Origin of the sequence: Agrobacterium tumefaciens (assembly GCA_025560025.1) — a bacterium.
Taxonomy (GTDB): domain Bacteria; phylum Pseudomonadota; class Alphaproteobacteria; order Rhizobiales; family Rhizobiaceae; genus Agrobacterium.
In genome coordinates, this window is sequence record CP048486.1 from 1,776,029 (window position 1) to 1,833,699 (window position 57,671).

A 57,671-nucleotide genomic window follows, 5' to 3' on the forward strand; every position below is an offset into this window, starting at 1 on the left:
ATACGGGCGTTGAGTGCCGCCACGGCCTCGGGCGTCGCGCGTGAACCGAGGATTACCGTTGCTGGATCGCCGGGAATAAGCCGAGTGAGCGCCATCAGCAATATGACGGAGCCGGCAACGGCGAGAAGCGCCGTAGCCAGCTTGAAGGCGAGATGAATTTGCAGGGATGCGCTCCTCATCGCAGCGCATCCTCACCTGTCATTGAAACAACACGCACGGGGTCAGGCCGTCGCTTCCGTAAAGGCGGTGTAGAGCCAGTTGTTGCCGTTCGGAAGAACGCCGGGCTTCAGCCATTTGCGTGAGGCAAAAGCATTCAGATTGTGCGTGATCCAGATGAAGGCGGCGGATTCGTCGAGCAGTTTCTGAGCCTGGATATAAATCTTCTCGCGCTCGGCGGGATCGACGGTGACGCCGCCCTTTTCATGCAGCGCATCGTATTCCGCATTCTTCCAGCGCTGCCAGTTCCACTGGCCGACCTGTTCCGAGGTGAACCATTGCGTCTGGAAGCCGGGGTCGAATTTCCCGTTGAATTTGACAAGCGACAGTTCGAGATCCTTGCTGGCGTCATTTTTGCCCAGCGCCCAATAGGCAGCGGATTCCAATGCCTCGATCTCCACCTCGATGCCGACTTCGGAGAGGTTGGCCTGAATGATCTGGGCAATTGCCTCGTAACGTGCCGTCGCTTCAATGGTCAGCTTGGTCTTGAAGCCGTTTGCATGGCCGGCTTCGGCCAGCAATGCCTGCGCCTTTTCCAGATCCCTTGCGTAGACGGGGGCTTCTTTCCAGTATCCGAGCAGGCTCGGCGCGAGCAGCGAATTGGCACGCGGATAGATGCCGGAATAGGCGCCCTGAAGGATCGCGTCGATATCAACGGCATAACGGATCGCCTGGCGAACACGGATATCATTGAAGGGAGCCTTCTCGATATTGGGTCCGAACCAGACATAGTCGATGGCGGGAATTTCCGTCACGCTCGCATCCGGCAGGTTCGCCAGCGCCTTTCCGTTTTCAGGGTCGATTGCGGTGAAGTCGATCTCGCCGGACTGGAAGGCGATTTCCGAAGTCTTCTGTTCTCCGATCGGCTTGCCGACGATCTGCTGGAAGTGCGGCTTGATCGGCCCCTTGTAGTCGGGGTTTATTTCGAGCGTGAAATGCTCGCGTGGGACCCATTCCTTGAGAACATAGGGGCCGCTGCCGATCAGTTTCGTGGCGATATCCTTGCCGAGTGCTTCGAAAGCCTTTTTCGAGATGATACGCCCCGATCCATCGGCCAGTGCAATCGTGTAGAGCGCCGGCGCCGGCTGCTTCAGGATGATGCGGCCTTCAAGGGGGCTGGTGATCTCGACGCGATCAAGGGCCGACCAGTCCTTGGCATAGGTGACTGGCTTGCCGTCCGCATCGGGCTTCAGGAAACGCTCGAAGGAGAATTTCACGTCTTCCGCCGTCAGTTCTCCATAGCCATTGGTGAACTTGAGGCCGCTGCGCAGCTTGAAGCGGATTTCGGTGTCGCTCACCTGTTCCAGCTCTTCGGCGGCATCGAGTTCCCAGTCCGTCGAGCCCGGCTTGAAGGAGATCAGACCCTGCTGCACCGACCAGAGGACGTTGAGATCGATCGGGCCTGAACGATTGGCCGGATCGAGATTTGAAAGGTCCTTCTCGACGCGGACGACGATCCTGGAACGGTCGGCACCGGCAAAAACGGGATCAATGCCGCCAAGGGCGACGAGACCCGCAATGGACGCGCCGCCGAAGAGCACCTGCCTGCGTGTGGTATTGAATGTCAAGAAATGTCCCTCCGGTCTGGAGCGCCCGCTCACACGATGCGGGCGGCGCTCATCAATTCGATGGGGATTAAAACCAATAACACACAAATTTTATAGAATAAATATTTTACCTAGAGCCCTGTTACACAACCATTTTTCCCTTTTTTGCGGTTCTGTTGCAAAGCCGTGCGGCGCGGCATCCGGTAGCCAGCTTTATAGTGGCGGGCGAAATCCATCGCTTTTACGTTTCAGCCGGAACCTGCTTCATGTCCCGTCTTCCGCCTTCCGATATTTTCCCTTCGCCCGTCAGTTCCTTGGCCATAGCCCCCATCGAATGGCAGACGGTAGCCCTGGCGGTTGTCATTTACGGCGGCTTCCTGGCGGTGACCTGGTTTTGGCAATCTCTGCCTGTTGTTGTCGTGATCGCCATTGGCGGGTGGCTGATTGCCTGGCACGGATCGCTCCAGCATGAGGTCATCCACGGGCACCCCACCCGCTATCGCACCATCAATGACGCGATCGGCTGGCCGCCTTTATCCCTGTGGTTGCCCTATGCCATTTACCGGGAAGGGCATCTGACCCACCATCGCGACGAACACCTGACCGATCCGATCGAAGATCCGGAATCCTCCTATTTCACCCAGGCCGCCTGGGAGAAGATGGGCCTGGTCGGTCGATATCTGGCACTCTGGAACACCACCCTGCTGGGCCGGTTGACACTTGGCCCGCTGGTCATGATCGTTAATTTCCTCGCGCAGGAGGCGTCTCTGGTCTTGAAGGGCGACAGGCCGCGGGCGGCGCTCTGGGCGCGGCACGCTATGGGCGTTGCGACTGTTCTGATCTGGGTGGTGGGGATTTGCGGAATGCCGCTGTGGCTCTATCTCTTCGGCTTCGTTTATGTCGGCGCGGCGCTGAGCAGGCTCCGCTCCTATGCGGAACATCGTTATGCCGACCATCAGGATGAGCGCACGGCGATCGTCGAGAACAGTCCGTTGTTCGGGTTGCTGTTTCTCTACAACAATCTGCATGTGCTGCATCACAAATTGCCGGCTGTCCCCTGGTACAAAATCCCCTTGCTCTATCGCCGCCATCGAAACACCCTTGTCGAGATCAATGGCGGTCTGGTCTATGACGGCTATCTCGATGTCGCCCGCCGCTTCTTCCTGAAACCCCACGACGATCCCCGTCATCCTCGCCATCTTGAATCGGCGGCCGATGCTGCGACGAAAGAGCCTTGAAAAGGTCTCGGAGGGGAAAGATTGGTAGTGGCGATGGGCGGTATCAAAACCGATGTGCGCCCATGCCTTTCCGGGTTGCCGATGGGGCCACGCCTTCCGAAATGGCCTGCAAAATCGCGGCTGATCAGGCGTTTTGCTGTTCCGGTGACAGAAGATCGGCGTGATGCGCACGCGCGACGTCGGGATGCGAGCGCAGGCGGCTTTTCAGGTGGTTCTGCCCGACTTCCCTGAAAATCGGATTCAGTGGATCAACCGTGATGCCACGTTCCGAGCGTTTCAACTCGTCCGGTAATGCGATGACCGGTATGGTGGCGTCATAACGCGAGCCAAGGAAAAATGCGACGGAGAAACGCTCCACACCTGCAGGCGGCGCTACGACGTCATGCACGTCCGCCCGGACGAAACCATTGGTGGCGAGTTCCAGCAATTCGCCGGTATTGATGATAAAAGTGCCAGGCACTGGCGGCGCGTCGATCCAGTCTCCTGCTTCGGTGCGTACCCGCAGCCCGGCTGTCGTATCCTGAAGAAGCACGGTGACAAAGCCGCCGTCCTTGTGAGCGCCAACGCCCTGATCGGTTTCGGCCACGTCGCGCCCGGGGTAACGGATGATTTTGAGAAGCTGCGTGGGCTGTGGTTCATAAATCTCGGCAAAGACATTTTCCGGCTGGCCAAGAGCAGCGGCAATTGCCTTGAGGAGATCAATGCCGATCCGCGTTACTTCCGCCTGATAGCGCAGCAGCAGCGGTTTCAGCTCCGGCAAAGCTTCAGGCCATTGATTGGGGCCAAACAGCCGCTTCCATGGCGGCGAGTCTGGGCCGATCTTAGCCGGCGCGCCTTCGGTATTGATATCGAGCTGTTCACGCCAGTCCTGCTCGCCCCTCGTCCGCTCCTGACCGGCACGGTTATAGCCACGGAAATGTGGTGACTTCACCATTTCGATCTTGAGCTTTTCTTCGAGCGGCAAGGCGAAAAACTGCTTCGAGATCGACAGGACGTCTTCAACCAGCCGTGGGTCGACACCATGGCCGGTGAGATAGAAGAATCCATGGTTATGGAGCACGTTGCGCAGGTAGCGGACAAAAGCGGCGCGTTCTTCCGGCGCATGGAAGCGGGAAAAGTCGAGAGTTGGCAGCGAGGCCGTATCTTCGAGGGGAGCAGTTTGAAAGGCCATGTCCTGTTTCCGTTTTTTGGAAATTACGTGATTGGCCGGTAAACGGCACTCGTAACGATGTCGTCTCGGATAAGTCAGGCTGCCAGGGCCTGTTCATTGCCCAGATGCGCCCTGATCGCCGACTTCAGCTCCGCGACGCTGGAAAACTGGAGGTTATCCAGATCGATGACGTGGAATTTAACCGCGATGAACCGCAGCTTGTCGTCATTGGGAACGGCAATGCCGACCGGCAGTCCCTGATATTCGATTGTTTGTCTTTGCATTTCGCTTCTCCGCCAATTTTGGCTTTGTGGGTTGGCTCGGTACGGGTCGTCTTTTGACGACGCCCGCGTTCGCGGCAGGGAGAAGCGACAACACGGCCGGGAGCGACGGATATGGTCCGGTGTCAATGCAGACGAGGCGGATGCAAAGTTCATATCCGAGGTCCCTTGGTGATGATTTTCTACAAAAAATATATACAAACCTTATGCGAAAAACCATCGGATTTAACGGAATTTAGGAAGAAAAATCTATATTTCTCAAAAATAACGAGCGTATGTAGACGTCCATCTCAAAAATGGCCGATGCGAGAATTTCCATTCCTCTATGTGGGGCGCTTTCGCAGAAGGCGCTCCAGCCACAGGCTATAGCGGGATGCACCAAAGCAGATGGCAAAATAGATAAGAGCCACCAGCAAATAGGCTTCGTTATAAAAGCCGAGCCAGCCCGGATCGGTTGCCGCCGCGCGGGCGGCATTGAGCAGGTCGAAGACGCCGATAACGGCAAGCAGGGACGTTGCCAGCAGGAAGCCGATTGCCAGATTGACCATGCCGGGAATGACGATGCGCAACGCCTGGGGCAAGACGACGAGATGCATCGTCCGCCAGTATCCGATGCCGAGCGCGGTGGCTGCTTCTTGCTGGCCGGATGGTATCGCCTGCAGGCCGGCGCGCACGACTTCGGCTATATAGGCCGCCCAGAAAAGGGTGATCATGATCATCGCCCGGATCATCTTGTCGAACTGTGCTTCCGGCAGTGCCATGGGTAGTATCAACATGGCGATATATAGGATCGCGACCATGGGCGTGCCGCGCATCACCTCGATATAGACGATGGAAAGGGTGCGGAGCCCTCCAAGGTTCGAGCGACGGGCGAGCGCCAGAAGGATCGCAATCGGCGTCGCGGCCGCAAAGCAGATGGCCCAAACGAAAAGTGTCACCGGCAGCCCGCCCCATTGGTTGGACGGAACCGGTGAGCTGCCAAAACTGCCCGTCAGCAGCATCCAGGACACAAGGACCGCAATCGGCCAGACAAGCAATAGTTCCCTGCGCCAGAAGCGGGGGAGAGCGCTTGTGACAAGCAGAGCAGCAAGAATGACAACGACGAGGGCTGGGCGCCATTGGAGTTCCGGCGGATAAAAGGCAAACAGAATGAAACGCAGCTTGGCGGCAATGAAGGCCCAACAGGCGCCGTCGCGCGCAGCGCAATCCGCCGATGTTCCGCTCCATGTGGCGTCAAACAGGGCCCATCTGAAAAAGGGCGGCAGCAGCCAGCCCAATGCCGCCAGTGTCAAAAGCGTGATGGCCGAGTTGGCGATGGTGCCAAAGAGGCCGGTTCGCAGCTTGCCGAGCCGACCCTGAACCGGCTGGCGGGAGATATTTTCGGCCGGCTTGCTCATCGTGCCGTCCCCTTCAGCGCCACCCTCTTGTTGTATTGGTTCATGAGGGCGGAAACGGCCAGATTGATGCCGAGATAGGTGCCGATGAGGATCATGAGGGCTTCCAGCGACTGGCCGGTTGTGTTGGCGGTGGTGTTGACGATGCTGACGAGATCCGGATAACCGATCGCGACCGCCAGGCTGGAATCCTTCGTGAGATCGAGATAGCTCGATGTGGCGAGCGGGGTGATGACGCGCAGCGCCTGCGGAAGGACGATCAGCCGCATGATCTGCCCATTGTGCAGCCCAAGCGCGCGGGCGGCTTCCCACTGGCCTCGATTGACCGACTGGATGCCCGCCCGGACGATTTCTGCGATTGCCGCGGAAAATTTGATGATCAGACCGGTCAGGAGTGCTGCGAATTCCGGCGTCAGATTATAACCACCCCGGATGTTGAAGCCGGCCAATGCCGGTGTTTCAAACGTGAAGTTCGCTGCCAGGGCGAAGAAAGTGGCAATTGCCGCTGCGGGAATGGCGGCTATGCCGATGCGCCATCCGTTCAGTCTTTTCAACTTCAACAGCACAAAAAGCATAAGGCCAACGGCAAGCAGAATGGTGAAAACAAACACTGGTCCGGCGAGCGGGAAACCTTCCACCGAGACCGTCGGAACATAGACGCCGCGATTGGTGAGGTAGATCGATCCGAACAGGGCGCCCGCCTGACGCGGTGCCGGAAATGCCTTGGCGAGCGAGATCCAGAAGAAGAGTTGCAGCAGGAGCGGCGTATTGCGGATCAACTCCACATACCACCGTACCAGTGAGGCGAGGAGCAGGTTTCCGGACAGGCCGGCAACGCCGACCGCCACTCCCAGAATGGTTGCGAATATGCAGCCGAACAGCGAGACTTTCAGCGTATTGAGCAGGCCCGCGAGCATGGCGCGAAGATAGGGGTCGCCGGCGGCAAAAGCGATCGGGCTTTCACCGATTTCAAAGTTTGCCGAACGCCAGAGAAAGTCAAAACCGGGTGAAACGCCGATGCGCGCCATCGTCGCCGTGACGTTGATCCCGAGATAGATGAGCAATGCGACGAACGATGCGATGATTGCCAATTGAGCGATGGGGCGATGACCCCACCACATGAGAAGCCGACGATAAATGCCGGGCCTGCGAGGGCCCGGCGTTGTGATTGTGGACATCTGTGAAGGCTCGGTCTTCTCAGCGGAACGGTGGCGAATAGAGCAGGCCGCCATCCGTCCAGAGACGGTTATAGCCGCGATCCCAGCCAAGCGGCTTCAGATGCCGGTCGAAGATTTCGCCATAATTGCCGACCGTCTTGATGATGTTATAAGCCCATTTGGGATCAAGGCCGATCGCCTCTGCAAGCGAAGGGTCGACGCCGAGGAAACGCTGGATCGCCGGGTCGGAAGACTTCAGAAACTCATCGACGTTCTTGGACGTAATGCCCCATTCTTCCGCCTGGATGGTGGCGTTGACGGTCCAGTTCACGATTTCGAGCCAGCGGTCGTCACCGCCGGCGATGGCGGGCGCCAGCGGCTCTTTCGACAGCCGCTCCGGCAGGACGATATAGTCGTCAGGCTTCTTCAGCTGGGTGCGCTTGCCGACCAGATCGGACGAGTCCTGGGTGATGGCGTCGACGCGGCCGGATTCCAGCGCAGCGATAAACTGTCCGGTGTCTTCGATGGTGACCGGTGTGAATTTCTTGCCGGTCTTGCGGAAGAAGTCGGCAACGTTGAGTTCGCCGGTCGTTCCGCTCTGGGCGCCGATGGTGGCTCCGTCCAGATCGGCCGCCTTGGTGACGCCGAGATCCTTGCGGACCAGAATGCCCTGGCCGTCATAGAAAATCGTCGGACCGAAGTGGAAGCCGAGCTTGAAGGCACGGGTAACGGTCACCGTGACGCCGGAAAGAAGAATGTCGAATTCACCGCTCTGCAGGGCAGGCAGGCGCTGCTGCGGAGAGGAATTGGTAAATTCCACCTTGTCCGGATTACCGAAGACGGCAATCGACAGCGCGCGGCCGTAATCGATGAAGAAACCCTGCCACCGGCCATTGCTGTCCGGGGAAAAAAAGCCCGGCGTAGTGCCAACGCCGACCTTGATCGTACCGCGCTGATTGATCTTGTCGAGTGTTGGACCGGCATGAGCGGTTCCAGACAATGCTGCGCTCGCAAGCAGCGCCGCGGCGATGGTCGACTTTATGAAGCCGCCGATAAATCCCTGAGATGACATTAAAAATGCTCCTGATGATGATCAGGTTTACCGTCCGTCGTTAATCCCCCGATGGCCGGAACCTAATGTCATAGTAATTTTATGGATTTTATAAACGAGGGATCGATTGCCCAAATTTCGACCATTTGGAAAAGGCAATTGCTTATTTCTTGAATTGTCGGCACGGCATTGCTCCGAGTCGTTTATGAGCGTGAGTGCGGCGTGAGGTCGGAAGGGCGGCCTTTAATCTTTGCCAGCTCTGCTTCGTTGCGGGTCATTCTGCTCGCAACATCTCCTGCATCCGTCCGACGATGTCATCGAGGATAGCGATCCTCTGGCCGCCGCTCGGGCGTATCGCGAAATAAGAGACCTCGATCCTTGGTTCGAACGGAATTGCAACCACCTCGGCCCCGGCGGAGCGAAGGCTGGTATGATCGACGATGCCGACGCCCATGCCGGCGGCGGCGAAGTGGCAGCAGTTCAGCATCGATGTTTCCATGGTGCTGACAGGTTGATGGTCTTCACGGGAGAAGGCCCTGTCCAGCGAAAGCCTCAGCGGCGAATTCCTGCCCGGAATAAGCACACGTTCATCGATGAGATCGGCCGGCGTTATGACGTTGCGCCCGGCGAGCCGATGGCCGGGGGCCATGGCGGCGACGGCGCCGGCGCTGTGCAGGCGGAAGGCATTTTTTTCCACCATGCGCGGCGAACTGAAGACGAGGCCGAGATCGTAACGGTTCTGCTCGACCATGTCCCAGATATATCGGCTATTCTCAACGTCGATCACCAGTGGAATATCCGGCCGGTCGCCGATCGTGTCGATGATCGCCCTATGCAGATAGGGCCGCACCAGGGATGTGACGCTGGCGATGCGCAGGACGGTGTTCTTGTGCAGGCGGATGTCGGCGGCTGCCTGTCCGATCTGGTCGAGCCCGAGATAGAGGCGTTCCACCTCGCGATAGAGCTTCGTCGCTTCCGCCGTCGGCATCAGCCGGGCGCCCACCCTTTCAAACAGGGTCATCTGCACGATGTCTTCGAGATCGCGGATCAGCCGGCTGACCGCCGGCTGCGTCACGTTCATGGCCTCCGCCGCAGCCGTAATGCCGCCGGTCATCATGACGCTGCGGAAAGCTTCGACCTGCCGTGGTTTCAACCGCAACCTTTACTCCTCCCATAACATTCAGGCATGAACTCTGTACCAAATGCAATTTTTCTTTTCCATAGAGAAGCGTTAACTCCTTTTGATCGCGCAGGGAGAGTGCGCGCTGGAACAACCCGGAGGAGTCCTCATCATGAAGTTTTCTGCTTTCGCAGCCGCATTGGCAGCGTCTGTTTTCGCCATGCCGCTCGCAAGTCAGGCAAAGGACCTCACCGTTGGTCTTTCCGCTTCGACAACGTCCATGGATCCGCAATTTTACGTCGTTGGCCCGAACAGCGCGATGGCGCGCAATATTTTCGATGGCCTCGTTAATCAGGACGAGAAGCAGCAGATACAGCCCGCACTCGCCACTTCCTGGAAAGTCGTCGATGACAAGACCTGGGAATTCAAGCTGCGCGAAGGCGTGAAATTCCACGACGGCAGCGATTTTACCGCCGAGGACGTGGTTGCCAGCATCAAGCGCATCCCTTTGGCCTCGACCAACAGCCCAAGCTCGTTTGCCGCCTATGTGAAGGCGATCACCGAGGTCACCGCCGTCGACCCGCTGACCGTGCGCATAACGACGGCCGGCCCGACGCCGCTGCTGCTCAACAACCTCAGCCGTATCGCCATTCTGCCGGCTGAAATGGAAAAGGTAACGACGGGCGAGATGAATACCGGCAAGGGTGTCATCGGCACCGGCCCGTTCAAATTCGTCTCCTGGTCGCCGGACGACAATGTCGTGGTTGCCCGGAACGATACCTATTGGGGCGAAAAGGCTGCCTGGGACAAAGTGACCTTCCGCGTCTTCAAGAACCCGAGCGCGCGCGTTGCCGCCATGCTTTCGGGTGATGTCGACATGATCGAAAGCATTCCGACGGCCGATACCCGCAGGCTTGAGGCATCCGACAAGCTGAAGGTCGTCAATATTGCCGGCAACCGCATAATGTATCTGCACATGGATCAGGCCCGAGAGGAATCGCCTTTCGCCAAGGGGCCGGATGGCAAGAACCCGCTTCTGAAGCCGGAAGTGCGCCGTGCCCTGTCCCTGTCGATCAACCGTGAAGCACTTGTTGACCGCATCATGGATGGACAGGGCGTTCCGGCCGGCCAGGTCGTTCCCGAAGGTTATTTCGGTTACGATCCGGCAATCAAGGTCGATGCTTATGACCCGAACAAGGCCAAGGAACTGTTGGCAAAAGCCGGTTATCCCGACGGTTTCCAGCTGACCTTCCACGCCTCGAACGACCGTTATCCGAACGATAGCAAGGTCGCGCAGGCGATCGGCCAGTTCTTTAGCCGCGTCGGCGTCAAAACCGAAGTCGCGACCCTGCCGGGCAGCGTTTATTTCACCCGTGCCTCGAACCTCGAATTCAGCTTCATCATGGGTGGCGCCGCTGTCGAAACCGGCGAAGCCTCCGGCGTGCTTGGGCCTATCCTCGAAACCTATGGCGAGAAGGCGGGGCAGGGCAATCGCGGCCGTTATTCCAACCCGGAATTCGACAAGGATCTGAATGAGGCGCGCGCGACGCTTGACGATGCCAAGCGCGAGGAACTGCTGCGCAAGGCAACCGAAGTCGCCATGGGTGACCTCGGCGTCATCCCGGTCTTTTATCTGGCGAATACATGGGCGGTGAAGAGCGACATCAGCTATGCCGGCCGCTCGGACGGCTACACGCTTCCCTACTACGTGAAGCCGAACTGATCCGAAAAAGGAGCGATCCGCCATGTCTTTCAGCGGTGTATTTCCCTATCTCGTCTCGCCGGTCGATGCATCCGGCAAGGTGATGCAAGGTGTGCTGACGGATCTGGTGGATCATCTGATCGGCGAGGGCGTTCACGGCCTCGCGCCGCTCGGCAGCACGGGCGAATTTGCCTATCTCTCCCAGGAGCAGAGACGCTGCGTCGTCGACACGGTGATTTCGGCCAATCGCGGCCGGGTCCCCGTTGTCGCCGGCGTGGCGTCGACCTCGACCGCCGATGCGGTGGCCCAGACCGAATATATGGTGGAAGCGGGGGCGGATGGCATTCTGGCCATTCTCGAAGCCTATTTCCCTGTCAGCGACGAGGGTGTGGAAGCTTACTTCACCGCAATTGCGAAAGCGGCCAAAGGGCGGCCGGTGGTGCTCTACACCAATCCGCAATTCCAGCGTTCCGATCTCTCTCTCCCGGTGATCGAGCGGCTGAGCCATATCGATAATGTCAGCTACATCAAGGACGCCTCGACCAATACTGGCCGCCTGCTTTCCATCATCGAACGAACCCGTGGACGGATGCAGGTCTTTGCCGCCTCCGCGCATATTCCGGTCTGCGTGATGATGATTGGTGGCGTGGGCTGGATGGCGGGACCCGCCTGTATCGTGCCCCGGCAGAGCATCGCGCTCTATGAAGCCGCAAGGGCTGGAAACTGGATGCTGGCGATGGAGATGCAGCGGCCGATGTGGAAGGTCAACGAGATCTTCGCGAAATATTCGATTGCCGCCTGCATCAAGACGGCGCTTGAGCTGCAGGGTTTCGCCGTTGGCGCGCCGATCCATCCGCAGTTGCCGCTCAGTGAAGCCGCGCGGGCGGAGATCGCCGACGTGCTGCGCGATGTCGGCGCGCTCTGAGTTTTTTTCCCATCCCACACCACACATTGAAGGCATTTGAGAATGAAGCCGATTTCGATCATCGTCGATTGTGATCCCGGTATCGATGACACCATTGCGCTCCTCACCGCATTCGTGTCGCCGGAACTCAATATCCTTGGCATCACGCCGGTCTGTGGCAACCAGCCGCTGGAGCGGACGGTGCGCAATGCCCTGCAGGTCTGCGAGCTTGGTGGACGAACCGATATCCCGGTCTATGCCGGCTGTTTCCGCCCGATGCTGCGTGAGCCGATCCATGGCCAGTTCCACGGCAAGACCGGGCTCGGAAACACCGTTCTGCCGGAGCCTGCCAAAAAGGTGGAAACCATGTCCGCCGTCGATTTCCTGATCGAAGCGCTGGGCGGGGCGGCTGAAAAGGGCGAGCGTATCACGCTCTGCTGCCTTGGCCCGATGACCAATGTTGCGGTTGCGTTGCGGATGAAGCCGCAGATCGCCGAGGGCATTGAGCGTATCGTGATGATGGGCGGCGCCTATCGCGAACCCGGCAATCGCACGATGACCTCGGAATATAATGTTCTGGCCGATCCGCACGCCGTCCATGTTGTGTTTTCAAGCGGCATCCCGATTGTCGCGCTGGCGCTTGATGCCACCCATCAGGTGATGCTGAAGCCGGAACATGTCACCGAGTTTTCACGCGTCAGCGGTCGCATTTCGCAGACGCTGGCCGAGCTGATGGCCTTCTGGGACCGCAATGACGTTCCCCGCTACGGTTCGCGCGGCGGCCCGCTGCATGATCCGCTGGTCATGGCCTATATCCTTGCGCCGCATCTGTTCGAAACACAGAAGGCGCGGGTCTTCGTCGAATATGAAAGCGAACTCTGCATGGGACAGACGATTGCCGACTGGTACGGCAAGAGCGGTCTCGAACCCAATGCCGACATCGTCACCAGGGTTGATGCCGAGGGCGTCATCGCCTTCTTCCTGGAACGGCTGTCACGTTACGCCGAAAAGGTGGTGGCATGAAAGCGCATAAGGTCATCATCGATGCGGATCCCGGCGTCGATGACGCCGCCGCCATCCTGATGGCGCTCGCCTCGCCGGAGATCGAGGTTCTGGGCCTGTCCATCGTTGCCGGCAACGTGCCGCTGCACGACACCGTCGTCAATGCCTGCAAGCTGGTGGGCCTGAGCGGCAGGCGCGGCGTACCGGTTTATGCCGGTGCCGGCGGACCGCTGGTGCGCGAGCAGGTGCTTGGCAAATATGCCCGTATCGGCGCTTTCGATGACGCGCTGGTCAAGGCCGGCGGGGTCGTGCCGGAAGAAGAAAATGCGGTGCAGTTCATCGTGCGAACCGCACGCGCCGCAGTAGATGCCGGCGAACAGATCACCATCTGCGCCATCGGGCCGATGACCAATATTGCGCTGGCGCTCGTCCAGCATCCGGATGTCGCGCGCGGCATCGGCCGGATCGTTGCCATGGGCGGTGCCTTTACCGCGCTCGGCCACCGCACGCCATGGGCGGAATTCAACATCTACGCCGACCCGCATGCCGCCGAGATCGTCTTCCAGTCTGGTGTGCCGATCGTGCTGATGCCGCTCGACATGACGTTCAAGGCGCTGTTCACGGCCGAACATTTTGAAAGATTCCGCGCCGGCGGTGAAGCGGGTGGTGCGCTCTTCAACCTGTTCTCCACCTTTGACCGTAGCGACGTCAAACGCTTCGGTCGCCCGGGCGGGCCGATCCACGATGCGACCACGATCGCGTGGCTGATCCGCCCTGAACTCTTCACCAGTTGCGAAGCTTTTGTCGGCGTACAGGTCACAGGCCTGACAATGGGTTATACCTATGCCGATTTCTACAGGAAGATGGACCGGGCGGCCAATGCCACCGTCGTCACCGATATTGACGAGACCGGTTTCATCGAATTGCTGATCGAGCGCATCGCCCGTCATGGCGGCGAAGCACTCGGCGGACAAACACCGGGAGGCTCAAGATCATGAGCGGATATATCCTAAGCCGGTCGATGCAGACCGTGCTCACCCTTCTCGTCATGTCGGTTCTGGTCTTTGCCGGCCTCTACCTCGTCGGCAATCCGGTCGACGTGTTGCTGAGCCCGACCGCGACGCCGGCTGAAAGGCTGCAGGTCATCCAGTCCTTCGGTCTCGACAAGCCGGTCTGGGAACAATACTGGCTGTTCCTGACCCGCGCGCTTTCAGGCGATCTTGGCAATTCCTTCGTGTTCAACCAGCCGGCGCTGACGCTGATCCTGAACCGCATGCCCGCCACGCTGGAACTTGCCTTTGTTGCGCTGTTCATGGCGCTCGTCATCGGCATTCCACTCGGCGTTTATGCCGGCCTGAAGCCGAAGGGCCTCATCTCCAGGTCGATCATGACCTTCTCCATCCTCGGCTTCAGCCTGCCGACCTTCTGGATCGGTCTCGTCATGATCATGTTTTTCAGCGTCTATCTGGGCTGGCTGCCGGCATCCGGCCGCGGCGACACCGTGTCCGTACTCGGCGTGCCGCTCAGCCTCTTCACGCTGGACGGCCTGTCCCATCTTCTGCTGCCGGCCTTCAATCTGGCGCTGTTCAAGATTTCGCTCGTCATCCGTCTCACCCGCGCCGGCGTGATGGAAACCATGCAGCTGGATTTTGTCCGTTTCGCCCGGGCCAAGGGTCTGACGGAGCGCCGTATCGTTACCGTGCATGTCATGAAGAACACGCTGATCCCGCTGATTACCGTCATCGGCCTCGAACTCGGCTCGCTGATTGCCTTCGCCGTCGTCACCGAAACGATCTTCGCATGGCCGGGCATGGGCAAGCTGATCATCGACGCCATCGGCGTTCTCGATCGCCCCGTTATCCTTGCCTATCTGATGATCACCGTCGTGATGTTCAGCGTCATCAATCTTCTGGTCGACATTCTTTATTCCTTGGTCGACCCCCGCGTCCGTCTTGAGGGGAATTCGTGATGACCGACAGCAAGTCCCCGACCGTTTCGGTTCACGCCGCCACAAGCAGCGACACCCGCGCGACCTCCCGTTCGCCGGGCCGGGAAGTCGTTTACGCGCTGCTGCATGACAAGCTCGCCTTGATCGGCATCGTGCTGGTGACGGTCTTTATCCTCGCCGCCGTTTTCGCGCCGATGATCGCGCCGCAGAACCCTTACGATCTCGCCCAGCTCGACATTATGGACGGCCGCCTGCCGCCGCTTTCGAAAAGCATGTCGGGTCTGACCTATCTGATCGGCACCGATACGCAGGGTCGCGACCTGTTCAGCGCCATTCTCTATGGCCTGCGCACCAGTATTCTCGTCGGCCTGTCGAGTGCGGCGATTGCACTCGTCATCGGTGCCTCCATCGGCCTAATCAGCGCCTATGCCGGTGGTCGGCTGGATTCCATCCTGATGCGTATCGTTGACATTCAGCTGAGCTTCCCGGCTATTCTGATCGCGCTGATCTTCCTCGCCATTCTCGGTCAGGGCGTTGACAAGATCATTCTGGCGCTGGTGGTCACGCAATGGGCCTATTATGCGCGTACGATCCGCGGCTCCGCGCTGGTGGAGCGCAAGCGTGCCTATGTGGATGCGGCCCGCTCCATGGCGCTGCCGGACCGCAGCATTCTATTCCGGCATATTCTGCCCAATTGCCTGCCGCCGCTGATCGTTGTCGCCACCATGCGCGTCGCCTATGCCATCATGCTGGAAGCGACCCTGTCCTTCCTCGGCATCGGCCTGCCGGTGACGGAGCCCTCGCTCGGTCTGTTGATCTCGAACGGGTTCGAATATCTGCTTTCCGGCGATTACTGGATCAGCTTCTTTCCGGGCCTCGTCCTGCTGTTGCTCATCGTCGCGATCAACCTGATCGGCGATGCCCTGCGCGACATTCTCAATCCGCGACGGGAGGGCTGATGCCATGACCGCACCAATGACCAATCCGATCCTGTCGATTTCAAACCTCAATACGGCCTTCCGCGTCGGCGGCGAATGGCGCAATGTCGTCAACGATGTCAGCTTCGACATCAATGCGAAGGAGACCGTCGCCGTCGTCGGTGAATCCGGTTCCGGCAAGAGCGTCACGGCCATGTCGATCATGCGGCTTCTGTCGCCCGGTAATTCGCGGGTGACCGGCCGTATCGATTTCGAGGGCAAGGACCTTCTGTCTCTCCCGCTCGAGGCCATGCAGAAAATCCGCGGCAACCGCATTGGCATGATCTTTCAGGAACCGATGACATCGCTCAATCCGGTCCTGAAGATCGGCCAGCAGATCACCGAAGTTCTGGTGCAGCACCGCGGCATGTCGCATGCGCAGGCGGAAGCCGAAGCCGTGCGGCTGCTGGAGAAGGTACGCATTCCCTCAGCGAAATCGCGTCTCAACGAATATCCGATGAATTTTTCCGGCGGCATGCGCCAGCGTGTCGTCATCGCCATCGCACTTGCCTGCGACCCGAAGCTGCTGATTGCCGATGAGCCGACGACGGCGCTCGATGTCACCATTCAGGCGCAGATCCTCGAACTGATCAAGACCCTGCAGGAAGAGGAGGGCATGTCGGTTCTCTTCATCACCCACGACATGGGTGTTGTCGCCGAAATCTCCGACCGCACGGTGGTGATGTTCCGCGGTGAGCAGGTTGAAACCGGCACGACGCATGATCTATTTGCCGGCGCCAGCCACCCCTATACGCGTGCGCTCCTTTCCGTCGTGCCGCAGCTCGGTTCGATGACCGGCAGGGACCGGCCGCTGCGCTTCCCGCGCGTGGACATGGCGACCGGCGAGATCGAGCCCGTCAAGCCGACGGAGGATACGGTCAAGCGGGATACGCCGCCGATCCTCAAGGTCGACAATCTGATCACGCGCTTCCCGATCAAGCAGGGTTTCCTGCGCAAGACGATCGGCCGCATTCACGCTGTCGAGGGCGTCTCGCTGGAGCTGCGGCAGGGCGAAACCCTCTCGCTTGTCGGCGAATCCGGTTGCGGCAAGTCCACCACCGGCCGCTCGATCATCCGGCTGACGGATCCCGTCTCCGGTAAGGTCAGCATCGGCGGCAAGGATGTGTTGAAAGCCGGCAAGGGTGAGCTTGCCGATATTCGCCGCCAGGCGCAGATGATCTTCCAGGACCCGTTTGAAAGCCTGAACCCGCGCATCCGTGTCGGTCAGGCGATTGCGGAACCGATTATCGCGCATGGGCTGGCGACCGCTTCGCAAGCCCATGAGCGCGTCGGCAATCTCCTCGAACGCGTGGGGCTTTCCGCCTCGATGGCCGATCGTTTCCCGCATGAGTTCTCCGGCGGCCAGCGCCAGCGCGTGTGCATTGCGCGCGCATTGGCACTGGAACCGAAGCTGTTGATCGCCGATGAATCCGTTTCCGCGCTCGATGTGTCGGTAAAGGCGCAGGTCATCAACCTGATGCTTGACCTGCAGGAAAAATACGGTCTGGGTTATCTCTTCATCAGCCATGATATGGCCGTTGTGGAGCGCATCAGCCACCGCGTTGCCGTCATGTATCTCGGTGAGATCGTCGAGATCGGCTCACGTCAGGCCGTGTTCGAAAACCCGCAGCACGACTATACCAAACGGCTGATGGCAGCAGTGCCGATTGCCGATCCTTCACGCCGGCAGACGCGGCGGATTTCCAATGAGGAGATCAAAAGCCCGTTCCGCCCCGCCGATTACGTGCCGCCGAAGCGCGTTTACGAAGAGGCCGGTGAAGGGCACTTCGTGCTGGTTGCATAGGCGCGCTGAGTTCGATTTCGTGCTGGCCCGTGTTGACGGCCATGTGTACATTGCCTGGCTCTGGCGGGGTCGCGCTGGCCCAATGGCCAGCGTGATCGTCAATGCACGAGGTGAGCGTGATGGTCGACAGAAAATCGGAGAAAGCTGCCAGTATCGCAGGCTCCAAACATCCGGATGCAGCGCCGAAGCTCCTTTCGGGCGGCAATCCCCAGATTGCCAAAGGCTATGGCGATGCGCCGGTGCAGGCTTATATTGCAGCCATGCCGGAGTGGAAAAGTGCTCTCGGAGCTCGCATCGACGCATTGATCGAGAACATCGTTCCCGACGTACACAAGGCGGTGAAGTGGAACTCGCCTTTTTACGGGAGGGAGGGGGATGTCTGGTTTCTCGCCCTTCATTGTTTTACGAAATACGTCAAGGTTACCTTCTTCGACGGCGCATCGTTGCAGCCGATGCCGCCCGGCACCTCCAAACAACAGAAAGTTCGCTACCTCGATATTCACGAGGGCGCATTCGATGAAGCGCAGTTCATCGAGTGGGTAAAGCAGGCGAGCCAGTTGCCCGGCGAAAAGATGTAGGTGGCTCGGCGCGCTTGTTTGGCGGGCTAAAGGGTGCCGGCGAATCACGTCATTTTTCGCGCTTTGAAAAAGCGGCAACTGGTTGCGGATGATGAGAAATTCCGGCCCCCTCGATACAGTTTTTCCGCTGTGAAGAAAAACCGGCCGATCCGGCGGATTTCTGTTTACTTTTGCCGAAGTTGCACCACATCACGCTGTTTGAATTCGCTGTGAAGCGTATCGCAAACGACGGAGAATGAGATGAAGGCACTGGTGCTCGAAGAAAAAGGAAAGCTCTCGCTCAGGGAGTTTGATATTGCCAGCAAGCTCGGGCCGAAGGATGTGCGCATCCGCACCCATACGGTCGGCATCTGCGGTTCGGACGTCCATTATTATACCCATGGCAAAATCGGCCATTTCGTCGTGAAGGCGCCGATGGTGCTTGGCCATGAAGCATCTGGAACGGTTGTCGAGACCGGTGCCGAGGTGACCCATCTGAAGGCCGGCGACCGTGTCTGCATGGAGCCTGGCATTCCCGACCCGACATCGCGTGCCTCCAAGCTTGGCATCTACAATGTCGATCCGGCCGTCAGCTTCTGGGCGACCCCTCCCGTCCATGGTTGCCTGACGCCGGAAGTCATTCATCCCGCAGCCTTCACCTACAAGCTGCCCGACAATGTTTCATTTGCCGAGGGCGCCATGGTCGAACCCTTCGCCATCGGCATGCAGGCAGCGCTGAGAGCGCGCATCCAGCCCGGTGATATTGCCGTGGTGACGGGTGCCGGCCCGATCGGTATGATGGTGGCGCTGGCCGCCCTGGCTGGCGGTTGCGCCAAGGTGATCGTCGCCGATCTCGCCCAGCCGAAGCTGGATATCATAGCCGCCTATGACGGGATCGAAACCGTCAATATCCGCGAGCACAACCTCGCCGAAGCGGTTGCGGCTGCGACGGACGGCTGGGGTTGCGATATCGTCTTCGAATGCTCCGGTGCTGCACCTGCCGTGCTCGGAATGGCGAAACTGGCGCGGCCCGGCGGTGCAATCGTTCTCGTCGGCATGCCGGTCGATCCGGTTCCGGTCGATATTGTCGGCCTGCAGGCCAAGGAGCTTCGGGTGGAGACGGTTTTCCGCTACGCCAATGTCTATGACCGGGCGGTCGCCCTCATCGCATCCGGCAAGGTTGACCTGAAGCCGCTGATTTCCGCAACCATTCCCTTTGAAGACAGCATCGCCGGTTTTGATCGCGCGGTGGAGGCAAGGGAAACGGACGTGAAACTGCAAATTCTGATGCCGCAATAAGTCGCTGCGGCTCATTGCCCGCTGATGATCGAGCGGCAAATACCCTGCGGAAAAGTATGAGCGCGAACTGCCGGTGACAGGTGGATCGCGCTCTAAAAATTCATCATCTCTTTTTGCTCCATGCGCATTATATGGGCGTATCACGCAAAATTGCGCAGGAAATTCGGCATGGCGGCGGCCATCGTCGGCGCCTTCCGCATCGGACTATTCAATTCCCGACAAAAAACAGTCAAAAAAGTATCAGCAATTTCCCCGGCATGATGTGGAACTATGCGCGGCAAGCCATATGCTCTCCGTCAACGCCTGGGACGAGCCATAAAGAGGAATGGCTTTGCTCCGTAAATGCGGCGGACGTGACTGAAGGGAGGAATATTGATGCAGCCCGATCTGGAACTGGTGCACATCCGCAAGGGCGAATCCTTCGCTGCCTGGCGGCATGGCTATCCGTTCCGCACCGTGCGCTGGCACTACCATCCCGAATATGAAATTCATCTGGTCGTGGCGACTTCAGGCACGTTCTATATCGGTGACTTCGTCGGTCGCTTCGGCCCCGGTCAGCTCATCATGACCGGTCCCAATCTCCCCCAGAACTGGATCAGCGAGATCGAGCCGGACGAGATCGTGCCGACACGCTCTCTCGTGATCCAGTTTCCGGAGAGCTTTATCGAGGATGCCTGCGCTTCCATGTCGGAGATGGATGTGGTGCGTGCGCTGCTGGATCGCAGCCGCCGCGGCATTCTGTTTGACGACGAGACGAGCGACCGCGTTCGCCCGCTGATTCTTCGGTTGATCGAAGCGCAGGGTCTGACGCGTCTGGCGCTTTTCTGGGAAATTCTCGACCTCCTGGTCAATGCGCCGTCTTCCGAGGTGCTGGCAAGCCTGAGCTACGAACTTGATCTGACCGGCATCGGTGACAGCGGTATCAACCGCGCTCTGTCGCATCTGCGCCAGCATCTGACGGAGCAGGTCGAGGAAATCGATCTTGCCGACATGGTGGGCCAGAGCCCGAGCGCCTTTTCCCGTGCCTTCAAGCGTCATACGGGAACGACGCTGGTGCGGTATCGCAATCAGTTACGCATTGATCTTGCCTGCCAGATGCTCTTGGCGGATCAGGAGGTGAAGGTGGCGGAGGTCTGCTATGATGTGGGCTTCTCCAACCTTTCGAATTTCAACCGGCATTTCCTGAAGCTGAAGGGAATGTCGCCATCGAGGTTCCGGACCATATTCGCGGCCCAGAAGGCGGCGGTCATGGCGGACTAAACCAGCGAGACATCACGGATTTTCACCAATTCGGGCAGAGGACTGTCCGGAAACGGGCCCTTATTGCCCAAACTTTCCAAACGGGAGGAAGTTACAATGACGATGAAATCGAAACTGCTGATGGCGACAGCCGCAATTGCAATGATGGCCGCTCCGGCGCTCGCGCAGGAAAAGCTGAAGATCGGCATGACCTTTCAGGAGCTGAACAACCCCTATTTCGTGTCGATGCAGGAAGCGCTGAAGGAAGCTGCGGCAAGCATCGGCGCTGACGTCGTCGTCACCGATGCCGGTCATGATGTGGCAAAGCAGATTTCCGATGTTGAAGACATGCTTCAGCAGAAGATCGACATCCTGCTCCTGAACCCCACCGACAGCGCCGGCATCGAAGCCGCCGTGCATGCCGCCAAGGCTGCGGGTGTGACGGTCGTTGCCGTCGACGCCAATGCCAATGGCCCGGTCGATACCTTCGTCGGCTCCAAGAACCGTGATGCAGGCTACAAGTCGTGCAAATACCTCGGTGAAGCGCTCGGCGGCAAGGGCGAAGTCGCAATCCTCGACGGCATTCCGGTCGTGCCGATCCTGCAGCGCGTTGAAGGCTGCAAGGCAGCGCTTGCCGAATTCGCCGACATCAAGCTGGTCGACACGCAGAATGGTCGTCAGGACCGCTCCGTTGCTCTCGGTGTTGTCGAAAACATGATCCAGTCGCGTCCGAACCTTGCCGGTATCTTCTCGGTGAATGACGGTGGTGCGATGGGCGCACTCGCTGCGATCCAGGGGTCCGGCAAGGACATCAAGCTGACCTCGGTTGACGGCGCTCCGGAAGCGGTGAAGGCAATTGCCGACGGTGGCCCTTTCATCGAAACCACCGCGCAGTTCCCGCGTGACCAGGTCCGTGTCGGCCTTGCCATGGCGCTTGCCCAGAAGTGGGGTGCCCGCGTCGTGCCGAAGGAAGTGCCGATCGACGTCATGGTCGTCGACAGCAAAAACGCCGGCGAGTTCAGCTGGTAAGAACTCCTCCCAGGCCCCGTCCCCGTCTTGTACGGGGGCGGGGTTAAATCCCGACCATTGAGGAGGGTGAAATGCTGGAACTGAATGGAATAAGAAAAAGCTTTGGCAAGATCGAAGTCCTGCGCGGCGTCGACCTTGAGGCGCGCGCCGGTGAGGTGCATGCGCTTCTGGGCGAAAACGGCGCGGGCAAGTCGACTTTGATGAAGATCCTGTGCGGCATTTTGCAGCCATCGGAGGGAACGATCCGCATCGACGGGCAGGATCGCCGCTTTGCCAATTATGACGAGGCGATTGCCGCCGGCATCGGCATCGTATTTCAGGAATTCAGCCTGATCCCCTATCTCAATGCCGTTGAAAACATGTTTCTTGCCCGCGAGATCCGCGGGCCGCTGCGCCTTTTGAACAAGGGCGCCATGCGCAAGCGCGCGGCCGAGATCATGAGCCGTCTGGCCGTGGATGTTCCGCTCGACGTGCCGGTGCATCGTCTTTCGGTTGCCCAGCAGCAATTCGTCGAAATCGCCAAGGCACTGTCGCTGGATGCCCGCATTCTCGTGCTCGACGAGCCGACCGCGACGCTCACCCCATCCGAGACCGAACACCTGTTCAAGGTCATGCGCGAGCTGCGGCGTCAGGGCGTGGCGATCATCTTCATTTCGCATCACCTCGAGGAAATATTCGAGATCTGCGACCGCATCACCGTTCTGCGCGACGGCGAGTTGATCGGTTCCTGCCTGACGTCGGAGGTCGATAATGACCGTCTGGTCGAGATGATGGTCGGCCGGCGTATCGAAGCGAGCTTCCCGCCGAAGCCGCAGCTTGATCCTTCCGCCGCAAAGGTGATCGAAGTCGAAGAGCTGCAGTTGAAGAAGGGTGGCCCCGTCTCGCGCTTTGCGTTGCGCAAGGGTGAAATTCTCGGCTTTGCCGGACTTGTCGGCTCGGGCCGCACGGAAACGGTTCTCGCCATGCTGGGCGCGCATTCCGCCTCGCGCCGCAAGATCAAGCTTGACGGCGTGGACACGCGTTTTTCCGGCCCTGATGAGGCGCTGATGCGCGGCATCGGCCTGCTGCCGGAAAGCCGCAAGGAGGAGGGGTTGATTACCAGCTTCTCCATCCTGCAGAATATTTCGCTGAACAATTATCGCAAATACCGCAAGGCCCACTGGTTCCTCGATCTCAAAAAGGAACTGGAATACACGACAAAGGCCATGGCGCAGGTGCAGGTCAAGGCGCAGGGTCCCTTTGCCCGCGTCGACACGCTTTCGGGCGGTAACCAGCAGAAGATCGTCATCGCCCGCTGGCTGAACCACGACATGCGCGTGCTGATCTTCGATGAGCCGACACGCGGCATTGATGTGGGCGCGAAGGCGGAAATCTATTCGCTGATGCGCGAATTCGCCGCGAAGGGCCATTCGATCATCATGATCTCCTCGGAGCTGCCGGAAGTGATCGGCATGTCGGACCGCGTCTGCGTGTTCCGCTCCGGCGGTATCGTCGCCACCGTCGAGGGCGCAGACATCAATTCAGAAACAATAATGACAAACGCCACCACCGGGAGGGTTGAACATGTCGCTTGATGCAAACACCGGCGTTGCCGCGAAAACGGGCGGTTTCAGTCTCGGCAACCTGCTGCGCTCACCATTGGCCCTGCCGCTGGCGGGCCTGATTGTCGTATCGATCCTCATGGGTCTTGCGAGCGACAATTTCTTCAGCGTCAACAACATCATGAACGTGCTGCGGCAGGTGTCCGTCGTCGGCATCCTTGCCGTCGGCATGACCTTCGTCATCCTCACCGGTGGCATCGACCTGTCGGTCGGCGCGGTCATGGCGCTTGTCGGCACGTTGTCCGCCGGCCTCATGGTGAATACTGGCCTGTCGCCCGCAGTTGCCCTGCCGGCTGGCCTCTTCATCGGGTTGGGCATCGGCATCTTTAACGGGGCGCTTGTCGCCTGGGGCAAGATGCCGGCCATCATCGTCACGCTCGCCACCATGGGCATGGCACGCGGTCTCGGCCTTATCTACTCCGGCGGTTATCCGGTCAGCGGCATTCCGAGCTGGATCTCCTGGTTCGGCGTCGGCCGCGTCGGTGTCGTTCCGGTGCCGGTCATCATCATGGTGGTGATCTATGCGGTGGCATGGGTGCTGTTGCAGCGCACGGCCTTCGGCCGTCACGTCTACGCGCTTGGCGGCAACGAGTTGGCGGCCCGCCTTTCAGGCGTGAAGACCCGGCGCGTCAAACTTGCCGTCTATGGCATCTCGGGCGTCACAGCAGCACTTGCGGCCCTCATCCTTACCGGCCGTCTGATGAGTGGTCAGCCCAATGCCGGTGTCGGCTTCGAACTGGATGCCATTGCGGCCGTCGTTCTCGGCGGTACGGCGATTGCCGGCGGCAGGGGTCTCATTCTCGGCACGCTCATCGGTGCGGTGTTGCTCGGTATTCTCAATAACGGCCTCAACCTGATGGGCATCAACCCCTATCTGCAGGATGTCATCAAGGGCGGCATCATCCTGCTGGCCATCTATATCGGGCGCGATTGGCGCTGAGCCGGCCCGGAAACATCTTCATAAACGCAGGAGAATTAAATGTCTGAATCGCTGCAAGGCAAGATCGCGGTCATCACCGGTGCCGCATCCGGCATCGGGCTTGCCACATCAGAAGCGCTTCTGGAACAGGGCGCGACCGTGGTCATGGTCGACTGGAACGAGAAAGCCTTGAAAGATCTGGCCGCCAGGCTTGGCGACCGCGCCATCCCGCAGGTGACGAACCTGCTCGATGCCGACAGCTGCAATGCCATGATCCCGGAAATCCTCGAGAAGGTCGATCATATCGACATTCTCTATTGCAATGCCGGCACCTATATCGGCGGTGAGCTGACCGAAACGACGCCTGAAGCCATCGACAAGATGCTGAACCTCAACGTCAACGCCGTCATGAAGAATGTGCAGGCCGTCGTGCCGCATATGTCGGAGCGCAAGACGGGCGATATCATCGTCACCTGCTCGATCGCCGGTCATTTCCCGACCTATTGGGAGCCGGTCTATTCCGGCTCGAAATGGGCGATCACCAGCTTCGTGCAGGGCATGCGCCGCCAGATGATCCCGCATGGCGTGCGCGTCGCGCAGGTCTCGCCAGGCCCGGTCGTGTCCGCGCTTCTCGCAGACTGGCCGGAGGAAAACCTCCGCAAGGCCAAGGAATCGGGTAGCCTTATCGATGCGAGCGAAGTGGCCGATGCCGTTATCTACATGCTGACGCGCAAGCGCACCGTCACCATCCGTGACATGCTGGTGCTGCCGACCAACTTCGACCGCGTCTAAAAACTTCAGGGGCGGCTGGGAAAATCGGAACCGGTCCAGCCGCTCCACATCGTTCAAGCACCGGATGATCCCCTCCGAGGAGTATCGCAAATGGCTTCCTACCTTGTTGGCGTCGATGTCGGGACAGGCTCGGCGCGGGCCGGTGTCTTCGATGTCGCGGGCAAGCTTCTCGCCACCGCCAAACGCCCGATCAGCATGCACCGCGAGGATGGCGGCATTGCCGAACAATCGAGCGGTGAGGTGTGGCAGGCGGTTTGCGACAGCGTGCGCGAAAGCGTTTCCCGCGCCGGTATCGATCCGGCCGAAGTTGCCGGCATCGGTTTCGATGCCACCTGCTCGCTGGTGGTGCGTGGACCGGATGATGAGACCCTGCCGGTTGGCGCGCCGGATCATCCCGAACGCGATATCATCGTCTGGATGGATCACCGCGCCGTTGAACAGGCGGAACGCATCAATGCCGGCGAACATGCCGTCCTGAAATATGTTGGTGGCCGCATCTCTCCCGAAATGCAGACGCCGAAGCTTTTGTGGCTTCGTGAAAACCGACCGGATATCTATGCCCGCGCCGAGCACTTCTTCGACCTGACGGATTTTCTGACATGGAAGGCTTCCTGCGCGCTTGATCGTTCCGCCTGCACGGTAACCTGTAAGTGGACCTATCTTGCCCATGAAAACCGCTGGGATGCGGAATATTTCAACCACATCGGGCTTGGCGATCTCGCCGAGCAGGGCTTCCGTCGCATCGGTGAAAGCGTCGTCCATCCCGGTACGGCATTGGGCGCGGGCCTCACCGAAGATGCGGCAAAAGCCATGGGGCTGGTTGCAGGCACGGCGGTTGCGGCAGGTCTTATCGATGCGCATGCCGGTGGCGTTGGCACGGTGGCTGCGGGCGGTGATGCATCGCGATGCCTCGGTTATGTCTTTGGAACCTCGTCCTGCACCATGACGACCACCGCCGAACCCGCCTTCGTGCCGGGTGTCTGGGGGCCCTATTATTCCGCCATGGTGCCCGGCGCTTGGTTGAATGAGGGGGGCCAGTCTGCCGCCGGTGCGGCCATCGATTATCTGGTGCAGTTGCACCCCGCTTTTGCCGAGGCGAAGGTGCTTGCCGAGAAGGAAGGCAAAGCCTTGGCGGTGTGGCTTGCCGACCGCGCGCTCAGCCTTGCAGCATCCGCTTCCGCCGCAGCTGAGATCGCCGAGGATTTTCATGTGGTGCCGGAATTTCTCGGCAACCGTGCGCCCTTTGCCGATCCCCATGCCCGCGCGGTCATTGCCGGTTATGGCATGGAGACCGGAGTGGATTCGCTCGTCGCGCTTTATGTGGCGGGCCTTCTCGGCCTCGGTTACGGGCTTCGCCAGATTATCGAAACGCAGGCCCGCAACGGCGCGCCGGTGGAAACCATCAGTGTCAGCGGCGGGGCCGGCGCTCATCCGCTTGCCCGGCAGTTGCTGGCCGATGCGACTGGCCTTCCGGTCGAACTCACCGAATGCGAAGAGCCGGTGCTTCTCGGATCTGCGATGCTTGGGGCCGTTGCCGCCGGAACCTATCCGGATCTGATGGCAGCGATGCCCGCCATGTCGCGGATTGCCAAATGTGCTTCGCCCGATCCTGCTTTTCAAAAGGTTCATCAGTCGCGGTACGACGCGTTTCTGGCGCTCCAGAATGCGGCGCGGGCCATTCGCTCCGCCAGCCGTTCCTGAAACGCGTCACAAGCTTAGATCATCCGGCCGTATTGGCCGCTAAATAACGAGGATTCCATGCAATTTTCCGGAAAATCCGTCATCATCACCGGCGCAGGAAAAGGAATCGGCCGCGCCTGTGCGCAGCTGATGGCTGCACGCGGTGCGGAAGTCGTGGCGATCAGCCGCACGCAGTCCGATCTCGACAGCCTGAAAAGCGAAATCGGCGGCCGTTCGATCCGCGTCGATCTCGCCGATGTGGCCGCAACGCGGGCGGCCATGATCGAGGCGGGGCCGTGCGATTTCCTGATCAACAGCGCCGGCATCAATGTGCTCGAAAGCGTGCTCGATATGAGCGACGAAGGCTATGAGGCCGTGCTTGGCATCAACCTGCGCGCCGCTCTCGTTACCTGCCAGGAATTCGCCCGTGCCCGCGTTGCGAAGGGTGGCGGCGGTGCGATCGTCAACATCACCTCCATTGCCGGTCACCGCGGTTTTCAGGATCACCTCTGCTATGCGGCGTCGAAGGCCGGACTTGAAGGTGCAACGCGGGTTCTCGCCAAGGAACTCGGTCCGCATGGCATTCGTGTCAACGCTGTCGCGCCAACCATCACGCTGACGGAACTGGCTGCGGAAGCGTGGAACGATCCGGCCAAGAGCGAACCGATGATGGTTCGCCATCCCTTGAAGCGCTTTGCCGAGGCCGAAGATGTTGCGCAAAGTATCGCGCTGCTTCTGTCGGATGATAGCAGCATGATTTCCGGTGCCGTACTGCCCATCGACGGCGGTTTCCTTGCCGTCTGAAACGGCCGCGTCTCGCAAATTTTGCGAATAAAATCCGAAAACCTCTCCCCCTAAATCTTCGGTACGAGGCCGAACGGGGAGAGGCTTGTCGTTATTCTTCGCCCGGCTGTTTGTCGGGCTTTTCCTGAAGATTAGTGGCGGTGCTCAGGCATGTCCTTGAGCTGGTCCTTGGTCCATGAGGTGACCGCGTGGACATCACCGTCCTCGTCGCGCATGAAATCGAGGTCGCTGAGCGGTACTGCGACGGGCTTTGCGCCGATACCGAGAAAGCCACCGACATCAATGATCGCGGTGCTGCCAGCGCCGACGCCGTGGACATGATCGACCTTGCCGACTTTGTGGTTATCCGCGCCATAAACAGTCGCGCCTTCCAGAACGGACGAAACCAGTTCGGTTTTGACGAGGCGTACATGATTGGTGTGATCCACTTTTCTTTCTCCTGCTTGGGGTTACAGGACAGGAACTCGTGCATGGCGAAACCGTTCCATCCGCATCGTGCCAAAATGGCATAAGCACCGTCAATCCGGTGTCACCAAACCGGAATAACGTTTCAAAGCGATATTATCTGTTGGGCTTGATTTGATTGAGCCAATTCCCTCAAAAATCATGCTTGAAAAGATTGAACGCGCGTGCAATATGAACGCGTGTTCAATCTTTCTAGAGATGGTTATTTCGCATGGACCTGATGCCCTATCCGGATACGTTGGCAGCCCGTGCCGAACTGTGCCGCAGCATTATTCTTTCCGCAGGCGAACTGGTGCTGAAAGGCTTTGAGGGTGAGGCGACGCGCAGCTTCTCGATGAAGGGTCCGCAGGACTTTCTGACGGTGACGGATGCTGCCTCCGAAGCGCATATTCGCGGTGCGATCTCGGCCTGCTTTCCCAATGACAGTTTTTTTGGCGAGGAGGGCGGCGGTGTAATCGGCGACCGTGTCTGGGTCGTCGATCCCGTGGACGGCACCGCGAACTTCGCCCGTGGCATACCGCATTTCTGCATTTCTATCGCCTATGTTGAAAATGGGCGAACCGAAATCGGCGCGATCTACAATCCCGCGCTCAACGAGCTTTATTTCGCCCGCCGCGGCGAGGGGGCGACACGCAACGGGCAGCCGATCCGGGTTGCGGAAACGCAACGTTTCGATGCGGCATCAATCGAAATGGGCTGGTCGACGCGTATAGCCAATGCCACCTATCTCGATGTCGTCAAGAACCTGCTCGATATGGGCACCAATGTGCGCCGTGCCGGTTCCGGCGCGCTGGCGCTTGCCTATGTTGCCGATGGCCGTTCCGATGCCTATCTCGAATTGCACATGAATTCATGGGATTGTCTTGCGGGACTGTTACTCGTCAGCGAAGCTGGCGGCGATGTCTGCCCCTTCCTGGAGATTGGTAGTCTTGAAGATGGTGGGCCGGTGCTGGCCGCAGCTGGCGGCGTTGCGAGCGGCGTCAGCCAGGCATCGAAGATACCATTGGCAGAGCGGCAGCCTTCGGATCGGCAGCAGGCCCTATCGGCGTGAATTTAGACGGGCACCCTTCCGTGAAGGGTGCTTGGTGTATGTGGAGGAATGACATGGATGGACCCGTTTATGCCCGGCCTGCGATCAGCCTGATTGCGAAAGGGCTCGGCCCGCATAATGCTGCGCTTTATATCGGCGGCAGCGATGGTGCGAGCGATCTCGGGCTCCTGCGCCGGCACGGCATTACCACCGTCGTTAATTGCGCCGTCAATCTGGATATCAATCTCGTGCAGGCAACGGCGGAAGAGGGCGACAGGCGTGCCGTGGGTTATGGCGATATCCGCTATTACAAGCTCGGTCTCATCGATGGCGAAGGCAGCCCCGACACCATGATGCTGGGGGCCTACTACATCCTCGACGGTGCGCTTCGCCAGACCATGCCGAAGCGGGAAACCTATCCCTTCCCCGATGGTGGCAATGTGCTCGTCAATTGCCGCAGCGGCCGCAGCCGGTCCGTATCATTGGTCGCGCTCTTCCTGCACAAGCAGCAGCCGCATCTCTATCCCACACTTGACGATGCACTGGCCGTGATCCGCACGAAGCGGGAATTGCGCCCGGATGAATGGTTCGAGACGCCGAAACCTATGCTCTATGCCGCAGCCCGCCGTGCTTCCGACTGGATTGACATGGTCGAGGGCAGAAAGACTGTTCAATCATGCTGAAACGCACGCTTCCCTCCGTCGCCGTCATTGCCGATGCCCATTTTCATGACACGGCGGCCGATTTCGGTTTCCCCGGCATAGAGATCGGTGGTGAGCGCATCACCATGCGCAGCTGGTCGGATACGCGCGAATCCACCCGGGTTTTCAACGAAAGCGCCGATGCGTTGCATGCCGCGCTCGAAGAGGTGCGGCAGCGCGGCATTCGCCACGTGGTGCTGCTTGGCGACTATACCGACGACGGCCAGCGGGCGACCTCCGAGACGCTGAAGGGTATTCTGGAGCACCATCGCAATGCCCATGGCACCGCCTTTTATGCATTGCCCGGAAATCACGATATTTTCGGCCCGCGTGGCCGGCACCATACCAAGGAGTTCCTGACGGAGAACGGCAAATGCCTTTCCGTTTCGAGCGATGCGCGGCGGGCCGGCGAACGGGTCGTGATCAGCGACCGGATGTATTGCGAGGGTTATCCTGCGGGCCTGGAGCCAATGGCGGCCTTCGGTTATTTCCGCCGGCCGGACTACCTGCACTGGGAAACACCGTTCGGGCTTTCCGATGCGGCGGAAGACCGCCTCTACGAGGTGCGCTCGCCCGATGGCCGCAATGTCTACCAGCTGATGGACGCTTCCTATCTGGTGGAGCCGGAACCCGGCCTCTGGCTGCTGATGATCGACGCCAATATTTTCGAACCGCTCGACGGTACTTTCGAGAGGGGTGAAGAATCAGCCTTCACCGACAGCACCTCCGGCGGCTGGAATGCGCTCTTGCGCAGCAAACCCTTCATCATCGACTGGATTGCCGATGTGCGTGAGAGGGCGGAGGCGCTCGGCAAGACCTTGCTCGGTTTCTCCCACTATCCGGCGCTCGATCCCTTCGATGGCGCAAGCGGTGCCGAAAGCGCGCTGTTCGGCGAAACCAATGTCGTGCGCCGCACGCCTCGAAAGGCAGTTGAGGATGCGTTGATCAAGGCCGGGCTTAAACTTCATTTTAGCGGGCATCTGCATGTGGAAGGTGTGACCCGCCGCGGGGAGGGCGAAACCTCGCTCACCAATATCGCCGTGCCGTCCCTGGTCGCCTTTCCGCCCGCCTTCAAGATTGTGCATCCTTCGCAGCACGAAGTTTCCGTCGAAACGGTGGAAATGGCCGCCCTGCCGATCAACGATCGCATTTGCCGGGGTTATGCGCAGGAAACCGCACTTGCGGGCGAGGATGAGGATGCGGCGTTTGCGGCGGGCGATTACGGTGATTTCCTGCTTGGCCATAAACGCGCGCTGATCAGGCATCGTTATTTCACAAAGGAGTGGCCAGCCGGGATCGTGGCGGCGATTGCGGATAAAACCGTATCGGAGGTTATCGGCCTGCTGGGAGAGCAGAATATTGCCCCGCATGATGCCGTCCTGTCCTCCGGACTGCCGATGTTCGAGCTGATTGCCGACTGGTATTGCCTGCGTCAGGGCGCGGGCCTGGCGCTTGCGCATATCGAGCCTCAACGGCTTTCCCTTTACCGGGTGCTGGCGGCGCGTTTTGGCCGCGAGCCCGATCATCACGACGGTTCGGTCAAGAGTTTTATCGAAATCTTCTTCGGCGCCCTCGGGCTGTTTCTAGAGCGTGCCGAAGGCGGTTCGCAGCATCTGGAACTGCGTCTCACACCGCAACGTCAATCCATGGCGGTGTGATACGAAGATTTTTTCGCCGCAATCGGCGATGTGAACGGGGCATCTCAGCGGCCCCTCCGGGAAGAGTGGCGGCAGGCAGGACAGGCGAGGTGATCTAGTGGAATCGGTCGTTGTCAGCATCAATCTGTTCGGTGCGGTGGCCCTGCTGCTTTTCGGCCTTGGGCAGATCAAGGAAGGGATGTCCCGCGCTTTCGGCGCCAGGCTTCGCATCGGGCTGGCGGCCGGTACCCGCGGCGGGTTTCGCTCCTTCATCGCCGGCCTCGTGGCGACGATCGCCCTGCAGAGTTCGACTGCCACGGCGCTGATGGTCGCCTCCTTCGTCGAAAAAGACCTCATCGCTCCGGCGATGGCGCAGATCGTGCTGCTCGGCGCCAATGTCGGCACCGCCACAACGGCGTGGATTGTCGCACTCGGGCTTGGCTGGTTGTCGCCCATGCTGATCCTTGCCGGCGTCATTTTGCTGCGCGGAAAATCGGTGCAGCGACAGGGCGCGGGTGCGGCCCTTGCCGGCGTCGGTCTGATGTTGCTTTCCCTGCATCTTCTCTCGGCGGCCACGGATCCCATCCGGCAGTCGCAGTCGCTGAACCTCTTCATTTCCATGCTTGGCAATGCCTGGCCGGTTGCATTGATCTTTTCGGCGGTACTGGCCGTGCTGGCGTCCTCCAGCCTCGCCATCGTCGTTCTCATCCTGTCGCTTGCGGCAAGCGGCGGCATCGAAACGAGCCTTGTCATCGTGCTGGTGCTCGGCGCCAATCTCGGCGGCGCGGTTCCGCCGGTGCTGGCAACGCTGAAGGCGCCGGTTGCGGCGCGCCGGGTGGCGCTCGGCAACCTCATCGTCCGCACGACCGGCTGTGTCGCAGCCCTGCCGCTTGCGGGGTATGGCGCGGCACTGCTCGACATGTCGCCTTTCTCGCACGCCAATCTTGCTGTTGATGCGCATCTCATCTTCAACCTCACGGTTGCCGTCATCGCATGGCCGCTATCGCCCCTGCTGCTGCGGGTGACGACCGCGCTGCTGCCGGAAAAAGAGGGAGCCGAAAGCAGCCGCAGCTATCTCGACACGCACGATCTGAACCAGCCGGTTGCGGCTCTTGCCGGGGCGAGCCGCGAAGTGATGCTGGTCGGTGACCTGATCGAGCGCATGCTGCGTCAGGCAAGCGACGCCATGCGCGACAGCGATCTTTCGAAACTCAATGATATCAGCGCGCTGGAAGGTCGGGTCGATCGTATCCAGCACGCCATCAAGGTCTATGTCCTCAAGGTTGGCCGGGATGGATTGTGCCAGAAGGACCAGCGGCGCGCGATGGATATCGTCGAATATGCCATCAATCTGGAACATATCGGCGACATCATCGAGAAGGGTATCCGCCCGGAAATCGCCAAGAAGATCGACCTCGGTCTCAGCTTCTCCGATGACGGCAAAAGCGAACTGGAGCGTCTTTTCTCCATCACGCTCGACAATATCCGCATGGCGCAATCGGTTTTCGCAACCCGCAATGCCGATCTTGCCCGCCGGCTGGTCGAGGTGAAGGAGGATGTGCGGCGACTGGAAAAGCAGTCTTCGGACCGTCATCTCCAGCGTCTGCGCGATGGCCGGGCCGACAGCATCCAGACAAGCTCCGTGCATCTCGACATGCTGCGCGATCTGAAACGCATCAACGCCCATATCGCCGCCGTCGCCCATCCAATTCTCGATGAAAGCGGTCTTCTGATCGAAAGCCGGATCAAGCAGGCGGGTTAGAGCAAAATCGCGCAGCAATTTTATGCCCTGTGTGCATTTGTCTAACGCGCGGTAATGCGCTCGACCATCGCAACGGGCACGACCTGAAGCCGCGTTTCCGGCTCGTCGCTGTCAAGCGCGGTCAGGACCTTCTCGGTCAGCGCGTCGAAGGATTGGGCAACGGTGGTCAGCTGATAGCTTTTCCAGCCGGCCTGCGGAATATCGTCGAAACCGACGATCGACACGTCTTCCGGCACCCGGCGGCCCATTTCCAGCCGCGCCGCATCCATGAAACCGAGCGCGAGCAGGTCGTTCACACAGAAGGCCCCGTCTATCGTCTTGTCGACCAGCAATTCGCAGCCGGCCTGATAACCGCTGTCATAACTCGTCGAGCCGCCCGACCAGGGGACGACCTCGATGCCTTCGGTGGTCATGCGCTGGGTGAAAGCGCCGGCGCGGCGCAACTGTGCGGGCGTCTGGCTGCCGCTGGAAACGACCGCGACCTTCCTGCATTTTGCCTCCACAAGCCGCGTGGCGGCGAGATCGGCACCGTGGGAATCGTCGCTCAGCACCATGTTCGTATCGGTCCGGTCGAGGAGCCTGTTGATGAGGATGAGACGTACGCCGTTGGCGATGCACTCGTCGACGATCGAGGCCGGCGGTTCGCCGGACAGGACGATAATCGCCTGAGCGCGAAACTCGAAGAGCAGCTCGATCAGCGGCGCGATATCCTTGCGTGCATCCGCCGCGTTCAACAGCAGGCACTGCAGACCGCGACGCAAAAGGCCGATACTGAGCAGATCGAGCTGCTTTGAAATGAATGGCGAGCTGAGATTGGCCCCGACCACCCCGATGAGATTGGAACGGTCATTGTTAAGGCCCTGGGCCAGACGGTTGACGCGGTAGCCAAGTTCGTGTGCGGCCTTCAACACCTTGCGCCGGACAGCCTTCGATACGCTGCCGCCAGGGGTGAAAGTGCGCGAGACGGCGGAGCGCGAAACACCGGCCTTTTTCGCCACTTCTTCGGCCGTCACGAACCCTCGCGTCATTCAACTCCCCCTTGTGAAACCTCATGTCTGATATCACAGGCCATAGGGGATCGACTATTCCAATCGTAATATTTCTGCTGGCAGGCGCTCCTGTGCAGGAAAGGCGATCCCTGCTTTTGCCAGCAAATATATCGTCCTCTTCATCATCATTTTGCCGGAAAAGACGATTGCGCATGGGCCGGCGTAAAAATTTACAAAAATGAATCAATAAAATCATTTAAAAACAATATGATAAACCAATGATCGCGTGTGCATTTTTTCGTTGACAAAATGCCGTTTAGGATCGATCATGCATTCCAAGGTCAGGCATTTTATGGAATTTTCATTCTATATTTTGCTTGCCGGCGATGTTCCCAGGAGGAGCTGGATCATCGTTGCTTGCGGGCCTGATATGCCCGCTGCTGAAGCATTGACACATTGCTCATGTTCGACGCACGCGCCGCCTGTATCGCAGGTTGCGCGCAGGCGGATGCTTGCCCGCGTGTCGGAGCAATGTTGCGGCCATATGGGGAGGAATAATGGCTCTTTTAAGCGAATCAACGAAGGCGGAGGCACTGGGGCGTCCCCCGACGACCGCGCCTTCGGCATGGCAGGCCTGGCGATATCGCCTCAAGGTCGCGCTCAGGGAGCCGACGACACTCATCGGCGTGCTGACGGCGTTGCTTTTCACCTATCTGATCGTCGTTCCGATCATCTCGATTGTGCTCGATGCCGTCCGCGTCCAGTTTGGTCACGAACGGCGTCTCGGCAAGGATGTCGGTGATCTCACACTTTATTATCTCGACAGGGCGTTCTTCTCGCCCGTCGCAACGGATCTTTTCTGGCATCCGCTCTTCAACACACTCACCGTTGCTTTGGGGGCGATTGCGCTTTCGCTGGTTATCGGCACGGTGCTTGCTTGGCTTATCAGCCGCACGGATATGTTCGGTCGCCGCTGGTTTGCGACTGCGCTGATCGTGCCCTATATGCTGCCTGCCTGGACTTTCGCTCTTGCCTGGACGACGCTGTTCAAGAACCGCACCGTCGGTGGCCAGCCGGGCTGGTTCGAGGCGATGGGCCTGACACCGCCGGACTGGGTGGCCTATGGTCGCTTCCCGATCACCATCATCCTTGCCCTGCATTACACGCCTTTCGTCATCCTGCTGTTCGGTTCGGCGCTGCGCCGTTTCGACTCGCAGCTGGAGGATTCTGCCCGCATTCTCGGCGCCCATCGTTACCAGGTGGCTTTGCAGGTCATCCTGCCGCTGATGCGCCCGGCGCTGCTCTCTTCCATGGTGCTGATCTTTGCGAAGTGCCTCGGTGAGTTCGGCGTACCCTATGTTCTCGGCCTTCCCGTGAAGTTCGAGGTCCTGTCGACATCGCTGTTCCGCAGCATTGCCTCGCGCCAGACCGGTGTTGCCGGTGTCGTTGCGGCCTCGATCATGCTCATCGGCATCATCACGCTGATGATCGATGCTCGCCTCGTTCGCGAAGCCCGGCGTTTCGTGACGATCGGCTCCAAGGGTTCCATGAACCGGCAAAGCCGTCTCGGCAGAATGCGTCTTCCGGCAACGGGCTTTGCGGCCGCTGTCTTCATTCTCAGCGTTGGCCTGCCTTTGCTTACACTCGCTCTCTCGACCGTCATGAAGATGCCGGCCAAATTCACGTTCGACAATTTCACGCTCGACTACTGGATTGGCAGCAATCTCAACACGGTGGCCTTGCAGACCGGCGTTCTTCTGAGCCCCGATCTCTGGGCGGCGGCCAAAAACACGATGATGATCGTCGGTCTTGCCTCGCTCACATCAGGCGTTCTCGGCCTGCTGGTCGGTTACGTCGTCATCCGCACGCCGGTGCGGGCGCTCTCGGTCTATCTGCGTCAGGTCACGTTCCTGCCCTATCTGGTGCCGGGCATCGCCTTTGCCGCCGCCTATCTCTCGCTGTTTGCGGTGCCACGCGGGCCGATGCCGGCACTCTATGGCACGGTGACAATCCTTATCCTGGCGTTGATCGCCGACCAGATGCCCTATGCTTCACGTGCGGGTATCTCGGCCATGACACAGCTTGGAAAGGACCCGGAAGAGGCGGCGCAGATTGCCGGTGCCGGCTGGTTCCGCCGCATGATCTCGATCGTCATTCCGATCCAGAAGGGATCGCTGGTGACGGGGGTTCTGCTGCCTTTCATCTCGGGCATCAAGGGCCTCAGCCTGTTCGTGATCCTCGCCGTGCCAAGCACGGATGTCCTGACCACCTATTCGCTGCGGCTGGTCGATTACCACTATACGCAGGCCGCCAACGCCGTGGTGCTGATCATCGCCGGCATTGCCTATTTCGGCACCCTGCTGGCCCAGAAACTGACCCGCACAAATCTTGCAGAAGGACTTGGAAGCTGATGCCTACCATCAACCTGCGCGGGGCGCAGAAAAACTACGGTGTGAATTCCGCAAATGCGGTTTCCGATCTCGATCTCGAAATCCGCGACGGCGAATTCATGTGCCTGCTCGGCCCTTCCGGCTGCGGCAAGACCACGACGCTGCGCATGATCGCGGGCCTTGAAAACCTTTCCGGCGGGGAAATCCGTGTCGGCGACAGGGTGATAGACTCGGTCAACGACGGCATATTCGTGCCGCCGGAAAAGCGCGAAATGGGCCTCGTCTTCCAGAGCTACGCGCTCTGGCCGCATCTGACCATCGAGCGCAACACGGATTTCGGCCTGCGCCTGCGCAAGCTGCCGAAGGCCGAGCGTGAAGCACGCGTCGAGCGCGTCATGCAGGCGCTAGACATCGCCAAGTACCGCGACCGTTATCCCTCGCAGCTTTCCGGGGGGCAGCAGCAGCGTGTGGCGCTTGCCCGCATGCTGGCCGTCAATCCGGGTGTGCTGCTTTTGGATGAGCCGCTGTCTAACCTCGATGCCCGGCTTCGGCTGGAAATGCGCGCCGAGCTGAAGCGACTGCACAAGGAGTTCAAGACCACCATCGTCTTCGTGACGCATGACCAGTGGGAAGCCATGACGCTTGCCACAACCATTGCGGTGATGAACGAGGGCACCCTGCAGCAGATGGGCACGCCCAACGATATCTACGACCGCCCGGCCAACCGCTTCGTCGCCGAATTTGTCGGCAGTCCGCCGATCAATATCCTGACCTTCGGCCAGCCCGGTGTGTCCGATATCGCCGACAATGCGGAGGCCTATTTCACAACGCGTTATCCGCAACTGCGCGGCATTGCCTCGGTCGGCATGCGGCCGGAGGTGATGGGTTATGCGGCAAGGCGGGAGGATGTGCCACAGGGCAGCTTCCTCGGAGAAATGACGGTGACGGGCGTGCTTCCCACAGGTGGCAGCTGGATTCTCGAATTGAGGAGCGAGAACCACACGCTGTTCCTGACCACCCATGCCCTGCCGCGCATCGACAGCGGCGACCGCGTGTTTTTCCACGTGCCGCCGGAGGCCCTGCATGCCTTCGACGCCAAGGGGCAGCGGATCACCGAGGCGGACACGGTGCTGAGGAGCAGTTCCTACAACTGAAAACGACGAAAAGACTGACAATCGCTTGCTGAAGGAGGAGCAGTATGAAGCGGAAAATGACGGGCGGCCTTTGCCGTCTCCTGTGTGCAACGGCAATTGCCGCAACGCTTGGCGGCGTGGCGAAGGCGGGGGAGCCTTTCGACCTCAATGCCCTGATCGAGGCTGCCAAAAAGGAAAAGCCGATCACCGTCTATGACAGTACGGGCAAGATCGTGGAAATGGCGAAGAACTTCGCCGCAAAATATGGCGTGGGCGCAGAGGGCGCGAAGGTAAAGGCGTCCGCTCAGCTGGAAATGGTCATTCGCGAGGCGCGGGCCAACAATATTCAGGGTGACGTCTCGATCATCAGCGATGCGCCGGCGGCGATGGCGCAGCTTATTCCGATGGGCTTTGTCGAAAGCTGGCTGCCGCCGGATCTCGCGGGCAATATTCCGCCGGAATATCAGGATCCGCTTACCGTCGTCACCAGCGCCAATGTCTGGACTTACAATACCGAGCTTTTCGACAAATGCCCCGTTTCCAACATCTGGGAACTGACCGATCCGAAGTGGAAGGGCAAGGTGGCGATGCAGGACCCGCTCGGCAAGGCATCCTATGTCGACTGGTTCAACCAGATGGCAGCGCATGGCGATGGCGAGGTGAAGGCCGCCTATAAGGCGCTTTACGGCAAGGAGCTGGAGACCGCAGAGACAAGCGCGACGGCGGCCTGGGTGAAGGCGCTGGCCGCCAACGCGCCGCTTCTGACCGATGCCGATGCGGCGGCGGCCGAGGCCGTTGGTACGCCCGGCCAGAAAGAGCCATTCATGGGCCTCATCAGCTCGGCGAAGTTCCGCGACAATGCCGACAAGGGCATGAAACTCGGCCTCTGCAAGGAGCTGAAGCCGTGGATCGGCTGGCTTTATCCGGGCGTCGGCCTGATCACCAAGGGCACCGATAGCCCGAATGCGGCAAAGCTCTTCATTCACTACGTCATGACCGCGGAAGGCATCGCGCCACAGGCGATCGACGGCAAGATGTCCACCAATAAAGACGTGAAACTGCCCGCCGACGAGCCTTCCGGCATCGGCGCCGTGCTTGATCGCGTTCTGCCTTACAGCATGGCCACCAGCCTTGAAGACTGGGATGCACGCGAAACCTGGCAGGACTTTTGGCGCGTGAACTACAAAAAATAACGGGGGAACGACGCAGTGACTATCATGACCAAGAACCGATATGGCGGCGGGCGGCGGCGGATGGCCGCCTCCGCACTCAGCCTCATCTTCTCGCTTTCGCTTGGCGGCGCTGCCCATGCGCAGGACGCCTTCAATCTCGATGCGCTTATCGACGCTGCGAAGAAGGAAAAACCGATCACCGTCTACGCGGTGACCGGCAAGATCGTCGATACCGCGCAGGCCTTCACCGCCAAATACGGCGTGCAGGCGAGCGGCAAGAAAGTGAACGAGGCAACGCAGGTCGAGCTGATGATCCGCGAACATCGCGCCGGCAATGTCGTCGGCGATGTCAGCGTCGCAACGGATGTCGCCTCCGCCATGGGGGAACTTCTGCCGGAAGGCATCGCCACCAGCTGGTCACCGCCGGATATGGAAGGTGATATTCCGCAAAAGCTGCGCGATCCGCTCGTGGTCGTCTCGGATCCGCATGTGTGGACCTATAATACCGAGAAATATGACAAATGCCCGGTCACCAATATCTGGCAGCTGACGGAGCCGCGTTGGAAGGGCAAGCTTGCCATGCTCGATCTTTTCGACAAGCCGCTTTATGCCGACTGGTTCAACCAGATCGAAACCCATCACGATGCCGATGTCGCCAGGGCCTATGAGGACCTTTACGGCAAGAAGCTGGAAACGGCTGAAAAAAGCGCGACGGCCGCCTGGGTGAAGGCCTTTGCCGAAAACGCTCCTTTGCTGTCGGATTCGAGCACGGTTGCCGATGCGGCGGGTGCTCCGGGGCAGACCGATCCCTTCTTCGTCATCACCTCGGCGGCGAAATATCGTGACAATGAGGCCAAGGGGCTGAAGCTCGGTCTTTGCAGCGGCGTAAAGCCTTTTTCCGGCTTCCTCTATCCCGGCTTCGGCCTGATTGCCGGGCAGACCAAAAGCCCGAATGCGGCAAAGCTTTTCCTGCATTACCTGATGACGCAAGAGGGCATCGCGCCACAGACGGTGGACGGCAAGATTTCCGGCAACACGAAAATCGCCCTGCCGGCGGATGAACCCTCGAAGGTCGCCGATCATCTCGACGAGCTGATGGCTTTCGATGCTGCAACGGCGGCCGACGATCTCGACAAGCGCGAAGGCTGGCAGGATTTCTGGCGTGTGAACTACAAAAAATAACGGCAGGGCGGGCGCGAGCCTGCCTTGTCTTTTCCTTGGGAGGGGAACGATGAGAAGAAGCAGATTTTTATCGATGACGGCGATAGCGACTGTCGTTGCAGGCTTATCCGCAATGAGTGCCACGGCCGAAGAAACCTTCGATCTCGATGCGATCTTGGCGGCCGCGAAGCAGGAAAAGCCGATCAATATCTACGACAGCACCGGCAAGATCGTGGAAATGGCGGACAAGTTCAGCGCCAAATACGGGCTGAAGGCGACAGGCGTGAAGGTTTCCGCCAACAGTCAGCTGGAAATGATCATCCGCGAGAGCCAGTCCGGCAACGTGCAGGGCGATGTGGTGCTGATCACCGATGCGCCATCGGCGCTCGCGCAGCTTCTGCCGGCGGGTTTTGTCGAGAATTATCTGCCGGGCGACATGGTGGCGAAGATCCCGGCGCAGTTCCAGAACCCGCTGGCAATTTCCACCAACGCCAATGTCTGGGCCTATAATACGGAAGCCTATGACAAATGCCCGGTGAGCAACATCTGGGAACTGACCGAGCCGAAATGGAAAGGCAAGGTCGCCATGGTCGATCCCTTGAGCAAGAGCACCTATACGGACTGGTTCAACCAGCTCGAAGCCCATGGCAATGAAAAGGTGGCGGCCGCCTACAAGGCGCATTTCGGCAAGGATATCGAAAAGGACGCGGCCGCAGCCTGGATCAAGGCGCTGGCGCAGAACGGCCCGCTTGCCACCGATGGCGACGACCCCGTGGCGGAAGCCGTCGGCGCGCCCGGCCAGAAGCAACCCTTTTTTGGTCTGCTGAGTTCGGCCAAGTTCCGCGACAATGCCGACAAGGGCTACAAGCTCGGCCTCTGCACCGGTCTCGATCCTTGGGTCGGTTGGACTTACATCAAGCTTGGGCTGATCGCGTCGAAGACCAAAAGCCCGAATATGGCGAAGCTTTTCGTCCATTACGTCCTGACGGAAGAGGGCATCGCCCCGCAGATGAAGGACGGCAAGCTGCCGACTAACATCGACATCAAGATGCCGGCTGACGAGCCTTCGGGACTGATGAAGGTTGCCGACAGGCTGATGGGGTATGATTCCGCCACGGGCCTCGACGATTTCGATCGTCGCGAGGAATGGCAGGATATTTGGCGCGTCAATTACAGGAAATGATCCCGGCTGGCGCGGCCCCTGCCGCGCCGGTCCCTCCTTTGAGAACGAACAGACTGGATATGCCGATGCAAAGCCCTTCTTCAACCGAACAGAAACCTGAAAACGAGGAGGCGTTTTCCCGCTCGGTGCGGCTGATGAAAATAGCCGAGGCGGCGGCGCGTGCCGTGCGCGATCCGCTGCTGACGGCATTCCGATCGGACATGGCCGTGGACTACAAGGTCGATCTCCACGACATCGTCACCATTCACGACAAACGCGCCGAAGCCGCGATCCGCGCCGTCATTCTCGAACGGGAACCCAATTCGGCGATCATGGGCGAAGAGGGCGGCCAGATCGGCAGCGGTGATGTGCAATGGTATGTCGATCCCATCGACGGCACGGCGAATTTCGCACGCGGCCTTGCCTTCTGGTGCGTATCGATTGCCGCCGTCATTAACGGCGAGGCCGTTGCCGGCGTGGTCTATGATCCCGTGGCGGATCAGATGTTTTCCGCCGACCTTGAGGCTTCCTATCTGGACGGAGACAAGCTGCGCTCCCGCAGTGTTGCAGACGAGACCCGGGCGACTTTGATCACCGGTTATCCTGTCTCGCGAGATTTCCGGCTGGATGGGCGGGACGCGGCGCTCGCCAATTTCGGCGCTCTTGTCGAGACCTTCTCGACATTGCGCCGGCCTGGCAGCGCCGCGCTCAGCATCGCCCATGTTGCGGCGGGCTGGACGGATGCGGCTACCGGTTTCGGCGTCAATGCCTGGGATGTGGCCGCAGCCATCCTCATTCTGAAGAATGCCGGCGGAACCTATGAAGCGCTGACCCTTGGAAAGGTGGCGGAGGGATCGGCCGATTTTCTCTGCCCCGGTTATATCGCCACGGGCGAGGGGGCGAACTACCCGACATTGCAGCGGGTGGCGCGGTCCATATCCGCAAGCCGCATCGCCAGGACAGCGATCCCACAAGACCAGGCGGCTGCCAACGCCTGAACAAGCAAAGACATGACGGCGGCCATATCGGCGCCGATGGAGACATGACATGCCGCAACCGGAAAAGACCCTATCCCGAGAACAGGAAACCGGCGAGTTGCCGAAGCTCAGCCGCATCTATGAGCGGCACCCGCTTTATGGCGTTGACCTTTTCATTTCGGGCAAGGAAGGCGCCAGTGATCTCAAGCTTCTGCGTGAGAGCGGCATCACCACCGTCGTCAATTGCGCCGTCAATCTGGATTTCAATTTCGTAGAGCAGCCGCAGATCGTTTCCGATCATGAGGGCAGTGTCTATGGGCCGGGTGAAATCCGCTATTACAAGATCGGCCTGATCGATGGCGATGGAAATCCCGATACCCAGATGGTTGCGGCCCACTATATCCTACGGGCGGCGCTGGAACAGATCCTGCCCGACAAGCCGTCCTATCCCCGGCGGGAGCGCGGCAACGTGCTGATCAATTGCCGCGGCGGCCGTTCGCGATCCGTCGCCGTCGTTGCGCTTTTTCTGCATCTGACGCTGCCAGTGGAATTCCCGACGCTTGACGATGCCGTCAGCTTTGTTCGCGTGAAGCGCGAATTGCCGGAAAACGAATGGTACAAGGCGCCGAAGCCCGTGCTTGCGGATGCCGCCCGCCGTGCCGCCGGGTGGATTAGCATGATCGATGCCGCGCATTGAAGATGGCGGCGACTGCTGATTAGGTTCCGCAGGACTCATGCGTTTGGCAAAGCCGTAGCATCCGCACCCCGTCACCCCGGACTAGATCCGGGGTCCAGTGCGATCAAGTCCTTGATCGCAAAAGACTTGTTTCTCACGGCGCAGACGCGCCGTGACTGGATGCCGGGTCAAGCCCGGCATGACGGAAGAGAGATTTTCCTCGATCTGAGTTCCGGGTTCCCCCGGCTCACGCCTCATGAAGCGCATTGTTCCACGCCCGGACTTTCTCGATGTTCCTGTCGGAGCGGGAAACGATCTCGAATTCGAACCCATCTCCGGCAACACGCTCGCCGACCTCCGGAAGGCGATTGAGACGCCACAGGATGTAGCCCGCGACGGTGGAATAACGGTCGGCATCGTCCACAAGGTCGATGTCGAGAAGGTAGGATGCCCTTCTGACATCGACGGCGCCGTCGATAAGCCAGGAACCGTCTTCGGCCTTTTCCGAAATCAGCAGTTCCTCGCCTTCGTCCGGGAATTCGCCGGCGATCGCCTCGAGAATATCCGTCGGGGTGGTGATCCCCTGAAGCGTGCCATATTCATCGATGATGACGGCCATCTGCAGCGGCGATTTACGCAGCTGTTCCATGACCTGCAAGGCGGTGGCGCTCTCGTGTACGACAAGCGGCTGCCGCAGAGAGCTTTCGAGGTTCAGTCTTCCATCCCGCAGAAGATCGCGCAGCAGGTCCTTCGTGGCGGCGACGCCGAGGAAGGAATCCAGTCTGCCCTGTGCAAGCATCAGACGGGAATGGTCGAGTTCGAGCAGGCGGTTTCTCAGCGTGTCGGGATCGGCATCGACATCCAGCCAGTCTATTTCCGTCCGTGGCGTCATGATCGAAACGACAGGGCGTTCGGCAAGCGTCAGCACGCCGCGGATCATGTCTTTTTCCTCGGATTTGAACAGATCGCTTCGCGCCGCCTGTTCCGCTATCACATCGGCGGTGTCGCCGAGAGGCTGTTCGCCGACCCGGCCGCCGAGAAGCCGGAGAATGGCGTCTGAGGTCCGCTCGCGCATGTCGCCGGCGGTGATGCGTCTTTCGCGGTTGCGTCTGCCGAGCTGGTTTGCCGCCTCGATCAGCACGGAAAAGCCGATGGCCGCATAGAGATAACCCTTCGGCAGGTGGAAACCGAAACCTTCGACGATGAGGCTGAAGCCGATCATCAGGAGAAAACCAAGGCAGAGAATGACCACGGTCGGATGTTTCGACACGAATGTCATCAGCGGTTTCGATGCCGCCATCATCACGGCCATGGCCACGCAGACGGCGGTGATCATCACCCAGAGATTATTGACCATGCCGACGGCGGTGATGACGCTGTCCAGCGAGAAGACGGCATCGAGCACGACGATCTGCACGATGACCTGCCAGAAGACCGCATGGACCACCTTGCCCTGCTTCGGTTTGTGATCACCCTCCAGCCGTTCGTGCAATTCCATCGTTCCCTTGGCGAGAAGGAAAGCGCCACCGAGAATGAGGATGAGATCACGTCCGGAGAAGGAGAATTCCGCGATGGTGAAGAGCGGCCTTGTCAGCGTGACGATCCAGGAAATCGAAAACAGCAGCAGGACGCGCATGATAAGCGCCAAGGACAGGCCGATGAGTCGCGCCCTGTGGCGCTGGTGCGGAGGCAGCTTGTCGGCGAGGATCGCAATGAAGACGAGGTTGTCGATGCCGAGGACAACTTCGAGGACGATAAGGGTAACGAGGCCGATCCAGATGTTCGGATCTGCGAGGAATTCCATGGTCAGGGGCCTTTATGGGAACGGGTGCGAACGCGCAAAGCCCCGGACTGAACATCCGAGGCTGAAACCCGTTTCGTTGAGGAAAACAAGAAAGGACGAGGCTGGCTTCGCTTTACGCAAGCCAGCCTCGTTCGGTGTCGACTATCGTCGCTACTGTCGCCTTCGTCAGGCATATCGCGGAATTATCCCACTATCAGTCAATTCTTGTGCAGCCGGAACTAGCAGGTTTTCAGTGGATGGAAAAGTGTTTTTGCATGCTTCAGCCGTGTGCCGGCAGGCAATGGCAATCTTGGCGTGCAGAAATAAGGTGATATCCGGCGCAAAGATGCCATGTGCCGGGTTCTTTGCGCGATTGCCGATCATCAAGAAAAACCAGGCGGTTACCGGGTTTTTTCGCCGATATCCGAGGTCGTCCGTCGGTCAATCGCCTTGCCATCGAGAATATTCTTCAAAATGTCGAGGCGGTCGTTGATCAGCCATCCATAATAGTTTTCGACCGGCAGACGGTTTTTGGCACCCGCATCCACAGCGGTGCGCAGGCGTTCAGCGCGACGCCGGGGCTGGCCGACATTGTAGAGGGTGGCGGTAATGCCCGGATTGCCGGAAATGTCGAAGCCTTTTTCCCGATAGGCGTCGATCGCGTCCCGCAAAATGGCGGCGATGTAAATGATGCTCCGGTCGGGATCCATGACGTCGCGGTAAATATCCGCCGGTTTCTCCGCAGAAAGTTTCGGCAGGCCGCTGGTCCTGTTCACCAGGTCGGTCACCTGCAGGGCCGTCAAGGGGCTGATCTGACCAAGGCCGAAAGTCTGTCCGGCATAGAAAGGCTGGAAGAAGGCCCGCTGGAACGATATTGCCTCGTAACTGACCCCCTCGACCACCTTGCCCCGGAAATCTTCGTCCCAGACCGTGTCGCGGCAGCTCCACTGTTCGGACGTGGTGGCGAGCGCTTCGCAGGAGAGGAACTCCGGCCGCTCGAGAAACGACTTCAAAGAGACGCCCTGATAGCTGAATTTTATATCGAGTTCCGCATAGGAAATGGCCTTGATGTAATAGGTCTGCAAGCGATCCACGGCCGAAACATTGAAGGTGTGTTCGCCGACAATCGCACCAACGATGTGGATCGGGTCGATGCCGTAAGCAGCCGCGGCCTTCCGGATCTTGCCGAGCAGGGCAGGTTCGCTGTTTAAAAGATCGATCGTCTTGCGGAATTTTTCCTCATAGGTCGTGTAGAACGCCTTTGTCCTGATTGCCGAGGTCCGCGGTATTTCCGGCTGCTCGGCTGAACGGTTTCCGGCGGGCACGACGGTTATCTGTTGCGCCACCGCATGGAAAGGAAGGCAGGCCAGTGTCAGGATGACGGCGGCCGCGCGGGTGGTCTTCGCAAACAGGCTCATGCATCGGTCTCTATGGTATGAATTGCTCTTGCGGCGATGGCTCCTTCATAGGCAGGCGGTCCGCGCATGGCAAGTTTTTGCCGCTCACTTTACCGTTGCAGGCCGCATGGAACTGCCGATTGCTCCCATGTCACAGCTTGTAATCCCGCACGGTCACGACACCGAACGGATTGAATTTATACTCATCTTCCTCGTACCGGGTATCGTCCGACAATTCGAGGTTACGATCTTTCAGGGCCGTTTCGACGCCGTCGCGTGTCATCTGATCGGCGATATCGTCAATCAGCTTTGCAATCACCAGCTGCTCGGAATTGGTTGAGGGCTTCTGCTCGTCTTTTCGGGTGAAGTGCACCTGCACGTCGGGCAATCCGCCCAGATGAAAGCCGACGCTTCCCATTCCGTCCGCATCGCCGCCGATGGGACGGCGCGCGAAGGCCAGGCGGCAGGTTCTGGCGAGTGCCATCAGATCATCGGAAGCCGCTTCTCGGCGCGATTGCTCGAAGAGTTCCTTCCACCGTCGCGCACCATGGGCAACGCCGGCGCTTTCGCCTTTCACCGCGACTGCGCCGTGGTCGAGCATGTGCTGCACGAACATCAAGGCCTTTGCGGATGTCGTCACGGTTGTGTCCGCCGCCATGGATGGACCAAGCACATAAAGAACGGAACCGTGCCCGGCGACGGCATTCTCGTCAGCCTCCTGATAGGCATCCGGGTAGACACGATCCCAGCAGACATTGAAGGACCGCTCCATCCGATCGTCCGGCTCATCCTGCGAATAGTCCTCGTCGAGACTGAAATCGGCGGCAAATGTGTCCACTGCGGCGCGAGCGCTCTGCTGGAGTGCCGCCAATCCATTTTCCTCACCGAGAAAACAAAGGACATGGCGCGGCTCATATTCGGAGCGGGATTGGGCAAATGCCGGTTTCTTGCCCGATGCCCTGCCAAGAGAGGGCCTCGTCAGCACCAGACCGCCCAGAAGTGCGAGAACGCCGCGACGCCCTGAATTCATCCTATGTCCCCTTGGTTTCTGTCGGCAAGATCAAAGACGTTTTTAACGACATAAACAAGAAGAGCCATCTCGCCCCTGGCCGTCTTCACCAAAAAAGCTTTCGCCACAGCGCCCGGACGCTCCAGCCTATTTTTATCATAGCGAGATTCGGCGTTATAAAGTGCGGCCGCTTGCGCCATTTTGACCTCCGCCAGAAAACCCAGGGGAGGCGCATTTGCTCACGATCAATTCACAGGAAACAGCCGGTCTTTTGCCTTTTGACGGGCTGATCAAGGCGCTTTCCATCGCTTTCGCGGAAGGCTGCGAGATGCCGGTCCGACATCATCACACAATCGACGTGGCAAATGAGGCTGCCGCGACCCTGCTGCTGATGCCGGCGTGGCATGGTGCACAGCGGTCGTCACGTTATCTCGGGATCAAGATCGTGACTGTTTTTCCCGGAAATGCCGCCAGAAACCTGCCGGGGCTGACGTCGACCTACATGCTTTATGACGCCCAGACCGGTATCCAGCTTGCCACGTTGGACGGCAATGTCATCACCGGCCGGCGGACAGTGGCGGCATCCGCACTCGCGGCGGATTATCTGGCGCGCAGGGATGCCAAACGGCTTCTGGTGCTGGGTGCCGGCCGTGTCGCCAGCCTCATTCCGGATGCTTACCGCGCCGTCAGGCCGCTCGATCATGTTGCCGTCTGGGACATAGATCGCGGCAATGCCGAGCGACTGGCGCAGTCGATAGAGGCTTCGGGGCTTGCCGCTTCCGTGGTCGAGGATATTGAAAAGGCGGTCGTCGAGGCTGATATCGTCAGCGCCGCGACGCTCGCCACCATGCCGATCATCAAGGGGGAGTGGCTGCGTCCCGGCACCCATGTCGATCTCATTGGCGGCTTTACGCCCGGCATGCGCGAGGCGGATGACGAGGCCATTCGCCGGGCTTCTGTATTTATCGATACGGAAGAGGCGCTGCACGAGGCTGGCGATCTCGTTCAGCCGATCAAGGCCGGTCTGTTTTCGCAGGAAAACGTCAGGTCGACCCTCGCCGCGCTCTGCAGGGCAAACCGTTTCGTGCGCAGTTCCGACACGGAAATTACGCTTTATAAGGCTGTTGGAACGGCGCTTGCCGATCTTGCCGCCGCAACCATGGTTTATGAAGCTGCAGCTTCAAATGCAGAAAGGTGAGAGACATGGCCAAACGCGAAATCGTGGAAGTGCCGGTGGTTTCAGAGGCGATCCGCCGGCTCGGCGCGCCGACTTCCGCTCTTGTCCGTTCGGGTAACTTCATTGCGACCTGCGGCATGCCGCCGGTGGATATTGAGACGGGCGACATCGTCAAGGGCGATATCGCCGCCCAGACGCGGGCATCGCTTGAAGCGCTCAGGGTGACGTTGGCCGCGGCCGGAGCGACATTCGAGGACGTCATCAAGACCACCATTTATGTGACCGACGGGTCGATGATGGCGACGGTGAACGGGATATACCGCGAATATTTTGCCGGCGGCTTTCCGGCGCGCACCTCGGCGACGATCAAGCCGTGGTCGTTGCCCTTCGATATCGAGATCGAATGCCTCGCCGTCATCTGAAGCGAGGTCGATCCGGGTAGGGCGCGGCGGGCGGATCGGCTCACGCGCTCTGTGCCGCGTCGCTGCCCTAGCACTTAAAATTACTCAGCGCTTTTAAGGCTCCAGCGGCGAAAGCCCATAGACTTTCACGATATCCTCGCCTTTTTCGAGCCTGGCAATGATGCCGGGCTCTTTCGCCTGAATGACGAGCGCTTCTTTTGCCGCCGCCAGCGCGTCGCCGGGCGGCAGGATGCAGACGCCGTTTTCATCGGCCAGCACGATATCGCCATTGTTCACCACCACGCCACCGCAGACGACCGGTGTTGCTATATCGCCGCCACCACCCGGCTTTGTCGTCACCGGCGAACGGCCGCGACACCAGACCGGCAGGCCGGCGCTTCGGATCGCGCCGATATCGGTCACGTAACCGTCGAGGATGACGGCGGAGACGCCACGGGCGAGTGCCGCAGCGGTCATTACCGCGCCCCAGCAGGCATGCCTGTCGTCATTCGGTCGCTCGATGACAAGGATGTCTCCAGGCGTGGCCCGGGAAAGGGCGTGAATAAGCGCCGTTCCGTCATCTCCCGGCAGGCTGACCGTCAGCGCGGGACCGGCCGCGCGGACGCCGTCGATGACGCATTGTATCGCCGGCTCCATGAAACCTTCCGATTTGAAATGGCCGATCGTCGCCGTCTCGACGCCCAAGAGCAGTTCGAGCGCTTCGTTGATTTTGTCGGGATTTTCCATGTGTCTCTCCAAAAGAAAAGACGCCGGCGCGGGCCGGCGTCTTGTGATATGTCGATTGGGATCAGTTGGTTTTGGCCAGGTCGCGCTTCACGGTTTCGGTGAGCGCCAGCAGGGCGACGGCCGAGAGCAGGGCGGAGCCGATCATGTACCAGGCGACGGATGCGCCGCTGCCTGTCACCGAAAGCAGCCAGGTGGTGATGACGGGGGTGAGGGCGCTGCCCAGAACACCCGACAGCATATAGGCGATCGACAGTCCGGAATAACGAACCTTCGTGCCGAAGAGTTCGGCAAGGAAGGTGGCGATCGGGCCGTAATTGGCTGCAAAGGCCGTCATCATCAGCAGGTAACCGACGAGGGCACCGGCAAAGGTGGCCGTATCCATCAACCAGAACATCGGGAAGGCGACGAGCGCTTCGGCGAGAATACCGCCGAGGATAACCGGCCGGCGGCCGATCTTATCGGAAAGCAGGCCGAAGAGCGGCAGAAGGAAGATACACGCCGTGCAGGAAATCAGCACGATGATCAGCATTTCGTTGCGGGCGATGTTAAGCGCCTGGGTGCCGTAGCTCAGGCCGAAGGCGACGATGAGATTGAAGGACGAGCCGGTGGACATGGTGGCGATGCCGCCGAGAACGACTGTCTTCCAGGATTTCGAGAGCAGTTCGATGAACGGCATGCGTACCGTCGCCTCTTCCGTTTTCACCTTGGCGAAGGACGGCGTTTCGGCGGTATTGAGGCGAATATAAGCACCCACGCCCACCAGCAGAATGCTGACGAGGAATGGAATGCGCCAGCCCCAGGAAATGAGATCCTCGGGCGACATGAGGAAGCCGATGGAGAGGAAAGCGAGGTTTGCAATCAGGGTGCCGGCCGGAACGCCGATCTGCACCCACGATCCGTAAAGGCCACGCCGGTTCTGCGGTGCATGTTCGACGGCCATCAACACCGCGCCGCCCCATTCGCCGCCGAGCGCCAGACCCTGCACGACGCGTAGCGCCAGAAGCAGAATGGGAGCCCAGACGCCGATCTGGTTGTAATTGGGCAGAAGGCCGATAGCGAAAGTCGCGACACCCATCATCACGAGCGATACGAGCAGCATCGATTTGCGGCCGATCCGGTCGCCGAAGTGGCCAAAAAGCGCGGCGCCGACGATGCGGGCGAGATAGGCCGAGGCGAAGGTGCCGAACGCCAGAAGCGTGCCGACAATCGCATCGAAGCTCGGAAAGAAGACCTTGTTGAAGACCAGCGCGGAAGCGGTGGCGAAGACGAAAAGATCGTACCATTCGACGGTGGTGCCGATGACGCTTGCGACGGCAATCCGGCGAACATTGACCGGTTGTTGTTTTCCGACGGCGCCCATGAGAGCGGTTTCCCCTTGCATGAACATTCCCCTTTTATGTTGCTGTGAAGGAAAACGGGGAAACGACGAAGCGGAACCGGATGCATGCCGAGGCATGAGCCTATGGGCATCCCTTGCGGAGAAACCGTTTCTGGTCTTCTCCGTCAATTCGATACGCCGCGATGTTCCCCTGTTTTGCGCAATGATGGAAAACGGGGAGGCTCCCGACAAATAGATAATGCAGATTTCTTCCATAGAGCCGCGCTATAGACCAAATCATGGGCATGTTCCGAAATGTCGATCTCACCCACGGATTTTGAAATAGATAATGAAATCATGGTAATATCGCGGTTTCGGTTTTTGTTTGCCGGCCGGTTGCGCAGTCTCTGCCTGTCTTTTGACCGGCTGAATTTTCTTTTTTGGCGGGGAAAAATGCCATTCTTATTCTAAGTATTGAATCTATCTATTTTTGAATTTTCCGGTTTGGTCTTATCCCCTTTGCCATCATTCCACGGATTGAGAAGAGGTCGTGTGCGGGCTGCCGGCCACGCCGGGGCATTGCCGCAGCGAACCCATAACAGGGGACCGAAATGAAGAATTTGAGCAATATCCGGCCGGACATGTCACGCCTGTGGGCGACGTTGATGCGCTCCGCCGAAATCGGCGCGACTGAAAAGGGCGGCCTGAAGCGGCTTGCGCTTTCCGATGAGGACGCGGCGATGCGCCGCCAGTTCATTGACTGGTGCGAAGAGGCAGGCCTGACCATACGGATCGACGCCGTGGGCAATATCTTCGCCGAGCGCGCCGGAACCGACCCGGATGGCAAGCCTGTTCTCGTCGGCAGCCATCTCGACACCCAGGTTCACGGCGGCCGTTTCGACGGTATTCTCGGCGTGCTTGCCGGGCTGGAGCTTGTGCGCACCCTGAACGATCATGCGCTCACGACACGCCGGCCGATCACGCTTGTGAACTGGACCAATGAAGAGGGTGCCCGCTTCGAACCGCCGATGATCGGCTCGGCAGTGTTTACCGGGGCGAAGGCGGCGGAATTCGCCTATTCCCGCAAGGACCGCGACGGCCATACGCTGGGTGGTGAGCTGGAACGCATCGGCTACAGGGGCAAGGACGCCGTTTCGGCGGAGGCCTTCGATAGTCTTTTCGAGCTGCATATCGAGCAGGGGCCGAGGCTTGAAGCGGCCGAAAAGCAGCTCGGCATCGTGACCGGGGCCTTTGGTGTGCGCGGTTTCGTGGTGGAAGTGCATGGCGAAACCGGCCATGTCGGACCGACGCCGATGCCGGCGCGCAAGAACGCGCTGGTGGGTGCTGCGGAAGTGACGCTGGCGATCAACGAGATCGGCTGGGCCAATCACGAAACGGGCGGCAAGTCCACGACGATGCGCATCAGGGCGGAACCCAATCTCCTCGGCGCGCTGCCGAACTTCGTGGAAATGACCTGCGACATGCGCCACCCCGACGACGCCGTGGTCAGCACCATGTTCGCGGCCTTCAAGGCGAAGCTTCCCGAACTGGAAGACCGGTCACGCTGCAAGATCGTTGTCAAGGAAGGCTGGGAATATGGTGGTATGCATTTCGATGCCGACTGTATCGAACTCATTCGCAACGCCACCGGCGCCTTCGGTTATTCCTCGATGGACCTCCTTACCGAGGCCGGACATGACGCCATGCATGTTGCCGACTATCTGCCGACGGCGATGATCTTCACCCCGTGCGAGGGCGGTCTTTCCCACAATGAGGCGGAAAATGTCACGATCGCCGATATCGAGCCCGGCGTGAACGTGCTGGTTCAAGCTGTGCTGGAACGTGCGAACCGCGCCGACTGAGATGAAAAATCAATGGGATGGCGAAAGGTTTTCATGCCTTTTGCCATCCTTTTTTATTCGCCGCCGGTTTCCAGAAGGGCTGCTGCTGCCTGGGCGTCGAAAAGCTCGTTTTCGAAAATCGTCAGAAAGGCCCGCTCGGCACCGCCCAGTTCCATATCCGGATTACGCAGGAAATAGGCGTCTGCACCCAGGGAATCCTGAAGCAGCGGTATCTGCCAGATCTCATCTTCGGCAACGCCGCGCGCAGCGTCCACCGGCAGAATTCCGACCCCGATGCCGGCGATGATCATCCGCCGGACTTCTTCCATATGCGGGCTGGAGCCGACGGTCCATTTGCCAAGTCCGACACCGTCGCGTAGCGCGATCATCGGTTCAAGTGCGCCGCCTTCCTGGCTGCAGGTGAAGGCGACGAAGGCCTCCTGCCGCAATTCTTCCATGGTGATGTCACCACGGCCGTAAAAGGGATGCGAGGCGCCGCAATAAATCCCGAATGTTTCCCTGAGCAGGAATTTGCAATCCATTCCGGCAAGCGGTTTCGGCAGCAGGCAAATGCCGAAAGCGGCCTGTTTCTGGCCGATGGCGCGAACGATATCCTGCGTATTGGCGACATCGATGCGAATGGTGACGGACGGATGGCGCCGCCGCAGCTGGCGAAGCGCCTGATCGAGTTGCGGGAGAACGAGATTGGTGACGATCAGGACGCGGATCTGGCCCGTCAGATCATCCGCTTCCGTCGACAGTTTTTCGCCGATGCGCTCGACGCGCAGGAAGATTTCGGCGCATTCCTGGCGCAGCATTTCGCCCTGTACCGTGAGCACGAAACGGCGGCTGTCACGCTGGATCAGCTGGCACCCCAGTGTTTCCTCCAGCTTCTGCAAGGCGGCCGTGACGGAGGGCTGGCGCACGAAGAGCCGGTTGGCGGCCCGCGTAATGCTGCCCTCCTCGACGATGACCAGAAAGGTCCGCAGCAAGTTCCAGTTCAGATGCTGGATGCGGGGGGCATAACGTGACAACGACGCGTTCCTCGAATGAATTGCGGGCTGCACCTTATAGCCATTTTCTCCGGCGAAAAACGGTTGCCGGTTTTAAAAACAGCACGTTTTGCCGGCCCAATGGATTTTATTCCTCCACCGGCCCCGTCTCGCCGCCCGCCTCACGCTCCGGCGGCCGTGCGGCACGTGATGCAGCGGGATAAGCGCCCGCCATGCTGGCGAACTGGATGTCGTTTTGTGCAAAGGCGTCCTTCAGCATCGAATAGGCTTTCCGGCGCACCATCGAAGATTGGCCGCCTGCGCGCAGCATCATGCCGAAGCCGAGCGTCATGCCGTATTCACCGAATTGCTCCACGCCTTTCAGCTTGACGGTCTCGATCAGGAACGGTCCGAATTCGGGGTCTTCCTTCAGCGCCCTGCCGATTTCCTTGGTGATGGCTTTGACCTTGGCGATGTCGGTATCGAAGGCGACGGTGACCATGAATTTGTCGATCGACCAGTCACGGCTCATGTTTTCGACGGCGCCGAGCGATCCGAACGGTACGGTGAAGATCGGCCCGCGATGGTGCCGCAGTTTGACCGAGCGAATGCTGAAGGATTCGACGGTGCCGCGATAGGAGCCGCTCTGGATATATTCACCGACGCGGAAGGCGTCGTCGATCATGTAGAAGACGCCGCTGATGATGTCCTTGACCAGCGTTTGCGAACCGAAACCGATGGCGATGCCGAAAATGCCGGCGCTTGCCAGCAGCGGCCCGATATTGACGCCGAGTTCAGACAGCGCCGTCATGACCGCGACGGCGGCAATGATGATGCCGAGCATGTTGCGAAGGATCGGCAGAATGGTCAAGAGCCGGTCATCCTGCGGCTGGCCGCCCGGTTGGTCGGGTGCCGGAGCGCTCAGTTCCAGCCGCCGCGCGATCATCGATTTGATGGCGATCCAGACGAGATCGGCAAGAAGCAGGATCAGCGCCCCGTGCAGGATGCCAACGACGATCGAGGTCAGCAAAGTGCCATCGGGCAGGGAATCCGGATGGGCGCGGACGAGGAAGATCAGCCACACTATCGCGGTTCCGACGATGGCGAGCCGCATGCCGCGCTCGGCCAGAACCGGGCGAAGGTCGCTCTCTCCATAGCCGCCTATATCGGTCGCGAGTTTTCGCGCGGCGATGCCGAGCGTGGTGGCGAGGCCGGGCAGAACGAGCGCATAAAGCCCGATCCAGAACAGGACGCCGGCTCCGGCGAGCCGCAGCCCGAAGAGAATGATTAGGCCGAAGATCAGCGCGACGTCGATCGCCCTTGTGCGTTCCGAACCCAGCTCGCCGCCGGGGCGCCGCCAGATCCAGATGCCGGCGAGCAGGAACAGGAAGCCCACCATGGCGGCGGATAATAGCCCGAGCGTGTCGCGTGGGACACCGAGATTTTCCAGTGTCCGGAGCAGTGCCCAGAAAATCCCGGCAAGCGTCAGCAGCCATGTCCAGCGGACAATCCAGAAATCGCGCCGGACATTGGCCTCACGGCCGACGACCTGCCGCAGCAGCCCGGTGAAGGCAAAAAGCAGGGGCAGAATGACGCTGAGCGCAAGCCAGGGCAACAGAACGGCGCTCAGCAGGGGTGGCCACTGGATGGCAAGGAAAACGGTTACGGCGACAAGGCCATAACCGAGGACCGGAAGGAGTTTTCGCGACACGACAGTCGAGGCTTGCTTGCCGATATCCGCGCCGTTTTTGCGGGATGCCTGCATCACGATGATCCGGTTCGTGGCGATGCCGCCGGCAATGCCTGCGCCGAACAGGATCAGCATGTGCAGCAGGAAGACGAAGGAACCATAAGTGCCGATCTCGTCGCCAAGCTTTGCCACCGCGGACGTTAGTTGTGTCGATATGACGGGCAGGTCGCCCGCAATTCGGGCCAAATGTTCCCGTCGTTTGCTCGCCCACTCGTCGAGATCGCTCAACTGGCTCTGTGGCGTCAGTTGCGGCGAGGGTTCAGCCCCTCTCGCGGCAAGCTTTTGTGTGAGCAGCGCACGAACATCATCCTGTCCGAGAAGCTGCAGCAACTGGTCGACCTTCTGCTCCGTCGTCGGTTGCGGGGAGGGTGCTTGTACGGGGGGCGGCAGTTCCTGTGCGGAAAGGCCGGCGGTGCCCAGCCCGAAAAGCGTGATGACGGTGCAAGCAATCGATTTCAAAATGTAGGGAAAGGTGGTCATCGATCCGCTCCGCACCATCCAGGGAGATGCCGGGCATCGCGCGAGCGCGCCAGTTCCATCGCTTCCGCGACAGCGTCTTCGAAGGAATGCCGCAGCTCTTTGTGGTCAACCCGGCGCCGCAGGAAATCCGCCCAGAGAAATTCGCTGAAAGGCGCCTCGATCTTGGCAAAACCGCCGGCGTCGCGCACGGCGCCGGCCAGCGAGCGGAAAGGGTCGTCTTCGAGGTCCACGATCCGTTTGGGAAGATCGTTCGTGGGGCGGCGTACGCCGTCCGCATCGAAGGGATAAACGAGGCTGCGGTGGTCCATAACCGACCAGAATTCCTGCCTGCCGAGATGGGAGAGATCGGCAACGATGCTCGTCAGCACATGTTTCACCCCTTCATTGTGCAAAGCCAGGGCGAGGTGGTGATGATCGACAAGGTAAAGGCGCTGCTTGTAGCCGACAACAACGGGAACCATGTGGTGACCGAGGAAGTCGGCCCCCTTTTCCGCCTGGATGGCGGCCCATTGCCGGCGCTTGGTTTCAACCTCCCGCAGGCCGACGGTCATCTGGGTTGGCCTGAGCGAGAGGATTTCAACCGGGCTGAGATGCGGTTCAAGGTTGTTGGGCATGGCTCTCCTCTCGGCGCATGGCCGCCGTCACGGCATCATCGACGCTGAAATTGCTGCGCGCAACCAGATCGTTTCCGCCGCCGGCAAGCAGCAAATCCCGCACATGATCATGCACGCGCGCATAATAAACCACGATACCGCCGTGTTGCATCGAGGCATCGAACTCCAGAAGCGCATCCAGCGCAGTGGAATCCAGTTCGAAACTTTCCTCGAGGCTGACGATTGCGATACGCAGTTCCGGCCGGGCGGCGATGCGTTTGGTAACGGCGGCGAGGATCGGTTCCGCATTGCCGAAAAAAAGCGGCTGGGCGGGCCGCAGGATAATCATGCCGGATACATCCGTTGCATCCGGGTGGCGTTCCATGTCGACGAAGTCGTGGCTGTCACCCAGCCGGCCAAGATGCATCACATGCGGCAGGGAAAGCCGCCGGACGAAGACGGCGAAGGAAAGGGCGACGGCGACGAGCATGCCGTTCAGCACGCCGAAGGCAAGCACGCTCGCTGCGGCGGCAAGCGCCAGATAGGCATCGTTACCAAGCCGCCAGAGACGGATGATCGGTGTGGGATCGAGCGCGTGCAGAAGCGCCACGGCAATGATGGCGGCAAGAACCGCTTGCGGAATGAAGGCGAACCAGCCGGACGCGACGAGACTGAAGGCCGCAAGACCGATTGCGGCGATGGCCGAGGCGAGCCGGCTCTGCGGGCCAACCGCCTCGCTTGCCGCCCCTGCGGAAAAACCCGCGCCGACCGGCATGCCCTGCACGGCGGCGCTGGCAATATTGGCAAGTCCGAACGCTCTGAGTTCGCGATTGGAGTCGACGTTCTCGCCATGTCGCAGCGAGAAGCTGCGCACCGTGCCCCATGATTCCGCAAAGAGAATGAGGACGAGCGGCGGCGCGAAACGGGCGACATGCGCGACATCGTCGAGCGAGACCGAGAGCGGCCCGGCCCATATGCCGGCAAGATCGATGGTGCCGACGACGGCGACGCCCCGGCTCTCCAGGTTCAGCAACATCGAGACGGCAATGCCGGCCACGATGACAACGAGGCTGCCGGGAATGGCGGGACGCCTGCGCAGGAGAAGCAATAGGGCAAGGGCGGTTACGCCAATCGCGATGCTGTCAGGGTTCCAGTCCTGCGGACGGGCGAGGATTTGCAGGAGAATGGCCAGCGGCTCGCCGGTGGTCTCCTTTATCCCGAACAGGCTGGGCAATTGCTTGATCGTGATCAGAATGGCGAGGCCGAACGCAAAGCCACGCAGCACCGGGCGCGAAATCACACTCGACAGCGCACCGAGCCGCGTGACGGCGGCAAGAAGAAACAGCACGCCCACCAGAGCGACCGTAATGGCAACGAGCAGCATCTTCTGGGCGGGGGTGACGGATAATGTCGCCAGCATCGCCGCCAGAATTGCGGCGGAGGAGGATGTGGGCGAGACGACTGCAAATCGGCTCTGGCCAAAAAAGGCGTAAACGATGCAGCCCATGATGGCGGCG

General features: G+C 59.8%; 52 protein-coding genes (2 of these 52 running past the window's edge). 31 read left to right on the forward strand and 21 right to left on the reverse strand.

The window, feature by feature from the left end:
• Both FY152_22060 and FY152_22065 read right to left on the reverse strand, forming a co-directional pair.
• A protein-coding gene (locus FY152_22060; GenBank protein ID UXS34781.1) for an ABC transporter permease crosses the window boundary here: on the reverse strand, nt 1–179 show its 5' end (the start). The gene continues 802 nt to the left of window position 1, outside the view; the window shows 179 of its 981 coding nt (coding positions 1–179); it begins with the start codon at nt 177–179; the stop codon falls past the left edge of the window.
• Between the two features lie 42 nt (nt 180–221).
• Nucleotides 222–1,784: an ABC transporter substrate-binding protein gene (locus FY152_22065; GenBank protein UXS34782.1), complete on the reverse strand. Its 1,563-nt coding sequence runs from the start codon at nt 1,782–1,784 to the stop codon at nt 222–224.
• A gap of 245 nt (nt 1,785–2,029) precedes the next feature.
• Between FY152_22065 and FY152_22070 the strand changes: the two genes are divergently transcribed.
• Nucleotides 2,030–3,001: a fatty acid desaturase gene (locus tag FY152_22070; GenBank protein UXS34783.1), complete on the forward strand. Its 972-nt coding sequence runs from the start codon at nt 2,030–2,032 to the stop codon at nt 2,999–3,001.
• Nucleotides 3,002–3,125: 124 nt separating this feature from the next.
• Here the strand turns inward: FY152_22070 and FY152_22075 are convergent, their stop codons facing one another.
• The 6 genes from FY152_22075 to FY152_22100 all read right to left on the reverse strand — a co-directional run bounded on the left by FY152_22075 (nt 3,126) and on the right by FY152_22100 (nt 9,193).
• A complete protein-coding gene (locus FY152_22075; protein ID UXS34784.1) occupies nt 3,126–4,172 on the reverse strand; it encodes an isopenicillin N synthase family oxygenase in 1,047 nt (348 codons plus the stop codon).
• A 74-nt stretch (nt 4,173–4,246) separates the two neighbouring features.
• A complete protein-coding gene (locus tag FY152_22080; protein UXS34785.1) occupies nt 4,247–4,435 on the reverse strand; it encodes a hypothetical protein in 189 nt (62 codons plus the stop codon).
• 320 nt (nt 4,436–4,755) lie between these two features.
• Nucleotides 4,756–5,829, reverse strand: a complete 1,074-nt coding sequence (locus FY152_22085) for an amino acid ABC transporter permease (GenBank protein UXS34786.1) — start codon at nt 5,827–5,829, stop codon at nt 4,756–4,758.
• A complete protein-coding gene (locus FY152_22090; protein UXS34787.1) occupies nt 5,826–7,004 on the reverse strand; it encodes an ABC transporter permease subunit in 1,179 nt (392 codons plus the stop codon). The genes FY152_22085 and FY152_22090 overlap by 4 nt, the downstream gene beginning before the upstream one ends.
• Before the next feature lie 19 nt (nt 7,005–7,023).
• The gene (locus tag FY152_22095; GenBank protein ID UXS34788.1) at nt 7,024–8,055 is read right to left on the reverse strand and encodes an amino acid ABC transporter substrate-binding protein; all 1,032 of its coding nucleotides are present in this window, start codon (nt 8,053–8,055) and stop codon (nt 7,024–7,026) included.
• A gap of 253 nt (nt 8,056–8,308) precedes the next feature.
• The gene (locus FY152_22100; GenBank protein ID UXS34789.1) at nt 8,309–9,193 is read right to left on the reverse strand and encodes a LysR family transcriptional regulator; all 885 of its coding nucleotides are present in this window, start codon (nt 9,191–9,193) and stop codon (nt 8,309–8,311) included.
• Nucleotides 9,194–9,326: 133 nt separating this feature from the next.
• Between FY152_22100 and FY152_22105 the strand changes: the two genes are divergently transcribed.
• The 16 genes from FY152_22105 (at nt 9,327) to FY152_22180 (ending at nt 27,411) form a co-directional block, all read left to right on the forward strand.
• Nucleotides 9,327–10,877 (forward strand): ABC transporter substrate-binding protein, encoded by a 1,551-nt coding sequence (locus FY152_22105; GenBank protein ID UXS34790.1) that lies wholly within the window; start codon nt 9,327–9,329, stop codon nt 10,875–10,877.
• Nucleotides 10,878–10,899: 22 nt separating this feature from the next.
• Entirely contained in the window at nt 10,900–11,781 is an 882-nt protein-coding gene (locus FY152_22110; GenBank protein UXS34791.1) for a dihydrodipicolinate synthase family protein, read from the forward strand.
• A gap of 42 nt (nt 11,782–11,823) precedes the next feature.
• Nucleotides 11,824–12,783 (forward strand): nucleoside hydrolase, encoded by a 960-nt coding sequence (locus tag FY152_22115; protein ID UXS34792.1) that lies wholly within the window; start codon nt 11,824–11,826, stop codon nt 12,781–12,783.
• Nucleotides 12,780–13,760 carry a nucleoside hydrolase gene (locus tag FY152_22120; GenBank protein UXS34793.1) on the forward strand — a complete coding sequence of 327 codons (981 nt, stop codon included), beginning with the start codon at nt 12,780–12,782 and terminating at the stop codon, nt 13,758–13,760. Before FY152_22115 ends, FY152_22120 begins: the two co-directional genes overlap by 4 nt.
• Nucleotides 13,757–14,731 carry an ABC transporter permease gene (locus FY152_22125; protein UXS34794.1) on the forward strand — a complete coding sequence of 325 codons (975 nt, stop codon included), beginning with the start codon at nt 13,757–13,759 and terminating at the stop codon, nt 14,729–14,731. Before FY152_22120 ends, FY152_22125 begins: the two co-directional genes overlap by 4 nt.
• On the forward strand, nt 14,731–15,669 hold the full coding sequence (locus tag FY152_22130; protein UXS34795.1) for an ABC transporter permease: 939 nt from the start codon (nt 14,731–14,733) through the stop codon (nt 15,667–15,669). Before FY152_22125 ends, FY152_22130 begins: the two co-directional genes overlap by 1 nt.
• Nucleotides 15,670–15,685: 16 nt before the next feature.
• Nucleotides 15,686–17,491, forward strand: a complete 1,806-nt coding sequence (locus FY152_22135) for an ABC transporter ATP-binding protein (GenBank protein ID UXS35157.1) — start codon at nt 15,686–15,688, stop codon at nt 17,489–17,491.
• Nucleotides 17,492–17,610: 119 nt separating this feature from the next.
• A complete protein-coding gene (locus FY152_22140; protein UXS34796.1) occupies nt 17,611–18,069 on the forward strand; it encodes a DUF1801 domain-containing protein in 459 nt (152 codons plus the stop codon).
• 240 nt (nt 18,070–18,309) lie between these two features.
• Nucleotides 18,310–19,347 (forward strand): NAD(P)-dependent alcohol dehydrogenase, encoded by a 1,038-nt coding sequence (locus FY152_22145; GenBank protein ID UXS34797.1) that lies wholly within the window; start codon nt 18,310–18,312, stop codon nt 19,345–19,347.
• Between the two features lie 375 nt (nt 19,348–19,722).
• Nucleotides 19,723–20,607, forward strand: coding sequence for an AraC family transcriptional regulator (locus FY152_22150; GenBank protein UXS34798.1), 885 nt, complete (start codon nt 19,723–19,725; stop codon nt 20,605–20,607).
• Between the two features lie 96 nt (nt 20,608–20,703).
• Complete coding sequence (locus FY152_22155; protein ID UXS34799.1) at nt 20,704–21,615, forward strand: ABC transporter substrate-binding protein; 912 nt, start codon at nt 20,704–20,706, stop codon at nt 21,613–21,615.
• A gap of 71 nt (nt 21,616–21,686) precedes the next feature.
• Entirely contained in the window at nt 21,687–23,189 is a 1,503-nt protein-coding gene (locus tag FY152_22160; GenBank protein UXS34800.1) for a sugar ABC transporter ATP-binding protein, read from the forward strand.
• Entirely contained in the window at nt 23,179–24,156 is a 978-nt protein-coding gene (locus FY152_22165) for a ribose ABC transporter permease (protein ID UXS34801.1), read from the forward strand. The genes FY152_22160 and FY152_22165 overlap by 11 nt, the downstream gene beginning before the upstream one ends.
• Before the next feature lie 39 nt (nt 24,157–24,195).
• Complete coding sequence (locus FY152_22170; protein UXS34802.1) at nt 24,196–24,927, forward strand: SDR family oxidoreductase; 732 nt, start codon at nt 24,196–24,198, stop codon at nt 24,925–24,927.
• 90 nt (nt 24,928–25,017) lie between these two features.
• Nucleotides 25,018–26,628, forward strand: coding sequence for an FGGY-family carbohydrate kinase (locus FY152_22175; GenBank protein UXS34803.1), 1,611 nt, complete (start codon nt 25,018–25,020; stop codon nt 26,626–26,628).
• Nucleotides 26,629–26,685: 57 nt separating this feature from the next.
• Nucleotides 26,686–27,411, forward strand: a complete 726-nt coding sequence (locus FY152_22180; GenBank protein ID UXS34804.1) for an SDR family oxidoreductase — start codon at nt 26,686–26,688, stop codon at nt 27,409–27,411.
• Nucleotides 27,412–27,542: 131 nt separating this feature from the next.
• Here FY152_22180 and FY152_22185 read toward each other — a convergent pair whose 3' ends face one another.
• Nucleotides 27,543–27,839, reverse strand: a complete 297-nt coding sequence (locus tag FY152_22185) for a PRC-barrel domain containing protein (protein UXS34805.1) — start codon at nt 27,837–27,839, stop codon at nt 27,543–27,545.
• Nucleotides 27,840–28,087: 248 nt separating this feature from the next.
• On the opposite strand from FY152_22185, the gene FY152_22190 reads away from it, so the two are divergent.
• From FY152_22190 to FY152_22205, 4 genes are all read left to right on the forward strand, one after another.
• Nucleotides 28,088–28,927 carry an inositol monophosphatase gene (locus FY152_22190; protein UXS34806.1) on the forward strand — a complete coding sequence of 280 codons (840 nt, stop codon included), beginning with the start codon at nt 28,088–28,090 and terminating at the stop codon, nt 28,925–28,927.
• Nucleotides 28,928–28,980: 53 nt separating this feature from the next.
• Complete coding sequence (locus FY152_22195) at nt 28,981–29,589, forward strand: dual specificity protein phosphatase family protein (GenBank protein UXS34807.1); 609 nt, start codon at nt 28,981–28,983, stop codon at nt 29,587–29,589.
• Nucleotides 29,583–31,265: a metallophosphoesterase gene (locus FY152_22200; protein ID UXS34808.1), complete on the forward strand. Its 1,683-nt coding sequence runs from the start codon at nt 29,583–29,585 to the stop codon at nt 31,263–31,265. Before FY152_22195 ends, FY152_22200 begins: the two co-directional genes overlap by 7 nt.
• A gap of 97 nt (nt 31,266–31,362) precedes the next feature.
• Complete coding sequence (locus FY152_22205; GenBank protein UXS34809.1) at nt 31,363–33,006, forward strand: Na/Pi cotransporter family protein; 1,644 nt, start codon at nt 31,363–31,365, stop codon at nt 33,004–33,006.
• 41 nt (nt 33,007–33,047) lie between these two features.
• On the opposite strand, the gene FY152_22210 is transcribed toward FY152_22205, so the two are convergent.
• Complete coding sequence (locus FY152_22210) at nt 33,048–34,034, reverse strand: LacI family DNA-binding transcriptional regulator (GenBank protein UXS34810.1); 987 nt, start codon at nt 34,032–34,034, stop codon at nt 33,048–33,050.
• A 518-nt stretch (nt 34,035–34,552) separates the two neighbouring features.
• Between FY152_22210 and FY152_22215 the strand changes: the two genes are divergently transcribed.
• The 7 genes from FY152_22215 to FY152_22245 all read left to right on the forward strand — a co-directional run bounded on the left by FY152_22215 (nt 34,553) and on the right by FY152_22245 (nt 42,687).
• A complete protein-coding gene (locus tag FY152_22215) occupies nt 34,553–36,406 on the forward strand; it encodes an iron ABC transporter permease (protein ID UXS34811.1) in 1,854 nt (617 codons plus the stop codon).
• Entirely contained in the window at nt 36,406–37,539 is a 1,134-nt protein-coding gene (locus FY152_22220; protein UXS34812.1) for an ABC transporter ATP-binding protein, read from the forward strand. The genes FY152_22215 and FY152_22220 overlap by 1 nt, the downstream gene beginning before the upstream one ends.
• A 44-nt stretch (nt 37,540–37,583) precedes the next feature.
• Nucleotides 37,584–38,711 carry an ABC transporter substrate-binding protein gene (locus FY152_22225; GenBank protein UXS34813.1) on the forward strand — a complete coding sequence of 376 codons (1,128 nt, stop codon included), beginning with the start codon at nt 37,584–37,586 and terminating at the stop codon, nt 38,709–38,711.
• Between the two features lie 60 nt (nt 38,712–38,771).
• On the forward strand, nt 38,772–39,872 hold the full coding sequence (locus tag FY152_22230) for an ABC transporter substrate-binding protein (GenBank protein UXS35158.1): 1,101 nt from the start codon (nt 38,772–38,774) through the stop codon (nt 39,870–39,872).
• 73 nt (nt 39,873–39,945) lie between these two features.
• Nucleotides 39,946–41,034 (forward strand): ABC transporter substrate-binding protein, encoded by a 1,089-nt coding sequence (locus FY152_22235; GenBank protein ID UXS35159.1) that lies wholly within the window; start codon nt 39,946–39,948, stop codon nt 41,032–41,034.
• Between the two features lie 59 nt (nt 41,035–41,093).
• Nucleotides 41,094–42,011: an inositol monophosphatase gene (locus tag FY152_22240; GenBank protein UXS34814.1), complete on the forward strand. Its 918-nt coding sequence runs from the start codon at nt 41,094–41,096 to the stop codon at nt 42,009–42,011.
• 49 nt (nt 42,012–42,060) lie between these two features.
• Nucleotides 42,061–42,687, forward strand: coding sequence for a dual specificity protein phosphatase family protein (locus FY152_22245; protein UXS34815.1), 627 nt, complete (start codon nt 42,061–42,063; stop codon nt 42,685–42,687).
• 226 nt (nt 42,688–42,913) lie between these two features.
• Here the strand turns inward: FY152_22245 and FY152_22250 are convergent, their stop codons facing one another.
• The 5 genes from FY152_22250 to FY152_22270 form a co-directional block, all read right to left on the reverse strand.
• Nucleotides 42,914–44,470, reverse strand: coding sequence for a TerC family protein (locus FY152_22250; GenBank protein ID UXS34816.1), 1,557 nt, complete (start codon nt 44,468–44,470; stop codon nt 42,914–42,916).
• A gap of 165 nt (nt 44,471–44,635) precedes the next feature.
• A complete protein-coding gene (locus FY152_22255) occupies nt 44,636–44,833 on the reverse strand; it encodes a hypothetical protein (protein ID UXS34817.1) in 198 nt (65 codons plus the stop codon).
• Nucleotides 44,834–44,850: 17 nt separating this feature from the next.
• On the reverse strand, nt 44,851–45,867 hold the full coding sequence (locus FY152_22260; protein UXS34818.1) for a DUF1402 family protein: 1,017 nt from the start codon (nt 45,865–45,867) through the stop codon (nt 44,851–44,853).
• A 130-nt stretch (nt 45,868–45,997) separates the two neighbouring features.
• Entirely contained in the window at nt 45,998–46,876 is an 879-nt protein-coding gene (locus tag FY152_22265; GenBank protein UXS34819.1) for a hypothetical protein, read from the reverse strand.
• Nucleotides 46,873–47,055, reverse strand: coding sequence for a hypothetical protein (locus tag FY152_22270; GenBank protein ID UXS34820.1), 183 nt, complete (start codon nt 47,053–47,055; stop codon nt 46,873–46,875). The genes FY152_22265 and FY152_22270 overlap by 4 nt, the downstream gene beginning before the upstream one ends.
• A gap of 35 nt (nt 47,056–47,090) precedes the next feature.
• Here FY152_22270 and FY152_22275 point away from each other — a divergent pair, with 35 nt between their 5' ends.
• Entirely contained in the window at nt 47,091–48,053 is a 963-nt protein-coding gene (locus FY152_22275; GenBank protein ID UXS34821.1) for an ornithine cyclodeaminase family protein, read from the forward strand.
• A gap of 5 nt (nt 48,054–48,058) precedes the next feature.
• A complete protein-coding gene (locus tag FY152_22280) occupies nt 48,059–48,454 on the forward strand; it encodes a RidA family protein (protein ID UXS34822.1) in 396 nt (131 codons plus the stop codon).
• A 93-nt stretch (nt 48,455–48,547) separates the two neighbouring features.
• Here FY152_22280 and FY152_22285 read toward each other — a convergent pair whose 3' ends face one another.
• Nucleotides 48,548–49,180 carry an RraA family protein gene (locus tag FY152_22285; GenBank protein UXS34823.1) on the reverse strand — a complete coding sequence of 211 codons (633 nt, stop codon included), beginning with the start codon at nt 49,178–49,180 and terminating at the stop codon, nt 48,548–48,550.
• A gap of 61 nt (nt 49,181–49,241) precedes the next feature.
• Entirely contained in the window at nt 49,242–50,567 is a 1,326-nt protein-coding gene (locus FY152_22290; GenBank protein ID UXS34824.1) for an MHS family MFS transporter, read from the reverse strand.
• A gap of 542 nt (nt 50,568–51,109) precedes the next feature.
• On the opposite strand from FY152_22290, the gene FY152_22295 reads away from it, so the two are divergent.
• The gene (locus tag FY152_22295) at nt 51,110–52,360 is read left to right on the forward strand and encodes a Zn-dependent hydrolase (GenBank protein UXS34825.1); all 1,251 of its coding nucleotides are present in this window, start codon (nt 51,110–51,112) and stop codon (nt 52,358–52,360) included.
• 53 nt (nt 52,361–52,413) lie between these two features.
• Here FY152_22295 and FY152_22300 read toward each other — a convergent pair whose 3' ends face one another.
• The 4 genes from FY152_22300 to FY152_22315 all read right to left on the reverse strand — a co-directional run.
• Nucleotides 52,414–53,373, reverse strand: a complete 960-nt coding sequence (locus FY152_22300) for a LysR family transcriptional regulator (protein ID UXS34826.1) — start codon at nt 53,371–53,373, stop codon at nt 52,414–52,416.
• 106 nt (nt 53,374–53,479) lie between these two features.
• On the reverse strand, nt 53,480–55,561 hold the full coding sequence (locus FY152_22305; protein ID UXS34827.1) for a mechanosensitive ion channel family protein: 2,082 nt from the start codon (nt 55,559–55,561) through the stop codon (nt 53,480–53,482).
• Nucleotides 55,558–56,175 carry a chromosome partitioning protein ParB gene (locus FY152_22310; protein ID UXS34828.1) on the reverse strand — a complete coding sequence of 206 codons (618 nt, stop codon included), beginning with the start codon at nt 56,173–56,175 and terminating at the stop codon, nt 55,558–55,560. The genes FY152_22305 and FY152_22310 overlap by 4 nt, the downstream gene beginning before the upstream one ends.
• A protein-coding gene (locus tag FY152_22315) for a SulP family inorganic anion transporter (protein UXS34829.1) crosses the window boundary here: on the reverse strand, nt 56,159–57,671 show its 3' portion. 119 nt of this gene lie beyond the right edge of the window; only the last 1,513 of its 1,632 coding nucleotides appear in the window; its start codon lies beyond the right edge, outside the window; its stop codon occupies nt 56,159–56,161. The genes FY152_22310 and FY152_22315 overlap by 17 nt, the downstream gene beginning before the upstream one ends.

Bases quoted from the DNA above. Each gene is read 5' to 3' on its own strand.
- FY152_22095 (UXS34788.1), bottom strand. From the start codon at position 8,055: ATGTCATCTCAGGGATTTATCGGCGGCTTCATAAAGTCGACCATCGCC.
- FY152_22225 (UXS34813.1), top strand. From the start codon at position 37,584: ATGAAGCGGAAAATGACGGGCGGCCTTTGCCGTCTCCTGTGTGCAACG.
- FY152_22215 (UXS34811.1), top strand. From the start codon at position 34,553: ATGGCTCTTTTAAGCGAATCAACGAAGGCGGAGGCACTGGGGCGTCCC.
- FY152_22175 (UXS34803.1), top strand. From the start codon at position 25,018: ATGGCTTCCTACCTTGTTGGCGTCGATGTCGGGACAGGCTCGGCGCGG.
- FY152_22170 (UXS34802.1), top strand. From the start codon at position 24,196: ATGTCTGAATCGCTGCAAGGCAAGATCGCGGTCATCACCGGTGCCGCA.
- FY152_22190 (UXS34806.1), top strand. From the start codon at position 28,088: ATGGACCTGATGCCCTATCCGGATACGTTGGCAGCCCGTGCCGAACTG.
- FY152_22165 (UXS34801.1), top strand. From the start codon at position 23,179: ATGTCGCTTGATGCAAACACCGGCGTTGCCGCGAAAACGGGCGGTTTC.
- FY152_22080 (UXS34785.1), bottom strand. From the start codon at position 4,435: ATGCAAAGACAAACAATCGAATATCAGGGACTGCCGGTCGGCATTGCC.
- FY152_22280 (UXS34822.1), top strand. From the start codon at position 48,059: ATGGCCAAACGCGAAATCGTGGAAGTGCCGGTGGTTTCAGAGGCGATC.
- FY152_22265 (UXS34819.1), bottom strand. From the start codon at position 46,876: ATGAATTCAGGGCGTCGCGGCGTTCTCGCACTTCTGGGCGGTCTGGTG.
- FY152_22160 (UXS34800.1), top strand. From the start codon at position 21,687: ATGCTGGAACTGAATGGAATAAGAAAAAGCTTTGGCAAGATCGAAGTC.
- FY152_22220 (UXS34812.1), top strand. From the start codon at position 36,406: ATGCCTACCATCAACCTGCGCGGGGCGCAGAAAAACTACGGTGTGAAT.
- FY152_22070 (UXS34783.1), top strand. From the start codon at position 2,030: ATGTCCCGTCTTCCGCCTTCCGATATTTTCCCTTCGCCCGTCAGTTCC.
- FY152_22155 (UXS34799.1), top strand. From the start codon at position 20,704: ATGACGATGAAATCGAAACTGCTGATGGCGACAGCCGCAATTGCAATG.
- FY152_22090 (UXS34787.1), bottom strand. From the start codon at position 7,004: ATGTCCACAATCACAACGCCGGGCCCTCGCAGGCCCGGCATTTATCGT.
- FY152_22210 (UXS34810.1), bottom strand. From the start codon at position 34,034: ATGACGCGAGGGTTCGTGACGGCCGAAGAAGTGGCGAAAAAGGCCGGT.
- FY152_22125 (UXS34794.1), top strand. From the start codon at position 13,757: ATGAGCGGATATATCCTAAGCCGGTCGATGCAGACCGTGCTCACCCTT.
- FY152_22110 (UXS34791.1), top strand. From the start codon at position 10,900: ATGTCTTTCAGCGGTGTATTTCCCTATCTCGTCTCGCCGGTCGATGCA.
- FY152_22130 (UXS34795.1), top strand. From the start codon at position 14,731: ATGACCGACAGCAAGTCCCCGACCGTTTCGGTTCACGCCGCCACAAGC.
- FY152_22115 (UXS34792.1), top strand. From the start codon at position 11,824: ATGAAGCCGATTTCGATCATCGTCGATTGTGATCCCGGTATCGATGAC.
- FY152_22260 (UXS34818.1), bottom strand. From the start codon at position 45,867: ATGAGCCTGTTTGCGAAGACCACCCGCGCGGCCGCCGTCATCCTGACA.
- FY152_22230 (UXS35158.1), top strand. From the start codon at position 38,772: ATGGCCGCCTCCGCACTCAGCCTCATCTTCTCGCTTTCGCTTGGCGGC.
- FY152_22085 (UXS34786.1), bottom strand. From the start codon at position 5,829: ATGAGCAAGCCGGCCGAAAATATCTCCCGCCAGCCGGTTCAGGGTCGG.
- FY152_22180 (UXS34804.1), top strand. From the start codon at position 26,686: ATGCAATTTTCCGGAAAATCCGTCATCATCACCGGCGCAGGAAAAGGA.
- FY152_22250 (UXS34816.1), bottom strand. From the start codon at position 44,470: ATGGAATTCCTCGCAGATCCGAACATCTGGATCGGCCTCGTTACCCTT.
- FY152_22150 (UXS34798.1), top strand. From the start codon at position 19,723: ATGCAGCCCGATCTGGAACTGGTGCACATCCGCAAGGGCGAATCCTTC.
- FY152_22195 (UXS34807.1), top strand. From the start codon at position 28,981: ATGGATGGACCCGTTTATGCCCGGCCTGCGATCAGCCTGATTGCGAAA.
- FY152_22235 (UXS35159.1), top strand. From the start codon at position 39,946: ATGACGGCGATAGCGACTGTCGTTGCAGGCTTATCCGCAATGAGTGCC.
- FY152_22075 (UXS34784.1), bottom strand. From the start codon at position 4,172: ATGGCCTTTCAAACTGCTCCCCTCGAAGATACGGCCTCGCTGCCAACT.
- FY152_22245 (UXS34815.1), top strand. From the start codon at position 42,061: ATGCCGCAACCGGAAAAGACCCTATCCCGAGAACAGGAAACCGGCGAG.
- FY152_22145 (UXS34797.1), top strand. From the start codon at position 18,310: ATGAAGGCACTGGTGCTCGAAGAAAAAGGAAAGCTCTCGCTCAGGGAG.
- FY152_22105 (UXS34790.1), top strand. From the start codon at position 9,327: ATGAAGTTTTCTGCTTTCGCAGCCGCATTGGCAGCGTCTGTTTTCGCC.
- FY152_22285 (UXS34823.1), bottom strand. From the start codon at position 49,180: ATGGAAAATCCCGACAAAATCAACGAAGCGCTCGAACTGCTCTTGGGC.
- FY152_22295 (UXS34825.1), top strand. From the start codon at position 51,110: ATGAAGAATTTGAGCAATATCCGGCCGGACATGTCACGCCTGTGGGCG.
- FY152_22290 (UXS34824.1), bottom strand. From the start codon at position 50,567: ATGTTCATGCAAGGGGAAACCGCTCTCATGGGCGCCGTCGGAAAACAA.
- FY152_22120 (UXS34793.1), top strand. From the start codon at position 12,780: ATGAAAGCGCATAAGGTCATCATCGATGCGGATCCCGGCGTCGATGAC.
- FY152_22240 (UXS34814.1), top strand. From the start codon at position 41,094: ATGCCGATGCAAAGCCCTTCTTCAACCGAACAGAAACCTGAAAACGAG.
- FY152_22270 (UXS34820.1), bottom strand. From the start codon at position 47,055: ATGGCGCAAGCGGCCGCACTTTATAACGCCGAATCTCGCTATGATAAA.
- FY152_22310 (UXS34828.1), bottom strand. From the start codon at position 56,175: ATGCCCAACAACCTTGAACCGCATCTCAGCCCGGTTGAAATCCTCTCG.
- FY152_22255 (UXS34817.1), bottom strand. From the start codon at position 44,833: ATGATCGGCAATCGCGCAAAGAACCCGGCACATGGCATCTTTGCGCCG.
- FY152_22200 (UXS34808.1), top strand. From the start codon at position 29,583: ATGCTGAAACGCACGCTTCCCTCCGTCGCCGTCATTGCCGATGCCCAT.
- FY152_22135 (UXS35157.1), top strand. From the start codon at position 15,686: ATGACCAATCCGATCCTGTCGATTTCAAACCTCAATACGGCCTTCCGC.
- FY152_22305 (UXS34827.1), bottom strand. From the start codon at position 55,561: ATGACCACCTTTCCCTACATTTTGAAATCGATTGCTTGCACCGTCATC.
- FY152_22140 (UXS34796.1), top strand. From the start codon at position 17,611: ATGGTCGACAGAAAATCGGAGAAAGCTGCCAGTATCGCAGGCTCCAAA.